At 67.6% G+C, this 56,223-nt stretch carries 50 protein-coding genes and 1 tRNA gene; 34 read left to right on the top strand and 17 right to left on the bottom strand.

Translation table 11 applies throughout. The features are described from left to right. Positions 1–12: 12 nt before the first annotated feature. Entirely contained in the window at positions 13–1,314 is a 1,302-nt protein-coding gene (hemL, locus tag HTA01S_RS03805; RefSeq protein ID WP_068167270.1) for a glutamate-1-semialdehyde 2,1-aminomutase, read from the bottom strand. Between the two features lie 14 nt (positions 1,315–1,328). Further along, positions 1,329–2,270 carry a bifunctional hydroxymethylpyrimidine kinase/phosphomethylpyrimidine kinase gene (gene thiD, locus HTA01S_RS03800; RefSeq protein WP_068167269.1) on the bottom strand — a complete coding sequence of 314 codons (942 nt, stop codon included), beginning with the start codon at positions 2,268–2,270 and terminating at the stop codon, positions 1,329–1,331. Between the two features lie 143 nt (positions 2,271–2,413). Here thiD and HTA01S_RS24545 point away from each other — a divergent pair, with 143 nt between their 5' ends. From HTA01S_RS24545 to HTA01S_RS03775, 6 genes are all read left to right on the top strand, one after another. Next, complete coding sequence (locus HTA01S_RS24545; RefSeq protein WP_084235834.1) at positions 2,414–2,587, top strand: rubredoxin; 174 nt, start codon at positions 2,414–2,416, stop codon at positions 2,585–2,587. Between the two features lie 72 nt (positions 2,588–2,659). Further along, entirely contained in the window at positions 2,660–3,055 is a 396-nt protein-coding gene (locus HTA01S_RS03795) for a response regulator (protein WP_068167268.1), read from the top strand. Continuing rightward, entirely contained in the window at positions 3,055–3,420 is a 366-nt protein-coding gene (locus HTA01S_RS03790; protein WP_068167267.1) for a response regulator, read from the top strand. Before HTA01S_RS03795 ends, HTA01S_RS03790 begins: the two co-directional genes overlap by 1 nt. Before the next feature lie 44 nt (positions 3,421–3,464). Then, entirely contained in the window at positions 3,465–4,001 is a 537-nt protein-coding gene (locus tag HTA01S_RS03785) for a chemotaxis protein CheW (protein WP_068167266.1), read from the top strand. 63 nt (positions 4,002–4,064) lie between these two features. After that, positions 4,065–6,350, top strand: coding sequence for a methyl-accepting chemotaxis protein (locus HTA01S_RS03780; protein WP_068167265.1), 2,286 nt, complete (start codon positions 4,065–4,067; stop codon positions 6,348–6,350). A gap of 31 nt (positions 6,351–6,381) precedes the next feature. Then, complete coding sequence (locus HTA01S_RS03775) at positions 6,382–12,660, top strand: Hpt domain-containing protein (protein WP_068167264.1); 6,279 nt, start codon at positions 6,382–6,384, stop codon at positions 12,658–12,660. 105 nt (positions 12,661–12,765) lie between these two features. On the opposite strand, the gene HTA01S_RS03770 is transcribed toward HTA01S_RS03775, so the two are convergent. After that, positions 12,766–14,283: a cryptochrome/photolyase family protein gene (locus HTA01S_RS03770; RefSeq protein WP_068167263.1), complete on the bottom strand. Its 1,518-nt coding sequence runs from the start codon at positions 14,281–14,283 to the stop codon at positions 12,766–12,768. A gap of 64 nt (positions 14,284–14,347) precedes the next feature. Here HTA01S_RS03770 and HTA01S_RS03765 point away from each other — a divergent pair, with 64 nt between their 5' ends. The 6 genes from HTA01S_RS03765 to HTA01S_RS03740 are packed head-to-tail and all read left to right on the top strand — an operon-like array spanning position 14,348 to position 18,904. Next, positions 14,348–14,938: a YqgE/AlgH family protein gene (locus HTA01S_RS03765; protein WP_068167262.1), complete on the top strand. Its 591-nt coding sequence runs from the start codon at positions 14,348–14,350 to the stop codon at positions 14,936–14,938. After that, a complete protein-coding gene (gene ruvX / locus HTA01S_RS03760; protein ID WP_068167261.1) occupies positions 14,935–15,336 on the top strand; it encodes a Holliday junction resolvase RuvX in 402 nt (133 codons plus the stop codon). Before HTA01S_RS03765 ends, ruvX begins: the two co-directional genes overlap by 4 nt. Further along, positions 15,333–15,848 (top strand): bifunctional pyr operon transcriptional regulator/uracil phosphoribosyltransferase PyrR, encoded by a 516-nt coding sequence (gene pyrR / locus HTA01S_RS03755; protein WP_084235833.1) that lies wholly within the window; start codon positions 15,333–15,335, stop codon positions 15,846–15,848. The genes ruvX and pyrR overlap by 4 nt, the downstream gene beginning before the upstream one ends. After that, entirely contained in the window at positions 15,845–16,807 is a 963-nt protein-coding gene (locus HTA01S_RS03750; protein WP_068167259.1) for an aspartate carbamoyltransferase catalytic subunit, read from the top strand. The genes pyrR and HTA01S_RS03750 overlap by 4 nt, the downstream gene beginning before the upstream one ends. A gap of 10 nt (positions 16,808–16,817) precedes the next feature. Continuing rightward, the gene (locus tag HTA01S_RS03745) at positions 16,818–18,155 is read left to right on the top strand and encodes a dihydroorotase (protein WP_068167258.1); all 1,338 of its coding nucleotides are present in this window, start codon (positions 16,818–16,820) and stop codon (positions 18,153–18,155) included. Next, positions 18,152–18,904 carry a lysophospholipid acyltransferase family protein gene (locus HTA01S_RS03740; RefSeq protein WP_245637996.1) on the top strand — a complete coding sequence of 251 codons (753 nt, stop codon included), beginning with the start codon at positions 18,152–18,154 and terminating at the stop codon, positions 18,902–18,904. Before HTA01S_RS03745 ends, HTA01S_RS03740 begins: the two co-directional genes overlap by 4 nt. Positions 18,905–18,928: 24 nt before the next feature. Here HTA01S_RS03740 and HTA01S_RS03735 read toward each other — a convergent pair whose 3' ends face one another. Next, a complete protein-coding gene (locus HTA01S_RS03735) occupies positions 18,929–19,582 on the bottom strand; it encodes a glutathione S-transferase family protein (protein WP_068167257.1) in 654 nt (217 codons plus the stop codon). Between the two features lie 133 nt (positions 19,583–19,715). On the opposite strand from HTA01S_RS03735, the gene HTA01S_RS03730 reads away from it, so the two are divergent. The 14 genes from HTA01S_RS03730 (at position 19,716) to HTA01S_RS03665 (ending at position 34,333) form a co-directional block, all read left to right on the top strand. After that, a complete protein-coding gene (locus HTA01S_RS03730) occupies positions 19,716–20,099 on the top strand; it encodes a DUF2946 domain-containing protein (protein WP_068167256.1) in 384 nt (127 codons plus the stop codon). Between the two features lie 65 nt (positions 20,100–20,164). Beyond that, a complete protein-coding gene (locus HTA01S_RS03725; protein WP_068167255.1) occupies positions 20,165–20,818 on the top strand; it encodes an SCO family protein in 654 nt (217 codons plus the stop codon). Positions 20,819–20,882: 64 nt separating this feature from the next. After that, entirely contained in the window at positions 20,883–21,371 is a 489-nt protein-coding gene (locus HTA01S_RS03720; protein ID WP_068167254.1) for a copper chaperone PCu(A)C, read from the top strand. 47 nt (positions 21,372–21,418) lie between these two features. Next, positions 21,419–21,808: a DUF2946 family protein gene (locus HTA01S_RS03715; RefSeq protein WP_068167253.1), complete on the top strand. Its 390-nt coding sequence runs from the start codon at positions 21,419–21,421 to the stop codon at positions 21,806–21,808. A gap of 86 nt (positions 21,809–21,894) precedes the next feature. Further along, complete coding sequence (locus tag HTA01S_RS03710) at positions 21,895–22,536, top strand: cyclic nucleotide-binding domain-containing protein (RefSeq protein ID WP_068167252.1); 642 nt, start codon at positions 21,895–21,897, stop codon at positions 22,534–22,536. After that, entirely contained in the window at positions 22,533–23,048 is a 516-nt protein-coding gene (locus tag HTA01S_RS03705) for a copper chaperone PCu(A)C (protein WP_068167251.1), read from the top strand. The genes HTA01S_RS03710 and HTA01S_RS03705 overlap by 4 nt, the downstream gene beginning before the upstream one ends. 57 nt (positions 23,049–23,105) lie before the next feature. After that, positions 23,106–25,400 carry a TonB-dependent receptor gene (locus HTA01S_RS03700; RefSeq protein WP_068167250.1) on the top strand — a complete coding sequence of 765 codons (2,295 nt, stop codon included), beginning with the start codon at positions 23,106–23,108 and terminating at the stop codon, positions 25,398–25,400. A 46-nt stretch (positions 25,401–25,446) separates the two neighbouring features. After that, positions 25,447–27,747, top strand: coding sequence for a TonB-dependent receptor (locus HTA01S_RS03695; RefSeq protein ID WP_068167249.1), 2,301 nt, complete (start codon positions 25,447–25,449; stop codon positions 27,745–27,747). 9 nt (positions 27,748–27,756) lie between these two features. Next, positions 27,757–28,182: a TonB-system energizer ExbB gene (gene exbB, locus HTA01S_RS03690; protein ID WP_068167248.1), complete on the top strand. Its 426-nt coding sequence runs from the start codon at positions 27,757–27,759 to the stop codon at positions 28,180–28,182. Between the two features lie 7 nt (positions 28,183–28,189). Further along, complete coding sequence (locus HTA01S_RS03685; protein WP_068167247.1) at positions 28,190–28,555, top strand: ExbD/TolR family protein; 366 nt, start codon at positions 28,190–28,192, stop codon at positions 28,553–28,555. Continuing rightward, positions 28,552–29,274, top strand: a complete 723-nt coding sequence (locus HTA01S_RS03680) for an energy transducer TonB (protein ID WP_068167246.1) — start codon at positions 28,552–28,554, stop codon at positions 29,272–29,274. The genes HTA01S_RS03685 and HTA01S_RS03680 overlap by 4 nt, the downstream gene beginning before the upstream one ends. A gap of 1 nt (position 29,275) precedes the next feature. Further along, a complete protein-coding gene (cobN, locus tag HTA01S_RS03675) occupies positions 29,276–33,457 on the top strand; it encodes a cobaltochelatase subunit CobN (protein WP_068167245.1) in 4,182 nt (1,393 codons plus the stop codon). Continuing rightward, complete coding sequence (locus HTA01S_RS03670; protein WP_068167244.1) at positions 33,454–33,969, top strand: MotA/TolQ/ExbB proton channel family protein; 516 nt, start codon at positions 33,454–33,456, stop codon at positions 33,967–33,969. The genes cobN and HTA01S_RS03670 overlap by 4 nt, the downstream gene beginning before the upstream one ends. Then, positions 33,962–34,333, top strand: a complete 372-nt coding sequence (locus HTA01S_RS03665; protein WP_245637995.1) for a DUF2149 domain-containing protein — start codon at positions 33,962–33,964, stop codon at positions 34,331–34,333. Before HTA01S_RS03670 ends, HTA01S_RS03665 begins: the two co-directional genes overlap by 8 nt. Positions 34,334–34,385: 52 nt before the next feature. Here the strand turns inward: HTA01S_RS03665 and HTA01S_RS03660 are convergent, their stop codons facing one another. Together HTA01S_RS03660 and HTA01S_RS25485 are read right to left on the bottom strand one after the other, a co-directional pair. Further along, complete coding sequence (locus HTA01S_RS03660; RefSeq protein ID WP_068167242.1) at positions 34,386–34,781, bottom strand: hypothetical protein; 396 nt, start codon at positions 34,779–34,781, stop codon at positions 34,386–34,388. Between the two features lie 22 nt (positions 34,782–34,803). Next, positions 34,804–35,199 (bottom strand): hypothetical protein, encoded by a 396-nt coding sequence (locus tag HTA01S_RS25485; RefSeq protein WP_068167241.1) that lies wholly within the window; start codon positions 35,197–35,199, stop codon positions 34,804–34,806. 243 nt (positions 35,200–35,442) lie between these two features. Here HTA01S_RS25485 and HTA01S_RS03650 point away from each other — a divergent pair, with 243 nt between their 5' ends. Together HTA01S_RS03650 and HTA01S_RS26140 are read left to right on the top strand one after the other, a co-directional pair. Further along, a complete protein-coding gene (locus HTA01S_RS03650) occupies positions 35,443–36,204 on the top strand; it encodes a response regulator (RefSeq protein WP_068167240.1) in 762 nt (253 codons plus the stop codon). After that, positions 36,201–37,499: an ATP-binding protein gene (locus HTA01S_RS26140; protein ID WP_068167239.1), complete on the top strand. Its 1,299-nt coding sequence runs from the start codon at positions 36,201–36,203 to the stop codon at positions 37,497–37,499. Before HTA01S_RS03650 ends, HTA01S_RS26140 begins: the two co-directional genes overlap by 4 nt. Positions 37,500–37,527: 28 nt before the next feature. Here HTA01S_RS26140 and HTA01S_RS03640 read toward each other — a convergent pair whose 3' ends face one another. Further along, complete coding sequence (locus HTA01S_RS03640; protein ID WP_068167238.1) at positions 37,528–38,652, bottom strand: ABC transporter ATP-binding protein; 1,125 nt, start codon at positions 38,650–38,652, stop codon at positions 37,528–37,530. A 151-nt stretch (positions 38,653–38,803) separates the two neighbouring features. On the opposite strand from HTA01S_RS03640, the gene HTA01S_RS03635 reads away from it, so the two are divergent. Together HTA01S_RS03635 and HTA01S_RS25100 are read left to right on the top strand one after the other, a co-directional pair. Then, entirely contained in the window at positions 38,804–40,411 is a 1,608-nt protein-coding gene (locus tag HTA01S_RS03635) for an ABC transporter permease (RefSeq protein ID WP_068167237.1), read from the top strand. A 202-nt stretch (positions 40,412–40,613) separates the two neighbouring features. After that, on the top strand, positions 40,614–41,915 hold the full coding sequence (locus HTA01S_RS25100) for a hypothetical protein (protein ID WP_157571965.1): 1,302 nt from the start codon (positions 40,614–40,616) through the stop codon (positions 41,913–41,915). 99 nt (positions 41,916–42,014) lie between these two features. On the opposite strand, the gene HTA01S_RS03625 is transcribed toward HTA01S_RS25100, so the two are convergent. After that, positions 42,015–42,443 carry a VOC family protein gene (locus tag HTA01S_RS03625; protein WP_068167235.1) on the bottom strand — a complete coding sequence of 143 codons (429 nt, stop codon included), beginning with the start codon at positions 42,441–42,443 and terminating at the stop codon, positions 42,015–42,017. 233 nt (positions 42,444–42,676) lie between these two features. On the opposite strand from HTA01S_RS03625, the gene HTA01S_RS03620 reads away from it, so the two are divergent. Next, positions 42,677–43,117 (top strand): nucleoside deaminase, encoded by a 441-nt coding sequence (locus tag HTA01S_RS03620; RefSeq protein WP_068167234.1) that lies wholly within the window; start codon positions 42,677–42,679, stop codon positions 43,115–43,117. 67 nt (positions 43,118–43,184) lie between these two features. Here HTA01S_RS03620 and HTA01S_RS03615 read toward each other — a convergent pair. Further along, positions 43,185–43,259, bottom strand: a tRNA-Arg gene (locus HTA01S_RS03615). Between the two features lie 43 nt (positions 43,260–43,302). Beyond that, positions 43,303–44,238: a LysR family transcriptional regulator gene (locus HTA01S_RS03610; protein WP_068167233.1), complete on the bottom strand. Its 936-nt coding sequence runs from the start codon at positions 44,236–44,238 to the stop codon at positions 43,303–43,305. A gap of 139 nt (positions 44,239–44,377) precedes the next feature. On the opposite strand from HTA01S_RS03610, the gene HTA01S_RS03605 reads away from it, so the two are divergent. Further along, entirely contained in the window at positions 44,378–45,022 is a 645-nt protein-coding gene (locus HTA01S_RS03605) for an FMN-dependent NADH-azoreductase (RefSeq protein WP_068167232.1), read from the top strand. Between the two features lie 5 nt (positions 45,023–45,027). Here the strand turns inward: HTA01S_RS03605 and HTA01S_RS03600 are convergent, their stop codons facing one another. Genes HTA01S_RS03600 through HTA01S_RS03585 form a run of 5 tightly spaced genes read right to left on the bottom strand, consistent with a single transcriptional unit; the run spans position 45,028 to position 53,613 of the window. After that, a complete protein-coding gene (locus HTA01S_RS03600; protein ID WP_068167231.1) occupies positions 45,028–49,275 on the bottom strand; it encodes a translocation/assembly module TamB domain-containing protein in 4,248 nt (1,415 codons plus the stop codon). Positions 49,276–49,291: 16 nt separating this feature from the next. Continuing rightward, positions 49,292–51,352 (bottom strand): autotransporter assembly complex protein TamA, encoded by a 2,061-nt coding sequence (locus tag HTA01S_RS03595; RefSeq protein WP_068167230.1) that lies wholly within the window; start codon positions 51,350–51,352, stop codon positions 49,292–49,294. A gap of 7 nt (positions 51,353–51,359) precedes the next feature. Further along, complete coding sequence (locus HTA01S_RS03590) at positions 51,360–52,547, bottom strand: vWA domain-containing protein (RefSeq protein WP_068167229.1); 1,188 nt, start codon at positions 52,545–52,547, stop codon at positions 51,360–51,362. A gap of 60 nt (positions 52,548–52,607) precedes the next feature. Next, a complete protein-coding gene (locus HTA01S_RS25095) occupies positions 52,608–52,769 on the bottom strand; it encodes a hypothetical protein (protein ID WP_157571964.1) in 162 nt (53 codons plus the stop codon). A gap of 1 nt (position 52,770) precedes the next feature. Further along, positions 52,771–53,613: an AAA family ATPase gene (locus tag HTA01S_RS03585; RefSeq protein WP_068167228.1), complete on the bottom strand. Its 843-nt coding sequence runs from the start codon at positions 53,611–53,613 to the stop codon at positions 52,771–52,773. Positions 53,614–53,794: 181 nt separating this feature from the next. Between HTA01S_RS03585 and HTA01S_RS03580 the strand changes: the two genes are divergently transcribed. Continuing rightward, entirely contained in the window at positions 53,795–54,463 is a 669-nt protein-coding gene (locus HTA01S_RS03580; RefSeq protein ID WP_068167227.1) for a c-type cytochrome, read from the top strand. 299 nt (positions 54,464–54,762) lie between these two features. On the opposite strand, the gene HTA01S_RS03575 is transcribed toward HTA01S_RS03580, so the two are convergent. Both HTA01S_RS03575 and HTA01S_RS03570 read right to left on the bottom strand, forming a co-directional pair. Next, complete coding sequence (locus HTA01S_RS03575) at positions 54,763–55,311, bottom strand: 2'-5' RNA ligase family protein (protein ID WP_068167226.1); 549 nt, start codon at positions 55,309–55,311, stop codon at positions 54,763–54,765. Between the two features lie 127 nt (positions 55,312–55,438). Then, positions 55,439–55,876, bottom strand: a complete 438-nt coding sequence (locus tag HTA01S_RS03570; protein WP_068167225.1) for a DUF1841 family protein — start codon at positions 55,874–55,876, stop codon at positions 55,439–55,441. Between the two features lie 77 nt (positions 55,877–55,953). Here HTA01S_RS03570 and HTA01S_RS03565 point away from each other — a divergent pair. Further along, the coding region (locus tag HTA01S_RS03565) for a thiolase family protein (protein WP_456318561.1) at positions 55,954–56,223 on the top strand (270 nt) is incomplete at its 3' end.

Below are 56,223 nucleotides of genomic sequence, written 5' to 3'. Positions count from 1 at the left end.
AGCAAAACCCGCTTACTTGCCCAGCAGCTTGAAAACGTCCTGCGCAGCCGAAACGGTATCGGCAATGTCCTGCGCCGTGTGCGCCGCGCTCACAAACCCGGCTTCGTAAAGGGCGGGGGCGATGTACACGCCGCGGTCCAGCAGACCGTGGAACAGGGTGTTGAAGGTGGGTCCGTCAGTCGTCATGACCTTGGCGTAGTTCTGTGGCAGTTCATCGAACAGGAAGAAGCCGAACATGCCGCCCTGGCTGTCGCCACACAGCGTCACGCCTTCGGCTGCGGCGGCGGAGGTCAGGCCGCTCACCAGCGACTGCGTGGTCGCCGACAGTGCTTCATAGAAGCCAGGCTTCTGAATTTCCTTCAGTGTCGCCAGGCCGCAGGCCGTGGCCACCGGGTTGCCGGAGAGCGTGCCGGCCTGGTAGACGCCGCCCAGCGGAGCGAGCTGCTCCATCACCGCGCGCTTGGCGCCAAAGGCCGCCAGCGGCATGCCACCACCGATCACCTTGCCCATCACCGTCATGTCCGGCTCGAAGCCGGGGATGAGCTGGGCGTACACGCTCTGCGCGCCACCGAGCGCGACGCGGAAACCCGTCATCACCTCGTCAAATGCCAGCAACGCGCCGTGTTGCGTGCACAGCTCGCGGCAACGCTTCATGAACGGCACGCTGGCGCGCACGAAATTCATGTTGCCCGCGATCGGCTCGATGATCAGGCAGGCCACATCAGGGCCGTGTTCGACGAAAGCAGCTTCGAGTTGTTCGATGTTGTTGTATTCGAGCACGATGGTGTGCTGCACCACCTCGGGCGGCACGCCCGCGCTGGTGGGGTTGCCGAAGGTGGCGAGACCCGAACCGGCTTTCACCAGCAGCGCGTCGGCATGGCCGTGGTAGCAGCCTTCGAACTTGATGATCTTCTTGCGTCCGGTCGCGCCGCGCGCCAGGCGGATCGTGCTCATGCCGGCTTCGGTACCCGAACTCACCAGGCGCACCATGTCGATGCTGGGCACCAGCTTGATGATCTCTTCGGCCAGCTCCACCTCACGCTCGGTCGGCGCGCCGTAGGAAAAGCCTTCCAGCACCGCTTTCTGCACCGCTTCCAGCACGGCCGGGTGGCCGTGGCCCAGGATCATCGGGCCCCAGGACCCGATGTAGTCGATGTACTTCTGGCCGTTGGCGTCCCAGAAATAGGCCCCTTGCGCGCGCTGGACGAAACGCGGTGTGCCGCCGACGGCGCGGAAGGCGCGCACGGGCGAGTTCACGCCACCAGGGATCAGGGCCTTGGCGCGGTCAAACAGTTCTTGGTTGCGGTCGGTCATGGTCGGGGGAAGGTTCAATGTCGGGTGGTGTCGAGCGGGAAATCGTCGGCGTCGAGCGTGCTGTCGGTCGGCGATTGCTCCGCCGGGCCTTCGCCCTCTTCACCGTCTTCGTGAGCCCAGAACAGGCGGTCGGGCACGGCGTGGCCCATGCCGGGCTGGAAGCCCGCGTCCAGGCATTGATCGAGGTAGGTCAGTGCCTCGGCACAGGCCGACTGCAGGTCGGCTCCCCCGGCGATCAGGGCGCACAGCGCTGCGGACAGGGTGTCGCCGGCACCGCTGAAGGTGGCTTCAAAGCGTTCGTAACGCGCCGAGGCCAGCACCGTTTCCGGCGACGCCAGGTGACTCTCCAGATACTGGTCGGCGGCGTTGAAGCCGGTCACCAGTGTGTAGGGCACGCCGTGCACGGCGGCCGCACGGGCGACTTCACGGGCGTTGGGCGGGCGGTCCCCTTCCCACTCGGGCAGCAGCCACCGGCACAGCGTGCTGTGGTTGCCGACCAACACTGTGGTCTGCGGCAGCAGCAGTTCGACGCAGGCGTCCAGGTAGGTTTCAATGGCCAGTTCGTCCCACCAGGACAGGTCGGGCATGTAGGCCACCACAGGCACCTCCGCATAGTCGGTGGTGATGCCGGCGATCGCGCTGAGGTTTTCCGGACTGCCCACGAAGCCGACCTTGAACGCCTGAATCGGCACATCTTCCAGCGAGCAACGCGCCTGGTCGGCGACGGCCTCTTCATCGAGGGCGATGTGATCGTGGATTTCGGTGGTGTCGCGCACGTACACGCCCGTCACCACGGGAAGCACGTGGGCCGATGCGCTGGACATGGCCGTGATGTCGGCGCTCAGTCCGCCAGCCCCGCTGGGATCGTTGGCGTTGAACACCATCACGCAAGGCAGGCTGGCTTCGCCCGGGGCCTCAAGCGAGGCGGGCGTGGGGGTGTCAGGGGTGTCGGGCATGAGGGTGGTGTGGGGTCAGGGCCGGGGTGCAGATGCAGAATCGGCGGTCCGCGCACATGGGGAAAACCAGCGGCATATGGCCTGAGGAGGCCTCATGGGGCTCGATACAATGATTGCATTCTATGACAATGCCCCCTATAACCATGAGCGAAACCAAGACTTGGATGTGCCTGATTTGCGGCTGGATCTACGACGAAGCTGCTGGCGCTCCCGAGCATGGTGTCGCACCGGGAACGCCCTGGTCACAGGTGCCGATGAATTGGACCTGTCCGGAGTGTGGCGCGCGCAAGGAAGATTTTGAAATGGTGCAGATCTGAGGTCGACCATGCCGTGGCACAGCAGTTGCATATGTGCCCAAGCCCTGACACCCTAACTGGAGCGACACAACCGTGAGCACGACACCCGCGCTGAAAGTCCTGGTGGTGGATGACAGCAATACCATTCGCCGCAGTGCGGAGATCTTCCTCAAGCAGGGCGGACATGAAGTCCTGCTGGCTGATGACGGCTTTGACGCACTGGCCAAAATCAACGATTACCAGCCCGATCTGGTGTTCTGCGACATCCTCATGCCGCGGCTGGACGGCTACCAGACCTGTGCCATCATCAAGCGCAACGCCCGCTTCGCAAGCATTCCTGTGGTGATGCTGTCTTCCAAGGATGGCGTGTTCGACAAGGCTCGCGGACGCATGGTCGGTTCCCAGGATTACCTCACCAAACCCTTTACCAAAGACCAGTTGCTGCACGCGGTGCAGCAGTTTGGCGCCCACCTCACCGGAGCTGCATGATGCCCATACAAAAAGTGCTTGTCGTTGACGATTCCAAGACCGAACTAATGGTTTTGTCGGATCTTTTGATCAAAAACGGCTACAGCGTGCGCACCGCCGAGAATGCCGAAGAGGCCTTTCGTCGGCTCAGCGAGGAAAAGCCGGAACTGATTCTGATGGACGTGGTGATGCCCGGTCAGAATGGTTTTCAGTTGACCCGCGCCATCGCGCGGGATCCGCAGTATTCCCACATTCCCATCATCATGTGCACCAGCAAGAATCAGGAGACCGATCGTGTCTGGGGCATGCGTCAGGGCGCCCGTGACTACGTCACCAAGCCGGTGAACACCGAAGAGCTGATTTCCAAGATTCGGGCGCTGGGTTAAGCGCCAGGCTCGACCCACCGCACGCGACCCGAACTTCATCCAGCATGGCCACCAACCGACAGTCACTCAAGGATCTGCAGGAACGACTGGCGCAACGTCTGACCGCCGCAAAAACCGAAGCCGCGACAGCCTCCTGGCTGGCGGTGGAGGCGGGTGGGCAGCGCTACCTGATGCCGCTGGTGCAAGCGGGCGAGATTTTCCCCTGGTCAGCCATTCAAACTGTGCCCTACACAAAGCCCTGGTACGCCGGCGTGGCCAGTCTGCGCGGTGGTTTGCATGGGGTGGTCGACTTGGCTCGTCTGCTGAACCGCTCGGTCGTGCCCGCCTCCAGCGGCGACCGTGTGTCCTCCGAATCGCGGCTGGTCAGTCTGCATTCCGCATTGGGTGTCAATGCCGTGCTCTGGATTGATCGCCTGCTGGGGCTGCGCAACCCGGCCATGTTCAGTGCGCTGGGACCCAATCCCGAGGGCGCTCCCGCTTATTTCACCCGTTGTCTGATCGATCACCAGGGCCAGCTGTGGCAGGAGCTTGATCTTCAGGCGTTGTCGGGTGAGCCCGAGTTTCTGGCCATCGCTGCCTGATGGTCGAACGCTGTCGGCCCATACCGGTTTTTCGTATGTTGTTTTCTGTTGGAAGGTTTTCTCATGGCCATGCTTGATCGATTCCAGGGGCTGTTCAAGAAAAAAGCTGGTGATGAACCCGAACCTGACCTGGGCGATTCCATCGACCAGGACATCGCCGATCTGGCCGCTGCACGGCTTGCGCCGGATTCGGCTGCCGGTGATCTTGCAGAAAGCCGGTTGCCGGACGACGACAGCCCTTCTGAAGCGGGCATGGTGTCCTTGCCTTTGCTGGGCCGTCGCCCGGCCGAACAGCACCAGAGGACCCTGGCCACCTTGCTGGCATTTGGTCTTGTGGTGCTGGGCGCGGTGACGTTCTTTGTCTTGAATCAGACCCAGAACCTGAGTGTGCAGGTGGCTGCGACCGGTGACGCGCTGATGCAGTCGCAGCGATTGGCCAAGAGTGCGTCCCAGGCTTTGATCGGTAGTGCTTCGGCTTTCCCGGAAGTGGATCAGAGTGCGGAAGTGCTGTTCGACAACATCGCTGCGCTCCGCGTGGGGGCCGGTGCAGAGCACGGTGCCGGTGAGGAACACGCTCACGGGGGGGATCTTGTCGCTCTGGCCGCCGAACTCCAGCCTCAGCTGACTGAAATCACGCCTGTGGTGCAGCGCGCACACGACAACGCGGCCGCCATTCTCGCGCAGCAGAAGATCCTGACCCAGGTGGGCGACGCCCTGCGAACGATCAACCGGCAGTCTTCCGATCTGTTGGAAATCGCCGAAACCATCTCGTCCCTCAAGCTGCAGCAAAACGCTCCGGCGGCCGAAATTTCGGCGTCCGGCCAGTTGGTGATGTTGACCCAGCGCATCGGCAAGTCGGCCAACGAATTCCTGACCATGGAGGGCGTGAGCCCCGAGGCGGTGTTCCTGTTGGGCAAGGACTTGAACACCTTCAAGGAAATCGCCGACGGCCTGCTCAAGGGCAGCGAAGAATTGCGCCTTGCCGCCGCCAAAGACGAACAGGTGCGTGAACGGCTGGAGGCCCTGCTGGCCATGTACGAACAGACCCGCACCGAAGCCGGCGCGATTCTGGGCAACCTGCAGGGCCTGGTGTCTGCCCGGGAGGCGCAGGCTGGCATCATTGCCGACAGCGAGCCTCTGCGCTTGGCGTTGGAGAAGCTCCAGGCGAGTCTGTCTTCCCGCTCTGGATTGGGCGGTGCAGAAATCGCCGTTTTGCTGCTGTCCGCGGTCTTCGCCCTGGGTTGCGCGGGCGGACTGGCCTATGTGCAGCTGCAGGACAGCCGGCAACGCCAACGGGTGGCGGAACGCCAGCGTCAGGCCGCCGAGTCGCTGGAGCAGGATGCCAAGCGCGTGAACGACGCCAACCAGGCGGCCATTCTGCGCTTGATGAACGAACTGCAGACGGTGGCCGAAGGCGATCTGACACAGGAAGCCACGGTGACCGAGGACATCACCGGTGCCATCGCCGACTCGGTGAACTACACGGTGGAAGAGCTGCGTTCGCTGGTGGGCAACGTGCAGGCCACGGCCACGCGGGTGGCGCAAACCACCTCCGCGGTGGAAAGCACCTCGACCGAGCTGCTGGCGGCGTCCACGGAACAGCTGCGCGAGATTCGCGAAACCGGCCAGTCCGTGCTGGACATGGCGCAGCGCATCAACCAGGTGTCCGGGCAGGCGCAGGAGTCGGCCTCGGTGGCGCGGACTTCTCTGCAAGCCGCCGAATCGGGTCTGCAAGCTGTGCAGGATGCCATCGGCGGTATGAACGCCATCCGCGACCAGATCCAGGAGACCTCCAAGCGCATCAAGCGGCTGGGTGAGTCTTCGCAGGAGATCGGTGAAATCACCGAGCTGATCTCGGACATTACCGAACAGACCAACGTGCTGGCCCTGAACGCCGCCATCCAGGCGGCCTCCGCCGGTGAAGCCGGTCGCGGCTTCTCGGTGGTTGCGGAAGAAGTGCAGCGACTGGCCGAACGGTCGGCCGACGCCACGCGCCAGATCGCGGCGCTGGTGAAGGCCATTCAGACCGACACCCAGGACGCGGTGGCCGCCATGGAGCGCTCCACCCAGGGTGTGGTCGAAGGGGCCAAGCTGTCCGACAACGCCGGTACCGCACTGTCCGAAATCGACCGCGTGTCGCGGCGACTGGCCGAACTGATTGAGCAGATCTCCAGCGCCACGTCGCGTGAAGCTGAATCGGCCAACGAGGTGGCCGGCAACATCCAGCACATTTTTGCGGTGACCGAACAGACCGGTGAAGGTACGCGTTCGACGGCCCAGCAGGTGCGCGAACTCTCCGCCATGGCCGAAGAACTGCGTCAGTCGGTGTCACGGTTCAAGATCGCCTGAGCCCGCCCGCGCCTGTGCACCAACCTGACTGATGATCATGCTCGACTCCAACGCCGACAGTTTGCAGACGGACGCTCCGCTCGCCGACCTCGGTCCGCTGGCCTGGGTGTTCGACGAGCTGCGCAAGTCGCTCGACGCGGCCAACAAGGCCATCAAGCGCTTCGTGCGCGAGACGGAACGATCCCGCAGTGACGACCTGGAGGCGGTGGACCCGAGTTCGCTGCGCATCGCTCGCCAGCAGCTGCATCAGGCGGTTGGCGCCCTGGAGATGGTGGGCCTGCTCGCGCCGGCCCAGGTGTTGCGTGGGATGGAAGCTGCGGTGCAGCGTTTCGTGCAGCGTCCCCAGGTGTGCAACGATGAGGCGGCAGGAAAGGTCGAGCGGGCCAGTTTTGCCCTGGTCGAGTACCTGGAGGCGGTGCTCAACAACAAGCCCATCCAGCCCGTGGCCTTGTTTGCGCAGTACCGGGAAGTGCAGGAGCTGGCCGCGGCCGAGCGTGTGCACCCTGCCGATCTGTGGCCTTTTGATCAGCGTGGCGTGGTGGTCGAGGCGCCGAAGGGCGCGTCGGCGTCGCTGTGCGATGCCCCCCAGCGTCTGCTGTTCGACCGACTGGTGCTGCTGGTGGTCAAGACACAGAGTCCCGCCGCTGCACAGCAGCTGGCACGGCTCAGCGGCGGACTGTCCGCCGGTGCCACCGATGCCCGGGTGCGAACCTTCTGGAGCGTGGCCTCGGCCTATTTTGAAGCCCTGGCCCAGCGCTTGTTGCCGGTGGACGTGTATGTCAAGCGGGCGGCTTCGCGTATCCTGCTGCAGTTCGCCACGCTCGCCCGGGGTCAGAACCAGGTGTCCGAGACTCTGTTGCACGACCTGCTGTTTTTCTGTGCCCAGGCCAACGGCGCCACGCCGGACAAGGCGCCCCACCTCGTGGCGGTGCGTGAAGCCTTTGATCTGGGGGCGACCAAGCCCGTGGACTACCACTTGGCGACGCTGGGGCGCTTTGACCCGGCACTGTTGGCCCAGGCGCGCAAACGCATCCACGCGGCGAAAGAAGCCTGGTCGCTCTTTTCGGGGGGGGATGCCAGCCGGGCCCGTCAGGTGGCCGACCAGTTTGGTCTGGTAGGCGATTCCCTGCTCAAGCTGCATCCGGCCAGCACCGTGCTGGCCCAGGCCTTGTTCAAGACAGCCGATCAGGCGGCGCGCGATGCCGGCGGCGTCAAACCCGAACTGGCCATGGAGGTGGCGACCACCACCCTATACCTGGAAGCCGCTTTTGAGGACTTTGATCCCAACGACAGCGAGATGACCGAGCGCACCCAGGCGCTGGCCGCGCGTCTGGAGAGTGTGTTGGCAGGTGCCCCCGCGCAGCCGCTGGACGCCTGGATGGAGCAGCTCTACCGCCGCGTGAGCGATCGCCAGACCATGGGCAGTGTGGTGGGCGAGCTCAAGGTTTCGCTGGGCGAGGCCGAAAAATCGCTGGACCAGTTCTTCCGCACCCCCAACGAAAAGGGCGGGTTGCATGTGGCGGTGTCACAGCTTGCGCAGATGCGCGGTGTACTTTCGGTGCTCGGTTTGGAGCAGGCGGTGCAGACCGTGGCGCGGATGCGGGCCACGGTGGACCAGATCCTGGACACCGAGGTGGACGAGGGCATGGCGCGCGAAGCTGGAACCTTCCAGCAGTTGGGCAACAACCTCAGCGCGTTGAGCTTCCTGGTGGACATGCTCAACTACCAGCCTGCGCTGGCCAAAAAGCTGTTTGTGTTTGATGAGGCCAAGGGCGAGCTGTTGCCGCTCATGGGACGCACGCTCAGTTCCGAGGCCGCCAAACCACCCGCCCATCAAGATGCCCAGGCCATCAATGCCGAGGTGCAGCGTGTGGTGGATGGTGTGCAGGACGGGGTGGCACTGGTCGATCTCAGCCAGCAACTCGACACGCTGGCCACGCAGGCCTCGTTGGCCGAGCAGCCCGGGGTGGCACGCGCCGCGCGCGATGCGGCCCAGGCGGTGGTCAGTGACAGTGCCAGTGCCGGTGCCCAGGCGCTGGTGGACCTGTCGCAGGCATCCGCCCCCGTGGCGACCCCGGCGCCCAACGCGCTGGTGGCCGAAGACAACGACGAAGACGATCTGCTCGACATCTTCCTGGAAGAAGCCCGCGAGGTCGTGTCCAACGGACTCGATGCGGTGGGCCATCTGCAGGTCGACCCCGCCGATCTCGAGCACCTCACCACGCTGCGGCGCGCGTTCCACACGCTCAAGGGCAGCTCGCGCATGGTGGGGTTGAACGAGTTCGGCGAGGCAGCATGGGCCATGGAGCAAATGCTCAACGCCGTGTTGGCCGAGCAGCGCGCAGCCCATGCCGACATGCTCAAGCTGTCGGGCGAGGCGATGGCTGCTTTCTCCCATTGGGTGCAGGACATCGCGGACCGGCGCGACGCGTCCTGGAGCGCAGCACCGTTCCGTGCCAGCGCCGAGGCCTGGCGCAACCAGGCGCAATACTTGGCACTGGCGTTGCCACAAGTGGCACCGGTGGAGAATGGAGCCGAACCCGCCGGGATGAGCAGCGCCGATGCGAACGCGGTCGAGACCCGGGAAGAGGGCCTTCCTTCCGCTGCCGGAGCCGAATGGCCCGAACCAGCTGAAGCGCAAGCCGAAATCCCACCCGAGGTTGTCACTTCGGACGAGGCGTCGCACCCAACTTCGGATGTGGGCGTGCTGGCGGGCGTTGAAGGTTTGGCGCCCGTCCCGACCGAGGACCGCCTTGCCGATCGACCGGGTACCGATGCACCGGGCGATCTGCCCGAACTGCCCATGTTCGAAGACATCGACTTCGACAGCCTGATGGCCGCATCCTCCCGTGCGCAGGCCGAAGCCGCACCTGCGGTGGCCGCGGACGAGGCACTTCTTGAGGCGCAGGAGGCGCCAACCCCAGCCGATCCCGAACCCAACCAGTCGCCCGCTCCCGACGACGTGTCGGCCTTGTTTGAAGGCCTATCGCTGGATCTGGACACCAGTCCCCCGCAGGAGGTCGAGTCCATCACGCTCGACGCCAACTTCGATCTGGACACCCGCGATGCACCGCTGGCACCGACCGAGCCGGTGGTGGATGAACTTGAGCCGGCGGTCGTTCAGGTGGAAACCACCCCGGTGCCCGACACGGAAGCCGACACGCAGGCCCAGCCCGAAGGCTTGCAGCCCTCGGTGGTGGGCGGTGACGAGGACGCGCCGGCCGCCGAGGCTGTCGAGGAACCTTTCCAGGGAACAGCAGACGATCAGACCCGGGTCATTGGGGATCTGCGCATCGGCATCAAGCTCTACAACGTCTACCTCAACGAGGCCGACGAGTGGTCGCGCCGTCTGTGCACCGAACTGGCCGAGTGGGCGCTCGAGCGCCACCAGCCGGTGCCAGCCCAGGCCGAGGCCCTGGCGCACTCGCTGGCCGGTAGCTCGGCCACCGTGGGCTTCCAGTCGCTGTCCGACATTGCCCGTGCGCTGGAGCATGCGATCGAGTCGATCGGTCTGCACCAGCAGGCGGGCTGGGCCGCCACTGCGGAACAGGCTCAGCTGTTTGTGGACGCCTCCGAAGACATTCGCAGGCTGTTGCACCAGTTCGCGGCCGGTTTCCTCAAGGAACCCACACCCGAATTGATGGCGGCGCTCTACCGCGTGGTGCACGAGCCCGTGCCCGAGGGATTGCCACCCGAAGTGCCGGAGGCGCAGATCGACCCCGACATGGTGCGCACCGCCGACGAGGAGCACGAATCGGCGCCTGACGCGCTGGCACGGCCCGAGGTGTCTTTTGAGGCCCCTGTGGTGGAAGCGCCCTCCCAGATGCTGGCGCCCGCAGGTGTCGAGGTGGCCGAGTTCAGCGAACCCAGCACCGGATTCGGTGGCCTGCATGAGTTGGCCGAGCCGGCGGCGGGTCCGGTGCAGGACATCGACGACGACATCGATGCCCTGGACACGATCGACGTCGATCTGTTCCCGATTTTTGCCGACGAGGCGCTCGAACTGCTGCCCCGCCTTGGCGGTGCCTTGCGCCAGTGGGTGGCCCGTCCCGACAACGGCAGCGCCCGCTCCGAAGTGCTGCGCAACCTGCACACGCTCAAGGGCAGTGCCCGTCTGGCCGGCGCGCTGCGTCTGGGCGAGATGGCGCACCGCATGGAGACGGCTGCAGAGCGATTGGGGTCCGACGTCGAGCGCAGTGCCGACCTCGAACCCTTGCAGACCGCGTTCGATGCGATCAGCGCGCGTTTCGACGTGTTGCGGCGCACCGATGCCGAACCGCAGGATGTGATCCAGCGGGCGCCCGAGCAGGCGCCGCCGGACGCGATGGACGAGGCGGCTCCTGAGGCCGTGGCCGCTCCTGTGCCGGTGCCCGCCGACGCTGCCGCCGTGAACGTTGGAGCGGGACTGGCTGGGATGACCCTGCCGCAGGTGCCTGTGCTGCCGCAGGCGCGTGCCGGGGCCGCCGTGCGTGTGCGGCCGGAGCTGCTCGACCGCTTGGTCAACCAGACCGGCGAGGTCATGATCACCCGCTCGCGTATGGAGTCCGAACTCGTCACGCTGCGCGGTTCGCTCAAGGACCTCACGGGCAACCTGGACCGTCTGCGGGGACAGCTGCGCGACATCGAACTGCAGGCCGAAACCCAGATGCAGTCGCGCCTGGCCCAGGCCCGTGACGCCGACCAGTCTTTCGACCCGCTCGAATTCGACCGATTCACCCGGGTCCAGGAACTCACGCGCATGATGGCCGAGTCGGTCAACGACGTGGCCACCGTGCAGCGCAACCTGCAACGCGCGGTGGAAGCCACCGAAGACAGCCTGGTGGCCCAGGCGCGCCAGACCCGCGAGTTGCAGCGCGACCTGCTGCGTACCCGCATGGTGGAATTCGAGGGCATTTCCGAGCGCCTGTACCGCGTGGTGCGTCAGGCGTCCAAGGAAACCGGCAAGCAGGTGCGGTTGGACATCGTTGGCGGCAACATCGAAATGGACCGCGGCGTGCTCGACCGGATGACCGCTGCGTTTGAGCATTTGCTGCGCAACAGCGTGGTGCACGGCATCGAACCGACCGAGGCCCGGTTGGCTTCGGGCAAGGCGGCCGAAGGCCACATCGAGATTCACTTGGCCCAGGAACTCAACGACGTGTCGGTGGTGTTCCGCGACGATGGCGCCGGGCTGGACCTCGCCCGCCTGCGCGAAAAGGCACTGACCCAGGGTTTGGTGCCGGCAGGCACGCAGCTCAACGACGACGAAGCCGCCCATCTGGTCTTCACGCCCGGTCTGAGCACGGCGAGCGAAGTCACGTCACTGGCGGGCCGGGGCGTCGGCATGGACGTGGTGCGCAACGACGTGGTGGCGCTCGGTGGCCGCATCGAGACCAGCACCCGCGCCGGCCAGGGCACCAGCTTCAAACTGGTGCTGCCGCTGACCACCGCGGTGACGCAGGTGGTGATGGTGCGTGCTGGCGCGCTCACGTTTGGCGTGCCCTCCAATCTGGTGCAGGTGGTGCGCCGTCTCTCCGGTGCCGAACTGGCCGAGGCCTATGCCAAAGGCAGCCTGACGGTGGCGGGCGAAGAGGTGCCGTTCTACTGGTCCGGGGCCCTGTTGCAGTCCTCCGCGCAGTCGCAGGAGGCCAAGGGCCGCACACTGCCGGTGGTGATCTTCCGAAGCGCGGCGCAGCGCGTGGCCATGCATGTGGACCAGGTGCTGGGCAACCAGGAAGTGGTGGTCAAGAACCTCGGGCCGCAGCTCTCGCGTCTGCCCGGTCTGGCCGGCATGTCGGTGCTGGCTTCGGGTGCGGTGGCACTGATCTACAACCCGGTGGCCTTGGCCACGGTGTACGGCACCCAGGTTCGTGAATGGATTGCCCAGCAGCAACGCCAGACCCCGCAGGTGGTGGGTGAAACCTCCACGCCGGTGGACACCGCGCTCAGCACCGTGCCGCTGGTGCTGGTGGTGGACGACTCGATCACCGTGCGCCGCGTCACCCAGCGCCTGCTGCAGCGCGAAGGCTACCGCGTCTCGATGGCCGCCGATGGTCTGCAGGCGCTGGAACGTCTGCAACAGGAGCGCCCGACGGTGGTGTTGTCCGACATCGAGATGCCGCGCATGGACGGTTTCGACCTCGTGCGCAACATCCGCAGCGATCCGCGTCTGTCCGATCTGCCGGTGATCATGATCACTTCGCGCATCGCGGAGAAACACCGCGAACACGCGCGCGAACTGGGTGTGGATCACTACCTGGGCAAGCCATACTCCGAAGACGAGTTGCTGGCGCTGATCGCGCACTACACGCAGATCGCCGCCGAAGCCTGATGGCCTGACCCCCAAGTTGGATCAGGCCCCTCGGGGGGCAGCGACCCGCGTAGCGGCGCAGCGTGGGGGGGCCGACGATCCACTGCCGGGCCGCCCCAAGGTGGATCAGCCCCCTCGGGGGGCCGCGACCTGCGCAACGGTGGAGCGTGGGGGCACTTTCTTCACCACCGCATAACGCAGCAGCGTGCGTTCGCGTGCCTCGGCGTGGTCGACCACCGGCCGTGGGTAGGTCTTGCCCAGTTCCAGGCCCGCCGCGGCCAACTCCAGTTCACGGGCCTGCCAGGGCGCGTGGATGCAGGCGTCGGGCAAATGGGTCAGCTGCGGCAGGTAGCGGCGGATGAACTTGCCCTGGGGATCAAAACGCTCGCTCTGCGTGACGGGGTTGAAGATGCGGAACCAGGGTTGTGCATCGCAACCGCTGGAACTGGCCCACTGCCAGCCACCGTTGTTGGCGGCCAGGTCGTAATCGATCAGGTGCTCGGCGAAATAGCGCTCGCCCCAGCGCCAGTCCAGCCCCAGGTCCTTCACCAGAAAACTGGCGACCACCATGCGCAGCCGGTTGTGCATGTAACCGGTCTGGTTGATCTGCGCCATGGCCGCATCCACCAGGGGATAGCCCGTGTGGCCCTCGCACCAGGCGGCAAAAAGTTCCTTTGCATGTTTGCCGTGTTCGAATTTGATGTGGTCGTATTCGGGCTTGAAGGCCTTGTCGACCACGTGCGGGAAGTTGGCGAGGATCTGGTGGTAGAAGTCGCGCCAGATCAGCTCGCTCAGCCAGGTGCTCGCCCCGGCGATCCCCTGCAGGTGCATCGCGTGCGCCACCGAAGCCGCCTGCCGCACGGAGAGGGTGCCAAAACGCAGATGCACGCTCAGGTAGCTGGGCCCTTTGACGGCGGGGAAGTCGCGCGCCTGGTCGTAGCGGTCGATGCGCTGCAGGAAATCGGTCAACAGCTGGCGCGCGCCGCTGGCCCCGGTGGGCACGGGTAGCTGCGCGAGGTTGGTGGTCTCGAAGTCCAGGTCCGACAGGCGCGGCACCGGCACCACCCACTCGGGTGGCACAGGCGCGAGCGCCCCGGCGTAGCGCGCCACCGGGTAGGCCTTGAGGTGAAACGGCTCGAGCTGCTTGAGCCAGGCGTTCTTGTAGGGTGTGAACACGCCAAACGGGTGACCCGCCTGCGTGAGCAGCTCGCGCCGCTCGAAGATCACGTGGTCCTTGTGGCTGTGCAACAGGATGCCGGCGTGGGCCAGATAGCCAAACACCTGGGCGTCGCGCGCCAGCGCCGCCGGATCGTCGTCGTGGTTGGTGAATACCGCCTGGACCTGCAGCCGCTGGGCCAGCGCGGGGATGGCCCGGCGGGCCTGGTCGTGCAGCACGATCAGGCCGACGTTCTCCACGCCGCTGGCATGCCCGAGGCTGCGCAGGTCCGCGTCGAGTTCGACCAGCGACTCACGGATGAACTCGACGCGCCGGTCCGCACGGGGCAGGGTGTCCAGGATGTCGGTGTCGAAGACGAAGACGCACCAGACCTGGCGGCAGACCTTGAGCGCGTGGTGCAACGCCGCGTTGTCCTCGCTGCGCAGGTCGCGACGGAACCACATCAGGCCTTTGTCGTAGGTGTTCATGGCGGTGGATGGGTGCAAGCCGGCACGACCGGGCGCCGCGGGGGCAGCGGCTTAAAATCAGCGCATGTCCGCTGATTTTGCCCCCATCAACCTGACCAATCACTTCCTGATTGCGATGCCCGGTCTCAGCGACGAGCTTTTTGCCCGCAGCGTGGTGTTCATGTGCGAGCACAGCGAACGCGGGGCCTTGGGTCTGGTGATCAACAAGCCCAGCGACATCCTGCTGCCCCGCCTGTTTGAAAAGGTCGACCTGCCCATGGGCCGCGACGATCTGGCCCTGCTGCCGGTGTTCCAGGGCGGTCCGGTGCAGACCGAGCGGGGCTTCGTGTTGCACGAGGCCGTGGAAGGCGGAGCCGGTGAGTCGGTCTACGCCTCCACGCTGTCCATTCCCGGCGGGCTGGAGATGACCACCTCCAAGGACGTGCTCGAAGCCATGTCTTCGGGCGCCGGTCCGCGCAAGGTGTTCGTCACGCTCGGTTATGCGTCCTGGGGGCAGGGTCAGCTCGAATCCGAGATCACCGAAAACAGCTGGCTCACGGTCGAGGCCGACCCGAGCCTGATTTTTGACGTGCCGGTGTCCGAGCGCTACGAGCGTGCCATGGCCCTGCTGGGCCTGCAGCCCTGGATGCTCTCGCCCGACGCGGGCCACGCATGACGGACGACGCCTCCGCCTGCCAGACGTTCATGGCGTTTGACTACGGGCTCAAACGCACGGGCGTGGCCAGCGGCAACCGCCTCACGCGCACCGCCACGCCGCAGACCACGATTGCGGCCGAAGGCGATGCCCGCTTCGCGCAGATCACCTTGCGGCTCAAGGAGTGGCAGCCCGACGCGCTGGTGGTGGGCGTGCCTTTTCATCCCGATGGTGCCGAACACGAGAACACCCTGCGGGCGCGGAAATTCGCACGCCAGCTGCGGGGTCGCTATGGCCTGCCGGTGTTCGAGGTTGACGAGCGCTACAGCACCACCGAAGCGCACGCGCTGGGTGCCAAAGACGCCGACGCCGCGTCGGCCTGCATCATCCTGGAACAGTTTTTGAGGAGCCTGCCTTGAGTGCATTGCAACTGGACGCCGAACAACTCTACAAAGCCCTGCTCCAGGGCGTCAAAGGCCTGATCGCGGCAACCCCTCAGCCGCTGTACCTTGCGGGCGTCACCTCCGGCGGCGCCTGGCTGGCCGAGCGTCTGCAGCGCGACCTGGGCCTGCCCGGGAGCGCTGGCGTGGTCTCGTCCAGCATGCACCGTGACGACTTCGCGCAGCGCGGCCTGGCCATCAGCGCCCAGACCGTGCTGCCGTTCGAGGTGGACGGCGCCCACGTGCTGCTGATCGACGACGTGCTCTACACCGGGCGCACGCTGCGCGCCGTGATCAACGAACTGTTCGACTACGGCCGCCCGGCCAGCGTGCAACTTGCGGTGCTGGTGGACCGGGGCGGGCGCGAACTGCCGATCGAAGCCAAGGTCTGTGCGGCCACCGTCGCATTGCCCGTGACGCAGACGCTCGAACTCGCGCGCAGCGACGACGGGCATCTGAGCTTCGTGGTGGAAAACAAGAAGGAAGCCTGAACGTGGCACGCAACCCCCAACTCAACAAAAACGGCGAACTCATCCATCTGCTCTCCACCGAGGGCCTCTCGCGCGACATCCTTACCCAGATCCTGGACACCGCGGCCAACTTCGTGAGCGTGAGCGACCGCGAGATCAAGAAGGTGCCGCTGCTGCGCGGAAAAAGCGTGTTCAACCTGTTCTTCGAGAACAGCACGCGCACCCGCACCACTTTCGACATCGCGGCTACCCGCCTCTCGGCCGACGTGTACACGCTGGACATCGCGCGCAGCTCCACCGCCAAGGGCGAGTCGCTGCTCGACACCATCGCCAACCTGTCGGCCATGGCGGCCGACATCTTTGTCGTGCGCCACAGCGAGTCGGGCGCGCCCTACCTGATTTCGCAGCACGTGGCGCCTCACGTGCACGTGGTCAACGCCGGCGACGGCCGCCACGCCCACCCCACCCAGGGTCTGCTGGACATGTACACCATCCGGCACTACAAGAAAGACTTCACCCAGCTCTCGGTGGCCATCGTGGGCGACGTGCTGCACTCGCGCGTGGCGCGCTCCGACATCCACGCCCTCACCACGCTGGGCTGCCCCGACGTGCGCGTGGTCGGCCCGCGCACCCTCGTGCCCGGCGACCTGTCGCACATGGGCGTGCGCGTGTGCCACACGCTGGAAGAGGGCATCAAGGACTGCGACGTGGTGATCACGCTGCGGCTGCAGAACGAGCGCATGAGCGGCGCGCTGCTGCCATCGAGCCAGGAGTATTTCAAGAGCTTCGGTCTGACCACCGAGCGCCTGCGCTGGGCCAAACCCGACGCCATCGTGATGCACCCGGGCCCGATCAACCGCGGGGTGGAAATCGACTCCGCCGTGGTGGACGGACCGCAGAGCGTGATCCTGTCGCAGGTCACTTTCGGTATCGCGGTGCGCATGGCGGTGATGGGCATCGTGGCCAGCCACGACGCATGAGGACACACACATGAAAATCCTGATCCAGAACGGCCGTGTCATGGACCCGGCCACCGGCCGCGACGAGATGGCCGACGTGGCGATCGCCGCTGGCCGCATCATCGCCATCGGCAACATGGCCGCCGACTTTCACCCCAACCGCACCATCGACGCCACGGGTTGCGTGGTCGCGCCCGGTCTGGTGGACCTGGCGGTGCGCCTGCGCGAACCCGGCCAGGAACACGCGGGCATGCTGGAAAGCGAAATGGCCGCGGCGGTGGCCGGGGGCGTGACCTCGTTGGTCTGCCCGCCCGACACTGAGCCCGTGCTGGACGAACCCGGCCTGGTGGACATGCTCAAGTTCCGCGCCGAGAAGCTGCACCAGTCGCGTGTGTTCCCGCTGGGGGCACTCACCCGTGGGCTGAAGGGCGAGGAGCTCACCGAAATGGCCGAACTCACCGAGTCGGGCTGTATCGGTTTCGGTCAGGCCGAGGTGCCCATCGTCAACGCACAGGTGTTGCAGCGCGCCCTGCAGTACGCCGCCACCTTTGGTTTCACCGTGTGGCTGCGCCCGCAGGACTTCTGGCTCGGCAAGGGCGTGGCCGCCAGCGGCCCGTTGGCCACGCGCATGGGCCTGGCCGGCGTGCCGGTGATGGCCGAGACCGTCGCGCTGCACACCGTGTTCGAGTTGCTGCGCGCGGTGCATGGCAAGGGCAGCGAGGCGCGCGTGCACCTCTGCCGCATCAGCAGCGCCGCCGGGCTGGCCCTGGTGCGCCAGGCCAAGGCCGAGGGGTTGCCGGTGAGTTGCGACGTGAGCGTGAACAACCTGCACCTGATCGACATGGACATCGGCTACTACGACAGCCGGTTGCGCCTGCAGCCACCGGTGCGCCAGCAGCGCGACCGCGATGCCCTGCGCGCCGGTCTGGCCGACGGCACCATCGACGCCCTGGTGTCCGACCACAACCCGGTCGACAGCGACGCCAAGACGCTGCCGTTCGCCGAGGCCGAACCCGGCGCCACCGCGGTGGAACTGCTGCTGGGGCTGGCCTGCAAGTGGGCGCAGCAGGACGGCCTGGGCCTGATGCAGGCGCTCACGGTGCTCACCACCGGCCCGCAGGCGGTGCTGGGCAGCAGCCTGGGCACGCTGGCGCACAGCGTGGGCCGCTTGGCGGTGGGTGGCCAGGCCGACCTCTGCGTCTTCGACCCCAACGCCAGCTGGCGCGTGGAACCCGCGGGCCTGCGTAGCCAGGGCAAGCACACGCCGTTCGAGGGCCATGAAATGCCGGTGCGCGTGCGCGCCACCCTGGTGGGTGGGCAGGTGGCTCACGAGGCCGCCCGCGCTGCCGCGGTCCACGCGCTGGCGTGAGCGCCGCACGCGCGTCTCCGCTGGTGGCCGCGTGGCGCGCGGTGCGGGCGCTGGCGCACGTGCTGGGCGGGTTGTGGACCATCCGCAGCGAGTTCGGGCGGCTCACGCCTGCGCAGTGTGAGTTGCTGGTGCGCGAATGGTCGCGCCAGATGCTGCGCATCATGGGCGTGGAGTTGGTGGTGCGCGGCACGCCACCCGAGCGCGGCCCGGTGCTGCTGGTGGCCAACCACATTTCCTGGCTCGACATCCTGGTCATGAATGCGGCCCAGCCCGCGCGCTTCGTCTCCAAGGCCGACGTGAAACACTGGCCGGTGCTGGGCGCGCTCATCACCGGCGCGGGCACGCTCTACATCGAGCGCGAGAGCCGGCGCGACGCCATGCGAGTGGTGCACCAGATGGCCGAACGCCTGCGTGCCCACGACACCATCGCCGTGTTTCCCGAAGGCACCACGGGCGACGGCCGCACGCTGCTGCCGTTCCACGCGAACCTGTTCCAGGCGGCCATCTCGGCCAATGCGCCGGTGCTGCCGGTGGCACTGGGTTTTGTTGACGGTGCCAGCGGCCAGCGCAGCGACGCCCCGCTGTTCATCGGCGACACCAGCTTGCTGGCCTCGCTCTGGAGCACCTTGCGCGCCCGTGGCCTGCAGGCGGTGGTGCACTACGGCGAACCCCAGCGCTTCCAGGGGCGCGACCGGCGCACCTGGGCACAGGACATGCGCGCCGAGGTGGCCCGCCTGCTCGGTCTCTGACCCGCCTCAGGGGCGCGAACCGGCTCAGGCTTTGGCGGCCCGGGCGCGCTGAAGCATCAGCTCGGTGTTGGTCTTGCGGTCGGCGTTCACCTGCTGCACCGTGGGCCGTTCGCCGAGGCGCTTGAGGTAGTCGCGCACCGGCAGCTCGGCCAGGTGGTCGCGGCCGTAGATGATCTTGGTGGCGCTGCTCACCAGCGGCAGGTGGACCGCGGCGGCGACGTCGGCCAGGGTGAACTGATCCCCGGCGATGAAGGGCGAAAACGCCGTCAGCTTCGCGAACGCCGCGATGTTCTTTTCCAGTTGCTGGCCCACCTTTTCCTTGGCCGCGTCGCTCACCTTGCCGCCAAAGAAGGCTTCCGGGTAGAGGTTGCGCGCCACCAGCTCCAGGTGCAGCTCGATGAAGCGCAGCAGCTCGCGCACCTTGGCCGCCGCGAAGGCGTCGCCGGGCAGGAGCGGGTGCTGGGGGTAGGCGTCTTCCAGGTACTCCAGGATCACCGTGGACTCGCACAGCGGCCCCTGCTCGGTGATCAGGTAGGGCACCTTGCCCAGCGGGCTGGCGGCCTTGTCGGTCTCGCCCAACCAGGCCAGCACCTCTTCGAACGGCACGCCCTTTTCGAGCAGGGCGAGTTTGACCTTGTTGTAGTAGTTGCTGGCGGCGAAGCCACAAAGCTTGAGCATGGGTTGTCTCCGGGTGAGAGGTCTGTCAGAAACAGGTTCCTGGGTCCCGCATCGTATCGGCCCGGGGTGGCCCGCGGGCGTCGCGCAGGCAACAGCGATGGTCCGGGCCCGGGCAGGCTGCTAAACTGCGCCGATGCCGTTCGCCCGCGCCCACCGCCGTTTCACCGCCTGGCTGGCCATGCTCGCCATGGTGCTGGGCGCGTTGGCGCCCACCGTGGCGCAGGCGGTCGTGGCCTCTTCGGACCACGACGGCTGGGTGCAGGTGTGCAGCGTCAGCGGCATGGTGTGGGTCCAGGCCGACGCCGACCCGGCCTCGGGCGACGCCCCCATGGCGTCCGGCGCCATGGACTGCCCGTGGTGCAGCCTGCACGGCGGTGTGCCCGGGCTGCCACCGGTGTCGGCAGGCGCCGAGCCGTTGGCGCCTCAGGCCGAACCGCTCCCCATCTATTTGCGCACCGCCGCGTTGCGCGGCACCTGGGCCTCGGGCCTGGCCCGCGCGCCCCCGCTCTCCGCCTGAACTCACCACGGTTGCACACCCCGGTCGTGGGTGCTGCGTGTGTTCCCTGATGTTCAGGAGGCCCCATGCCTCGTTTTCCTGTCTCTCGCGCGGGTGCGCCCGCCGATCCCCGCCGCCGTGCGGCCACCCTGTGGCTGGGCGGGCTGGCCCTGGGCGGCCTGCTGGCTGGCTGTGACCAGACACCCCTGGGCGCACCGACCCCGGTCTTCAAGGGCATCGACATCAGCGGCGCCGCCTACGGGCGCCAGTTCGCGCTGACCGATTTCAACGGCCAGTCGCGCACCCTGGCCGACTACCGTGGGCAGGTGGTGATGCTGTACTTCGGCTTCGTGCAGTGCCCCGATGTGTGCCCCACGGCGCTCACGCGGGCCGCTGCCGTGAAGCAGCAGCTCGGCGCCGACGCCGCGCAACTGCAGGTGATCTTCGTCACCGTGGACCCGGAGCGCGACACGCCCGAATTGCTGCGCGACTACATGGCCGCGTTCGACCCCTCGTTCATGGCACTCACCGGCAGCCCGGCGCAGATCAAGGCGGTGGCCGACGAATTCCGGGTCTATTACAAGAAAGTCCCGACCGGCAACACCTACACCATGGACCACACCGCGCTGAGCTACCTGTTCGACCGCGAAGGCCGCATCCGCGTGGTGCTGCGCCACGAACAGACGGCCGACGACTACACCGCCGACATCCGGCAATTGCTGGCCGAGAAGCCGGCCTGAAGCTTTCTCCTCTTTCCCTTTTCCCTTTTCCCTTTTCCCTCAACGTTTCTCAACAGGAGTTCCCATGAAAAAACTGCTCATCGCTACGCTGCTCGCCGTCACCGCCAGTGCCTGGGCGCAAACCGCGGTCAAGGTCGAAGACGCCTGGGTGCGCGGCACCGTGGCCACACAAAAGGCTTCGGGCGCCTTCATGCGCCTCACGCCCACGGCCAATGCCCGTCTGGTGGCGGTCGAGTCGCCCGTGGCCGGCGTGGTGGAAATCCACGAAATGGCGATGGAAAACGACGTCATGAAGATGCGCCAGGTGCCAGGGGTGGAGCTGGCCGCTGGCCGCACCACGGAGCTCAAGCCCGGCGGTCTTCATGTGATGCTGATGGACTTGAAACAGCAGCTCAAGGGCGGCGAGAGCGTGCCCCTCACCCTGGTGTTCGAAGACGAAGCCAAGAAGCGTTTCACGCAGGAAGTCAAGGCGCCGGTGACCGCGCTGGGCGGAGGCAACGCGGCCATGCCCATGCCCATGCCCATGAAGCCGGGCATGGAACACAAGCACTGAGCCTCGACGGTCTGCGCTGAAACGCCTTCGCTTGAGCTGAAGATTCCATGCCGGTCCGCCTGATGCGCCTGCTTGCGCGTGCCCTGCTGGGCGCGATGCTGCTGGCCGCGCTCGCGCCGGCCATCTCGCGCACGCTGGCCTCCACGCGTGTGGCGGGGGACTGGGTGGAAATCTGCACCACCAGCGGGATGCGCTGGGTGCAGCTGGAGGCACCCGGCGCACCAGGCGTGGTCGCCGATGCCGACGATCCGGCCCACGCGCTGGACTTCTGTGGCTATTGCAGCCTGGCGGCCGAACGGTTCGCGCCACTGATCCCGACCTTCCCGGCCGTGGCGGTCCTGCCCGGCCACCGATCCCCTCCCGGGTACATCGCCCGTGCCGCGCTGTCCTGCGCCGCGCCCCATGCCGCCGCGCGCGGCCCCCCGCTTCTGGTCTGACACCCGCCGGCCTCCCGCCGTGGAGGTCCCGTCTCGCTGCCGTTGCACGCCATCGGTGGCCGGTTCGTCAGTTTCAGGAGCTCCTCATGACCCCTTCCGTCCGTGTGGACGCGCGCGCCTTTGTGAAGGCCGAGTCCGTTTTTTTCGCCGGTGAAGCCGGCCCCGTGTGGCGCGTGCTGGAAGGCATCGTTCGCCTCGACCGCGACAGCGGTCCGACCCGCCAGCCGGTGCAGCTCGCCCTGCCGGGTGACCTGATCGGCGTCGAATCCCTGTGCGAGCGGCGCTACCAGTTCAGCGCCACCGCCTTCACCGCCTGCCGTCTGGAGCGTATGGCGCTGGACGCCGACAGTCTGCGCGTGCCGTTGCTGCAGCAGGCCCTGCTGCAGCACCAGGACCGCAGCGAAGACATGACCGCCCTGCGCACCGGCAGCGTGCCCCAGCGCATCACCCATCTGCTGTGCCTGATGGGCCTGGACTGGCGGCCCGACCGGCGGGCGCTGAACGGAGAGGCCGATGCCATTCGCGACGCCTTGCCCACCCTGCGCGAGGTGGCGCAGGTGGTCGACGCGAAGACCGAAACCGTGTGCCGCGCCCTGGCGCAACTGCTGCCCCCGCGCAGCCGCAAGCCCGGGCCGGTGCGCCCCGTGCGCGACTGGTCGGGCGTTGCCCCCGGGCGCCTGACCACGGCCTGGGCGGCCAACGCGACACCGCTGGGAGCGGCCGCATGAGCGCCACCCGGCCGCTCCGAAGGCGCTCGGAACGGGCGCGCAAGGCCCTGTGCGCGTGGGCCTTGTGCGCGGCGATGGGCGCAGCCCTGGCGCACGACTTCAAGGCCGGCGAATTGCGCATCGACCACCCCTATGCAACGCCCAGCGTGCCAGGGCTCAAGACCGGCGCGGTGTATTTCCGCACCCTCAGGAACCCCGGTGTGCAGGCCGACCGCCTGCTCTCGGCCACCACGCCCGTCGCGGCACGCGTGGAGATCCACCAGATGCGGATGGACGGCGACGTCATGCGCATGCGCGCCGTGCCCGCGCTGGCGCTGCCGGCCCGCAGCGAGCTGCAGCTGCGCCACGGCACGCCGAACGGCCACCACCTGATGCTGTTCGAGCTGAAGGCACCGCTCCAGGACGGCGAGCGCTTCCCCCTCACGCTGCGCTTCGAGCGTGCGGGGGAGCGCGAAGTGATGGTCTGGGTGCAGACCCCCCGCCGCCCCGCGCCCGGGCACGTGCACCACTGACCGCCATGGCCGCATCAACCCGATGGCTCTTTTTGGCTTCAACAACAAGGATTTCCCATGACCGAACTTCGCGCGTCCCATCTCCACCGCGCCATGGCGCTGGCCATGCCCGCGCTGAGCCTGCTGTGCAGCCAGGCGCTGGCGCAGGACGCCGCCGTCAGCACCTTGCCGACCGTGACCGTCCGTGCCGACCAGGACGCGCTGCCCGGCGCCACCCCCGTGGACCCGGCCAGCCTGCAGGCGCAGCGGGCGGCCACCAGCGACACCGCCCGCCTGCTGCAGGACATCCCCGGTGTGAGCCTCAATGGGGCGGGTGGCGTGTCCAGCCTGCCTTCGATGCACGGCCTGGCCGACGACCGGTTGCGCATCCAGGTCGATGGCATGGACCTGATCGCCTCCTGCCCGAACCACATGAATCCAGCGCTCTCCTACATCGATCCCACACAACTGGGTTCGCTCAAGGTGTACGCCGGCATCTCGCCGGTGAGCGCCGGCGGCGACAGCATCGGCGGCAGCATCCTGGCCGAGACGCGCGCGCCCGAATTTGCGCAACCGGGTGAAGCCACCATCCGCCGCGGCGAGGTGGGCGCCTTCTACCGCAGCAACAACAGCGCGCGTGGCCTGAACCTCTCGGCCACCCTGGCCACCGAGCAGCTCAACGTCAACTACAGCGGCGCCACCAGCCAGGCCGACAACACCTCGGCGGGCGGTGACTTCAAGACCTACGACTTCACCGGCCGGCCGGGCCACACGCTGGCGCGCGACGAAGTGGGCTCCACCGCCTACGAGACGCGCAACCACACCCTGGGGCTGGCCTTCAAGCAGGACAACCACCTCTTCGAGGCGAAGCTGGGGGTGCAGGACATGCCCTACCAGCTCTACCCGAATCAGCGCATGGACCTGCTCGACAACGACCAGAAGAGCATCAACCTGAGCTACACCGGCCAGCTCGACTGGGGCACGCTGGAAGCGCGCGTCTACCACGAGACCGTGGACCACTTCATGGACTTCGGCGCCGACAAGCGCTACTGGTACGGCCTTGGATCGGGCGGACCGATGGTGGTCAACGGCGCCCCCTGCAGCCCCATCAGCGCCAGCTGCGCCGCTGGCATGCCCATGTTCACCGAGGGCAAGACCACCGGCTTCAGCGTCAAGGGCGAGCTGCCGCTGAGCGAGCAGGACCGCTTGCGCGCGGGCATCGACCTGCAGCGCTACCGCATCAACGACTGGTGGACGCCCTCGGGCGGTGGCATGTACCCCGGCACCTTCTGGAACATCCGCGACGGCGAGCGCGACCGCACCGGGCTCTGGAGCGAATGGGAGTCGCGACCGAGCGCGCAGTGGATGACGCTGGTCGGTGCGCGTGTGGAGCGGGTGGCGATGAACGCTGGCAGCGCGGTCGGCTACAACCCGGCCGGCATGGGCTTCCAGGCCCGCGACGCCAACGCCTTCAACGCCCGCGACCACCGCTCGACCGACACCAACGTCGATGGCACGGCCCTGGCGCGCTACACCGCCAGCGAGCAGGTCGACATCGAGTTCGGCTTTGCCCACAAGGAGCGTTCGCCCAACGTCTACGAACGTTTCCCCTGGTCCACCTGGCAGATGGCTGCGCTGATGAACAACTTCGTGGGCGACGGCAACGGCTACGTCGGCAACCTCGACCTGAAGCCCGAGAAGGCCAACACGCTGTCCGCCACGTTCGACTGGCACGCCACCGACAAGACCTGGGGCTTCCAGGCCACGCCGTACTACACGCGCGTCAGCGACTACATCGACGCGGTCCAGTGGGACGCCACCACCAACCAGGCCGTCGCAACCCCGGTGAGGAACAAGTTCAGCGTGCTGCGCTACACCAACCAGACCGCGCGCCTGGTTGGCGTGGACCTGGCCGGGCACGCACCGCTGGCCACCAACACGCTGGGTGACTGGGGCCTCAAGGGCCTGCTGAACGTCACCCACGGGAAAAACCTCGACACCGGCGACGGGCTCTACAACGTGATGCCGCTCAACGGCAAGCTGGTGCTGACCCACAAGACCGGCGGCTGGGACAACAGCCTGGAACTGGTGGCGGTGAAGGCCAAGACCACCGTGTCATCGGTGCGCAACGAAATCCGGACACCGGGCTACGGGCTGGTCCACCTGCGCGGCAGCTACTCGTGGAAAACGGTGCGGCTGGACTTCGGCATCGAGAACCTGTTCGACCGGCTGTACTTCCTGCCCACGGGCGGCGCCTACGTCGGCCAGGGCACCACGATGAGCAACCCCATGCTGCCCAACTACCCGCAGTGGGGCACGGCGGTGCCGGGCATGGGCCGCACGCTGTACGCGGGCGTGAACCTGAAGTTCTGAGCCTCAAAACCCAAACCCTTCCCCCAAAAACCAGACAGGTTTCCAGATGAAGACCACCCAAAAAACCCTCCTGGCCGCCGCCGTCGCGGCCTTGGCCGCCCCGGGCACCTGGGCGCAGACCGGCCCGGCCCCGACGCAGACCCTGCGCCAGACCACCGTGACCGGCTCCACCATCGACGACCGCTTCGGCGACAGCACGCGCGAACCGACCAGCACGGTGAGCCTGTCCGGGCGCGAGATCGAGGCACAGCATGCCGATAACCTGGTGCAGGTGCTCAAGGCCATTCCGGGCGTGACCATCGACACGCAGGGTGGGGACGACCTGAAGATCAAGTTCCGCGGTGTGGAGAACCAGCGGTACATGGGCGAGAAGCCGGGCGTGGCCATCGTCATCGACGGCGTGCCGGTGTTCGAGCGCACCGGCAAGGTCAACATCAACCTGGACAACATCGAGAGCATCAAGGTCATCAAAGGCGGCGCGTCCTACCTGTTCGGCGAGGACGCGCTCGCTGGCGCGGTCATCATCACCACCAAGCGTGGCGCCACCCACAAAGGCGTGTCCGTCGAGACCGATGTGGGGGCCTATGGTTACCAGCGCGAGCTGGCGCGCATCGGCCGCGCGAGCGACAACTGGTCCGGCCACCTGCAGTTGTCCCAGCGCAAGGCCGATGACTACCACTTCCAGTCGAACTACAAGTCCCAGGCGCTCGCGGGCAACCTGCGCTGGCTGCTGAATGGCCACTCCGACCTGACCCTGGGCCTGGAAAAAGAGGACCGCTTTCGCGACAAGCACGGCACCGTGACCGGCGTGACGCAGGCCGCGCTCGACCCCAGGGGCACGCTGGGCCGCGACTACGCGCGCCACTTCGACGTGGACCTGGAGCGTGTGAACCTCACCTATTCCAACGACCTGTCCGACCACACCAACCTGCTGGCGCTGGCCTACCAGTACCGGGATCACACCCAGTTCTGGTCGGCACCGCAACGCTTCAGCTCCACCGGTGCCCCCGTCTCCAGCCCCGACGCCTACACCACGTTCAACGACTACCACCAGACCCAGCGCGGCGTGAAGAGCGAGTTGCGCACCACCACGGGTCCGATGGCCTGGATGGGCGGGGTGGAGATCAAGCGCAACGAGTACCTGAACCAGACCCATGCCATGGTCGGCTACAGGAACAGCCCGAGCCCCATGGAAAGGCCCACGGCGGCAGGCACCGTGTTCACCGACGACCGCACCGGCGAAAACGTGCAGGCGCTCTATGGCGAAGGCCAGTGGCGTCTGGCCACGGACTGGACGCTGACCGGCAACCTGCGCCACGACCGCATCGAGCTCGACTACGACGCCCAGCCGGTGTCCGGCAACGGCAATTCCGCCATCGCCGAACGCAAAAGCTTCGATGCCGACAGCGCGCGCCTGGGCCTGAGCTGGAGCGGCCTGGCCAACACCGTGCTGTTCGGCAACATCTCCACCGGCTTTCGCGCCCCCACGGTGGACCAGCTCTACCGCGGCAGCCAGAACCCCTCGGGCAGCGTGGCCAACAACCCCGACCTGAAGACGGAGCAGGCCATCAACTTCGAGGTCGGCATGCGCAAGAGCTTCACGCTGCTGGACCGTGAGGCCAGCCTGCAGACCGCGGTGTTCCAGATCGACCGCAAGGACTTCATCCTGGACACCAACGGCCAGTATTCAAACGGCAATGCGGCCAACATCGCACGGTACGAAAACATCGGCGGGGCGCGCTCGCGTGGCCTGGAGCTGGCGCTGCAGTCCTCGATCTCGCCGGCCTGGAGCTGGGACCTGGCCTACACCTACCTGGACTCGACCTTCACCCGGTACGACCAGTTCCTGCAGGCCCTGGGCAATCCGCGCGGCACGCTGGTCGGCACCGGCGCCTGCATGGGCCCCAACCCCAACTGGAACAACTGCTACCAGCTCGTGCCCTACAACAACACCGGCAACAAGGTGCCCCGCGTGCCGCCCCATGCCGTCAACCTGCGCACGTCGTGGAAGCCGGACCCGGCCTGGAAGCTGTCGGCCGAACTCGATTACCGCGCCACGGCCTGGGCCGACGAAATCAACCAGGAAAAGTGGCCGGGCCGCACGGTGTTCAACCTGATGGCCGACTACGGGCGCAAGACCACCTGGCTCAGCGGGGCCAGGCTGAGCGCCTTCGTGCGGGTGGACAACGTGTTCGACAAGCGCCACTACACCATCGCCCGCGGCACCAACGACTCGCAGAGCTATGCCACCAACTTCCGGTACGACGGCCGGTACAACGCCGAGGATATGTCCATCACCGTCGACCCGGGACGTGTCTGGCGCGTCGGGCTGGCCCTGCGGTTCTGAGGAGGCTCCATGCAAGGACTTCGCCCCCTCGTGGAATACGCCGTGTTCGGCATCCTGCTGCTGCTCAGCGTGGCGGTGGTGGCCATCGCACTGGAGCGGCAGCGCTTTTTCCGCCGGATCGATGCGCGTGGCTACACCAGCCGCGCCCGGCTGGAGAGCGACCTCACGCGGCGCCTGAACGTCATCGGGACCGTGGCCTCGAACGCGCCCTACCTCGGGCTGCTGGGCACGGTGCTGGGCATCATGCTCACCTTCCAGACCCTGGGCGCCACCGGCGAGATGGACGTGAAATCCATCATGACCGGGCTGGCCCTGGCGCTCAAGGCCACGGCCGCGGGCATCGTGGTCGCGATCCCCTGCGTGGCGCTGAACAACGCCTTGCGCCGCCGCGTGCGAGAGCGCCTGACGGACTTCGACGAGGCCCACGGGGGCTGACGGCGCCATGGACGACATCGACGACATCAACGTCGTGCCCCTCGTGGACGTGATGCTGGTGCTGCTCACCATCGTGCTCACCACGGCCACCTTCGTGGTGAACGGGCGCATACCCGTGGACCTGGCGGTCGCCAGGTCTGCGGTGGCTTCCCCCACCGCGCCACTGGTGCTGACGTTCACGCAACACCAGACCCTGTACCTGAACGACCAGCCGGTGAGCGACCTGGCGGCGGCACTCGACCCGCAGCCGCGCAGCACGCCGGTGGTGGTGCGCGCCGACGGGCGCCTGGCGCTGAGCAGCTTTGTGGAACTGGTGGACAGGGTCAAGTCGCTGGGCTTCCAGCAGGTCAGCCTGGAGGTCAAGCGCTCATGAACACCATGGCTTCACACCGCCTGCATTGGCACGACTGGGGCCGCTCGGTCGTGTTGCATGCCGCGCTGGTCGCGGCCCTCGCCTGGGGGGTGGCCCACAGCCCGGCGCCGATCCCGCCGTCCACGCGGCTGGACATGGCCATCCAGTGGGCGGCGGAGCAACCGCCCGAGCCGGCAGTCCAACCGCCATCGCCAGTCCCTGCGCCGCCAGAGGTCCAACCACAGCCCACCGCCCGTGCACAGCCGGCGCCCCAGCCGCCCGCGCCAACGGTCACGCCGAGCATCCAGCCCTACTCCGATGCCGTGGCAACGGCCGCCGACACGGTGATCCCGGCCGCGCCCGTGGCGACGGTGAACACCGAAGCCTCTCGCGCCGCCACACCGGCGGTGGTGGCGCCCGCACCGCCCAGCGCCAACCCGCCGGCGGCGCAGCAGGCGCGCTGGGAAGGTCTGCTGGAAGCCGCACTGCTCAAGCACAAGCAATACCCCATGGTGGCGCGGCGCATGGGCCAGGAGGGCCTGGTGACGGTGGAGGCGCATTTCTCCGCTCAGGGCGAGTTGCTGGATTGCTTCGTGGTCAGCGGCTCGGGCTTCAAGGCGTTGGACGAGGCTGCGCTGCAACTGGTGCGCCAGGCCGCGGATCTGGTCCGCGCCACGCACCAGCCCGGTCGCGTGGCGCAGTTGCGCATTCCCATTGCTTACGAATTCAAGGAATCCTGAGATGACACGTCTCTTCTTGTGCGCCCTGCTGGCGCTGGTGGGGTCCTGGGCGCAGGCCGCGGACAAGGTGGCCATCCTCTCCACAAAGTTCGTGCTGGAGCGCAAGTTCAAGCTCATGGAAGCGGTGGCCAGGGAACAGGGCGTCGAGCTCGCGTGGACGCAGGTGGATGTCGAGGGCGAGGCCGGCGCGCGGCGTGTGCTCGAAGGCGCGCGTTTCGTGCTGATCGACGCGCCGCGCAGCGACGATCAGGCGCAGATCGAGCGCGTGGCCGGCCAGCGGCTGCGCGAGCTGAGCCTGCCCACCGCCAGCATCAACGTCATGAGTCCGCCGGTGCGCCTGCGTGCCATCCACATGGACAAGGAACAGGCGCAGCGCGTGTTCGACTACTACGTGGGCGGCACGCGGATCAACCACCAGCGGCTGTTCCAGTGCCTGCAGGCCATCCTCCAGGGCGGCGACCTGGGCGCCATCGCGCCACCGCTGGCGCTGCCCAATGGCGGCATCTACCACCCCGGCCACGACGGGCTGGTGTTCGAGCAACTGCCGCAGTACCTGGCGTGGTGGGAGGCCAGGGCGGGTCGCCCCTGGCAGGGCCTGCCGGTGATCGGCATCGAGACGTCGTCCAGCTACATCTCGGACGGTCAGCAGCGCATGCTGGACGAGACCGTGCAGGCCATCGAGCAGGCCGGTGCCCTGCCATTGATGTTCTACCGCAGCTCGCGCGTGGCCCGCGCAGGGCGTGAGGCGGCGGCCACGGGCCAGCCCGAAGCCACCGACCGTCCGCCGCGCGGCGGTGGCGGCGGGCGCCCGGTGGCGGCTGGCGCCAGCGGGGCGCCCGCGGCGGCCGAGCAGGGCGCTGGCTTTCCCAATCCCAGGGAGATCGCGGCCGTGGCCGTGAACGAGCCACTCATCACCCACGAGGGCCGGGTCTTGCCGCAGGTGCTGCTGGTCAACACCTTCCTGGGTGTGGACCCCGAGGCGCGCAAGGCCTGGCACAAGGCCATGGGGGTGCCGGTCATCAACGTGCTCTCCTACCGCAGCGGCACGCGTGCCGAGTACCGCAAGGACACCGTGGGCGTGAACAGCTTCTACCTGCCGTTCACGCTGACGAACGCCGAGTACATCGGCCTGCAGGACCCGGTGGTGCTGACCGCCAACGAGGGCGGTGAACTGGTGCCCATGCCCGAGCAGATGCACATGCTGGTGGGCAAGGCCGTGAACCTGGCGCGCCTGCAGACCACGGCCAATGCCGACAAGCGGGTGGCGCTGTTTTTCTGGAACCACCCGCCGGGAGAAAAGAACCAGGGCGCCTCCAACCTGAACGTGCCGCGTTCCATCGAGCACCTGGTGGCGCAGCTCAAGGCCGAGGGCTATGCCTTTGACAGCACGAGCGAGAAGGACATCATTGCCTCCGTGGGCCAGATGCTGCGCCCGGGCTACCGCCCCGGCACCCTGCCGGAACTCATGAAGACGGCGCACTGGGACTTTTTGCCGCTGGCCGACTACCAGCGCTGGTTTGCCACGCTGCCGCCCGAGGTGCGCCAGACCGTGAACCAGTTCTGGGGCACGGCCGACCAGAGCGTCTGGATCGCCCAAAAGAATGGCGTGACCGGCTTCGTGATCCCGCGCATGAAGCTGGGCAAGCTCGTGGTGCTGCCGCAGCCCATGCGCAGCGAGAGCGCCGCCGGGCAGCACGACGAGAAGAAGCTGTTCCACGACACCAAGGTGCCGCTGAACCACTTCTACATGGCGACCTACCTGTGGGCACGCGAGCAGTTCAAGGCCAGCGCCATCGTGCACTTCGGCACGCACGGCACGCAGGAGTGGACGCCCGGCAAGGAGCGCGGCCTGTGGGCGTATGACGACCCGAACATCCTGGTGGGCAACACGCCCATCGTGTACCCGTACATCGTGGACAACATCGCCGAGGCCATCCACGTCAAGCGCCGCGGGCGCGGCGTGATCGTGAGCCACCAGACGCCCGCGTTCGCGCCGGCCGGTCTGTCCGACGACTTCGTGAAGATCAACGACCTGATCCGCGAGTACCAGTCGCTGGACAGCGGGCTGGTGAAGGACAACAACCGAAAGCTCATCATCGAGCAGGCGGTGAAGATGAACATGCACAAGGACATGGCCTGGCAGGTGGCCGACCTGGCGCGGAATTTCGACAAGTTCCTGCGCGACATCGAGGACTATCTGGAAGACCTGGGTTCGGCCATGCAGCCGCTGGGGCTGCACACCCTGGGCCAGGACGCCGAGCGTGCCCACCTCATCAGCAACGTGATGCAGATGCTGGGCCAGCCCTTGTACGAACAGACCGGCGTGAAGAACGCGAAGGCCGCGTTCAAGGGCGACTACCAGGCGCTGCAGCAGACCCGGCCTTATCGCTTCGTGGAGGACTACGTGTTCTCCGACCGGCCGGTGGACGAGCTCACCGACACACAGCTGCGCGCGCTGGCGCTGCGCGGGCGCAAGTTCCTGGTGGACTTGCGGGCGGCCTGGGAGATCGAGGGGGTGAGCCGGGGGTTGTCGGCACGCTGGATCGACCCGTCCTACGGGGGCGACCCGATCCGCAACCCGGACGCGCTGCACACCGGGCGCAACCTGTACGGCTTCGACCCCGGGCGTGTGCCCACGCGTGCCGCCTACGAGGCGGGGCGCCAGGCGGTGCAGCAGCTCATCACCAGCTACCAGGCCACCCACGGCAAGTTCCCCGAGAAGCTGGCCTTCTCCATGTGGAGCACCGAGACCATGCGCCATCTGGGCATGCTGGAAGCGCAGATTCTCTACGCCATGGGCGTCAAACCCCAGTGGGACGAAGGCGGGCGCGTGGTGGGCATGGAGGTGATTGCGCAGGCGGAACTTGGGCGCCCCCGCATCGACGCGGTGATCTCGCTCACTGGCCTGTACCGCGACCAGTTCCCGAATGTGATGGAGCGCTTCAACGAAGCCGTGGTCATGCTGGCGGCCTTGAAGGAAGACGGTCAGCAGAACTTCATCAAGGCCAACACCGAGCGCATCCAGGCCGCGCTGCTGTCCCAGGGGGTAAAGCCCGAGGACGCCCGCGAGTTCGCGCTGACGCGGGTCTTCGGCAACGAAAGCGGCGACTACAGCACCAAGCTCACTGACGCCTCGCTGGCGTCCGACACCTGGGACGATGGCGATGGCAAGCTGGAACGGCTCTACCTGTCGCGCATGTCCTGGGCCTACGGCCCCAACACCGCGAACTGGAGCCGCAAGCTCACCGACGGCAAGGGCCAGGAGATCAACGTCTACGCCGAACACCTGCGCGGCACCAACGCAGCCGTGTTCTCGCGCTCCAGCAACCTGCGCGGCCTGCTGGACACCGACCATCCGTTCGAGTACCTGGGCGGCATCTCCAAGGCGGTGAAGTTCCTGGACGGCCAGAACCCGCAGCTCTACATCTCCAACATGCGCGACCCGAACAAGGCCAGGCTGGAGACGGCGGAGCGGTTCATGGCCACCGAGCTGCGTTCGGTCTACCAGCATCCCAACTGGATGAAGGAGATGCAGAAAGAAGGCTACGCGGGCACGCTGCAGATGCTCAACACGGTGAACAACTTCTGGGGCTGGCAGGTGATGGACCGCAACGTGGTGCGCGACGACCAGTGGCAGGCATTTCACGAGACCTACGTCAAGGACCGCTACCAGCTGGGCATGCGCGAATGGTTCGAAAAATCCAACCCCACGGCGCTGGCCCAGGTGGCCGAGCGCATGCTGGAAGCCATCCGCAAGGACTACTGGAAGGCCGACGAACAGACCAAGCGCGAGCTGGTGCAGGTCTACCAGGAGGTGGCGGCCCGGCACGACGTGTTCACCGCCAACGACACGTTCAAGGCCTACGTGAACGAGCTGGCGCAGGGCTTTGGGCTGGCCAGCCAGGCGGCAGCATCGCGCGTATCGAGCCCACCCGCCGTGCCCAGGCCAGCTGCCGCCCGGCCACCCGATGTGCCCCAGAACCCTCCGTCGGCACCCGAGCCACCCACCGTGCGCGGGCAGGAGCTGCGCGAAATGCGGCACGACACCCCGGTCCAGCAGCTCATCTGGATCTACGGCTGGATGGCCGCGGCCATCGTGCTCGCCGGGATGCTGTTCCAGACCTGGCGCGCCCGCCGCACCGTCCGCTTCACGCCCCCTGTTTCACTGAAAGCCCAACCATGAATGCCATTGAGAGTTTCCTGTACGAGATTTCGAAGTTCTTCCTGACGCCCGTGCTGGTGCTGTTGTGTCTGATGTTCGTGTATGCGCTGTTCAGCCTGGGGCAGGTGAGCATCGACCTGCTGGCGCGCACGCGCCGGCCCCACGGGCTGCGGCCACTGCACCGCTACTGGCAGCGCCACGCCCACCTGGGTGAGGATGGGCTGGAGCTGCATGTGTTGAAACAGCTGGAGGTGCAGCGCATCGTCAGCCGCGTGGCCCCCATGCTGGGGTTGGTGGCCACCATGATTCCCATGGGGCCGGCGCTGGTGGCGGTGGCCGCGGGCAACACGAAGGGCATGGCCGAGAACCTGGTGGTGGCCTTTGCCGCGGTGATCGTGGCGCTGCTGGCTGCGGCCATCACCTTCGTGGTGCAAACCGTGCGCAGGCGCTGGCTGATGGAAGAGCTCAACGCTTTGTTGCGGGCCCTGCCCGCCTGCGGCGCCACCGTTGCGGGAGACGTGGCCCATGTCTGATGCCCGACGCATGAAGCTCGACATTCTGGGTGACTCGGACGAGGACGACCCGATCCTGTCGGTGGTCAACATCATCGACGTGTTTCTGGTGGTGATCGCCGTGCTGCTGATGGCCGTGGTGGAGAACCCGCTGAATCCGTTCGCTACCCAGGACGTGTTGGTCATCAAGAACGCCGGCAAGCCCAACATGGAAATGCTGGTCAAGCAGGGCAATGAGCTCAAGCAATACCAGTCGTCCGGACAGATCGGCGAAGGCCAGGGCATGAAGGCGGGGGTGGCGTACCGCATGAAGGACGGCAGCATGGTGTACGTGCCGGAAACCGCACCACCGGTTGACGTTGCCGGGCGGCCCGGTTCGCGTTGATGGGCTGGCCGCGCGTGCGGTAGGTCGGGACGCGACGGGGACCGGACGGTTCTCAGCGCCCCCGTCCGCCGCCGTTCCCGCCACTGCCACTGCCACTGCCACTGCCGTTGCCGTTGCCGTTGCCGTTGCCGTTGCCGTTGCCGTTGCGGCCGCTGGCACCCGCGCGCGACGCGGTGTTGCCCGTTTGACCGTCGCCGGTGGTGGTCGGGGTCTGCGATGCATCGGTGGTGGCAGTGGCGGTGATGATGCGCAGGCGCTGCTCGTAGCCCGCCCCGTAGGGCAGGTCCAGGCACCCGGGTGCCGGGTTGCCGCGACCCGCATCCGTGGCCTTCGAGCTTCGGGTGGGCTGGGGCGCGCCCGATGGCGAAGGCCCGGCGGCCATGGCGGACAGGGCCGACACACCCAGCAGCGCGCTGGTCAGGACAGCGAGGGACCGGTGAGCAGCCATGGCGTGCAGCCTGTGGGCTTGCTCAGCGGTTGTTCATGCGGCCTGGACCTTTGCCCATGCCACCGCCAGCACCGGGCCCGGTGCCAGCACCGGTACCTGCGCCTGCCCCAGTACCGGGGCCAGCACCAGGACCCTGACCTGCACCTTGACCCGCACCCTGACCCTGCGAGAGCGGGGTCTCGGGCAGGGTGATGCCCTGGGCCGCGGCGCGCTCGCGGATCAGCGCATGCTCTTCGGCCCGGATGCGGTCCCGTTCTTCCTCGGTGGTGGCGTTCTGCATGCGGATGCGCATTTCGGCCTGCTCCTGCTCGGTCATGAACTGGCGGCCGGGGGCCTCTGCCGGCCCGGCGGCCATGGCGGCGCCAGCGGTCAGGGCGAGGGCCGCGAGCAGGGCGGCGAGTGTTCGAGAGGGTGTCATGGTGGCTCCTTGTCAAACAGGTTGAACGGTGTGGGACCTGCTCGAAGCAACCTGGACGACGGGCCGGTCGGCGGTCGGCAGCGCTGTGCACTGGAACCGATGGGAGGATGCTCGGCCCGCCGTGTCTCGGGCCGATGGCGGCAGCGCCGTGCTGTGTGGCACTGTGTGCCGGTGTGTGTCAGCCGGTGTTGGCGGCCGGGCCGGCCGGCCCGTCTGCGGTGGCGGCGGCCTACACTTCCCCGCATGGGTACGCCTGCTCTTTCTCCGGCCGCGCTGCGTGTGCTCGTGGTCGACGACGATCCCGATCTGTGCAGCCTGCTGTCCGACTACCTCTCGGCCAACGGTTTCGGGGTGCGGACCGTTGGCGATGGCGCGGCGATGCGCGAAGCGCTGGCCAGGGAGTTGCCCGACGCCATCGTCATGGACCTGATGCTGCCGGGTGAAGACGGGCTGTCGCTCACGCGCAGCGTCAAGGCGCAGTGGGACATTCCGGTGCTCATGCTCTCGGCGCGCGGCGAAGAGATGGACCGCGTGATCGGCCTGGAAGTGGGCGCCGACGACTACCTGCCCAAACCCTTTGGCCCGCGCGAACTGCTGGCGCGATTGCGCGCCGTGCTGCGGCGCGGGCACCCGGCGCCCGCGCCAGCGGATCGCGTGTCCGCCGAACCTCCGGGACCTGCGGCCACCCGGGAGCGCAAGGCGTTTGGCCCCTACCAGCTCGACACCGCCGGCCACCGCCTGCTGCGCGAAGGGCGCGAAGTGCCCCTGACCAGCGCGGAATACGCGCTGCTTGCCGCCTTCGTCGGCCACCCCGGTCGGGTGCTCTCGCGCGATGCGCTGGTGGACATGCTCAAAGGCTACGACCGCGACCCGTTCGATCGCAGCGTGGACAGCCGCGTGACCCGCCTGCGCCGCAAGATCGAAGCCGACCCGGCGGCGCCGCAGTTCATCCGCACGGTGCGGGGCGAGGGCTATCTGTTCAACCCGCAGGGAGGCGGCGCGTGAAACCGGCCACCGGTCTGGTGCGGCAGCACACGGTGTTGCTGGCCTCGGCTTTTATCGCCATCGAGCTGCTGGTGGTGCTGGCTTTTGTCTGGCTGGTGATGCTGCCGCTGGCGCGCCGTTCGGCCGACGACCTGGCGGGCCTGATGGTGCTGTCGGCCCAGACCTGGGCCGAGCTGCCCCCGGCGACACGCCCGGCGTTTGAAACCGAACTGCGCTTGCGCCAGGCCCTGCGCATCCAGCCCGATGTGGCCGGGGTCAGCCAGGCCGAATGGCACCCCCCATTCTTCTACCTGCTGGAAGAGGCCCTGGTCCGACGCGTCAGCCCCGAGCGGCACCTGATCCGCACCACGGACGCCGCGGGCGACGACTGGTTCTGGGCCCGCCTGCCCGCTGGCGGCGGCACGCTGGCGGTGGGGCTGTCGAGCGAGCGCATCAACAGCCGGCCCCTGGCGGTGCTGCTCATCGGCCTGGCCGCGGGGCTGGCGGTGGCGGTGGGGCTGGCGCTGCTGCTGGCGCGACGCGTGGTCGCGCCGCTGGCGCGCCTGGAGCAGGCCAGCGCCCAGCTGGGGCAGGGCGAGGCGCCCGCGTTGCTGCCCGAGACCGGCCCGCGCGAGATCGTGGCGCTGAGCCGGCGCTTCAACACCATGGCGGTGCAGGTGCGCGAGCTGCTGTCGGCCCGCACCACGCTGCTGGCCGGTGTGTCGCACGATCTGCGCACACCACTGGCGCGCATGCGGCTGGCGCTGGAGATGCTGCGCACGCAGCCCAGCGCTTCGCTGTTGGACCGGCTGGAGCGCGACATGGAACTGATGGACCAGTTGATCGGCAATGTGCTGGACCTGGCGCGCGGGCTGGCGCACGAGCCGGCGACCCCCGTGGACCTCGCGGCGCTGCTGCAGGCGCTGGCGAGCGAGCATTCCACCGCGGCCTGCCTGGTGCAGGTGCGTTGCCCGCCTTGCGTGCGGGCGGTGCCCGCGCTGTCGCTGCGGCGCGCGCTGGGCAATCTGCTGCAGAACGCCTTGCGGTACGCGCCCTCGTGCCCGGTGGAGCTGGTGTGTGAACAGGACGGCGCCGAGTGCCGCCTGGGCGTGCTCGACCGTGGGCCGGGCATTCCGGCCGATCAGGTGGAGGCCATGTTTCACCCCTTCCAGCGCCTGGAGCCCTCGCGCAGCCCCAAGACCGGCGGCAGTGGGCTGGGCCTGGCCATCGTGCGTGAGCTGGCGCAGGCCAATGGCTGGCGCGTGTCGCTCAGCCCCCGGCCGGGTGGCGGCATGCAGGCCTGGGTGGTGCTTTGAGAACGCCCCGGCGGACCGCCGAGCCCGATCAGAGGCGGGTATCGGCGAGCGGCCTTTTGGCGCCCGGCGCGGGCGGCGAGGTGGCGCCCGCGCCACGCGCGAACGTGACCACGTGGTCCACCTCGGCGCGGATGCCGATCCACTCGCCCACGGCGTGGTTGTGGTGCGAGGGCACGTGGGTCATCAGCACCTCGCCACTGGCCAGGCGCAGGGTGTAGAGAAACTCGGAGCCGCGAAACGCCTTGCGGATGATCTGCGCCCTGGCCGGCGCGCCGTCGTCGTGCACGATGTCGTCGGCGCGCAGCAGCACGTCGCACAGCCCCGCCTCGTAGGCGCTGGGCAGCGGGCATTCGTCCACGTCGTGCAGCGCGCCCAGCGGCGTCTGCACCGACACCTCGGTGCCCACCAGCTGGATCTGCGCGGGGGCGAACACCCCGTGGCCGATGAATTCGGCCACGAAGCGCGTGGCCGGGCGGTGGTAGAGCGCGTAGGCATCGTCCCACTGGTGCAGATGGCCCTCGTGCATGACGCCGATCACGTCGCCGATGGCAAAGGCCTCCAGCTGGTCGTGCGTGACGAACAGGGCGGTGGCGCCAGCGGCCTTCAGGATGCCGCGCACCTCGTGCGCCAGGCGCTCGCGCAGGTCCACGTCGAGGTTGGAAAACGGTTCATCCAGCAGCAGCAGGCGCGGGCGCGGCGCCAGCGCGCGGGCCAGCGCCACACGCTGCTGCTGCCCGCCCGAGAGCTCGTGCGGAAAGCGGCGCTGCATGCCGTCCAGCCCCACCAGCTGAAGCACCTCGGCCACGCGGGCCTCGCGTTCGGCGCGCGGCAGGCGGTCGATGCCGAAGGCCACGTTGCGGCCCACGTCCAGGTGGGGAAACAGCGCGTAGTCCTGGAACACCATGCCAATGCGGCGCTGCTCGGCCGGCATGTGGCGCTGGCCGTCGCTCACGGTCTCACCTTCGAGCGTGATGCTGCCGCTGCTGACGCGCTCCAGCCCGGCCACGGCGCGCAGCAGCGTGGTCTTGCCGCAGCCCGAAGGGCCGATCAGCACGCCGATGTCGCCGGCGCGCAAGCCGAGCGACACGCCGTCCACCGCCGCTTGCGGCTGGTCGGCGTAGTGCACACGCAGTTGCGAGACGTTCAAGAACATGGTACTGATTGTAGATAACTACAATTCTCATTTGTGTTGATGCGGATCAATGTCCGACCCTGGCCCTGCGGCGTGTCGACCATGCCATCATCCAGGCGTTGTTTGCGCCCGTTACCCCCGTCCGTTTCCTCACCCACCCTCATTGCCCCTCATGCTGCGCTGGCTGGCCCCGACCCTGTTGCTCCTGCTGGCCCTGGCGCTGACGCTGCCCGTGCTCTCGCTCGGGGCGTCCTGGCTGCAGTTCGACGCCGTGGCGCGCGATGTGCTCAGCCAGATGGCGCAGACCGTGCTGCCCGAGTACGCGCTCACCACGCTGCTGCTGTGCGTGAGCGTGGCGGTGGGCGTGGCCGTGGTGGGCATGACCACCGCCAGCGCGGTCACCCTGTTCGACTTTCCTGGCCGGCGCCTCTTTGAATGGGCGCTGCTGCTGCCCCTGGCCATGCCGGCCTACGTGGTCGCCTACGCCTACACCGACTTTTTGCAGTTCAGCGGCCCGCTGCAGGTGGGCCTGCGCGAAGGCTTCGGCCTGAGCGGGCGGGTGTTCCCCGAAATCCGCAACACGCCCGGCGCGGTCTGGGTGTTCACCTTCTCGCTCTACCCGTATGTGTACCTGCTGGCGCGCACCGCGCTGGCCGAACGCGCCGCCCAGTTGATGGAAGCCGCGCGCCTGCTGGGCGCACCGCTGGCCCGGCGCATCCGCGAGGTGGCGCTGCCGCTGGCGCGCCCCGCCGTGGCCGCCGGCGTGGCGCTCGCGCTCATGGAAACCCTGGCCGACTTCGGTGTGGCCAGCTACTTCGGCATCCAGACCTTCACCGCCGGCATCTACAAAGCCTGGCTCTCCATGGACAACCGCCTGGCCGCGGCGCAGCTGGCCACCGTGCTGCTCGCCACCGTGGCCCTGCTGCTCTGGCTGGAGCGCCGCGCCCAGCACCGCATGCGCTTTGCCTCGCTGCGCGGCCAGCGCGCGGGCAGCGCCGAGGCGCAGCCGGTGCGCCTGCGCGGCGGCCGTGCGGTGCTGGCCGTGGTGGCCTGCGGCCTGCCCATCCTGTTCGGGTTCGTCCTGCCCGTGCTCTTCATGCTGCGCCCGCTCATCGGCGGCTGGGACGAACTGCCCTGGACCATGTTCGTGCAGTGGTCGCGCAACAGCGTCTGGCTCGCCGGCCTGAGCGCCGCGCTGGCCACCTTCATCGCGCTGGCGCTGGCGTTCGCGCTGCGCGCGCGGCCCGGCGTGGTCACGCGCGGCGTGGTGCAGCTCGCCAGCCTGGGCTACGCGGTGCCGGGCGCGGTGATCGTGGTCGGCATCCTGCTGCCGGTGGGCTGGGTGCAGATGGTCCGACCCGAGACCAGCGTGGGCTACTTCGTCACCGCCACCGCGCTGGGCATCGTCTGGGCCTACCTGGTGCGCTTCACCGCGGTGGCGCTGCAGTCCGTGCAAAGCGGCTACGCCCGCATTCCCGGCAGCCTGGACGACTCGGCCCGCATGCTCGGCACCACCGGCGCCGGCCTGGCCGCGCGCGTGCACTGGCCGCTGCTCAAGCGCTCCACCGCCGCGGCCCTGCTGCTGGTGTTCGTGGACGTCATGAAGGAACTGCCCGCCACCCTGGTGCTGCGCCCCTTCAACAGCGACACCCTGGCCGTGGTCACCTACCAGCTCGCACGCGACGAGCGCCTGGGCGAAGCCGCCTTGCCCGCGCTCACGCTGGTGCTGGTGGGGCTGGTGCCGGTGATTCTGCTGAGCCGGACGCTGCGGGCGCGGTGAGGGGCCTAGTGGAGAGCTGGCATTAACCTCCCTGGGCTTGGACATACTCCTGTCATCAAATTCGTTTGCTTGCTGTCGCTGGAGGAGCCAAAAAGGAGCGCATGGCATTGAGGTCCAAGTTTCAGAGGTTTTAGCCGAGGACTTATCTGTGAGATTTCACGAAACATCAGCCTCTGAACCAGATTTAGAGTTTGATGCCCGTATGACCACTGATGGCGGTGTAGCTGCCCCCTGCGAAGTATTGATATGGCTTCCTCGTCGGCCGGAGGACGATGCGAAGGTTGAAATCACGCTACGGCGGAATGCGCAATCGGTTGACCTTCGAGGGCTCGTGCGCCTTCGCTCGGCGGAACACGTAGAGAAGATGGGGTTGCGCTTTGAGGCGGACGACGTTTTTGTGCGAGTCGGAACCTCAAATTCTCTGCGTCCTGGCGCTGCCCGGTTAGCGCTGGCTCATATAGGCCGTTTTCGAATTACCCATACGCAATCGGCGGGAGAAGGCGCAAACCCCGATGCCCTCGAAGGCTTCCGGTTGGTCATCAGTTCGTTGAGTTATGGCGGCCAACGTGCGACCCCATCGTCTCACTACCTAGGTCACCGCAACCTGACGTTTCATGGTGAGCCCAAGTCGTTGCGCTTCTGTTTGCCCGAGGGAGTTCACGCGTTCGAGTTGCAACGCCACTGGACGTGGAGGTCATTGGACAACGGCAACAGCGTGCAGGCGACAAGCGTTCCAGTCTTGGTTCTTACGACATCACCAAGCGCACTCACCCTGACCCAGGTAGACAACCTCATGCAACTTGGGGAGGACGCATGTACGTTGCTTTCTCTCGCAGCCAGGCACCGAGTTGTTCCTCACATCATCCGGTACTCAGGTGCTGATTTTCGTTTCGAGGAATGGCGAAATCCGCTGTGTCGTCAGCGTGGCGTAACGGAAGAAGACGCGACAGGGCCACTCGTTGATCAAGCTGATTTGGAAGTCTATTTTGAGCGTTCTGCCAGTTGGTGGATTGGGCTGAACCCTGATCAAAAAGATGCTGTTCGATTGGCGATATTTGGCATAAATAGACTCACTGAATCGACCATGGAGTCGGACTTCATGGGGAAGTTTTCTGCACTTGAAGGGTTGGCGAAACGCTGGGGTACGGGCGGTACAGCACGGGAAAAGTTCGACTTTCTGCTTAAAAAGTACCCGTTGCATATTGGGGGGCTGTGGCCCTTGTTTGAGAGCGATGGAGGCGTATCGCTCTATTGGCTGCGTAACGAGATTGCGCACGGTCGCACGGTGACACGGCTCTCAGGAGCGCTGTCGATCGCAACCGACCATTTGCAGCTGTGGCTTGAGCACACCCTGCTTGCGCTGATCGGTTTTACGCGGGTGCATTCGAACCTAGATTGGCTCTCTGCTCAGGTGCCACTTCAAAATTCTGACGTTGCGACTCTCAGGCGTGAGTTGCATGTTCAGTCCAAAGGTGCAAAAAAAAGCAGCAACCAGGGGTCGTGAATTGTCGAGTACCAGGGTGGCAGCTTTGGCTCGTGAGTCGGGTGATCCAACGCAATAGGCACCACCCCCTGGGGCACGTTCTGCAGAATCCCATCACCGTCACTTCGGCCCCATCTCCTTCGGTCCCCCGTTCACCGCCCAGGCGGTGCCAAACCGGTCGGTCAGCATGCCGAAGGTGTCGGCCCAGAAGGTGGCGCCCAGCGGCATCTGCACCGTGCCGCCTTGGGCAAGGGCGTTGAACACGCGCTCGGCGTCGGCCACCTCGGGATAGGTCAGCGCCATCATCACGCCCTTCATGCCATCGAAGGGCACGCCGGGCGGCGTGTCGCCGGCCATCAGGGCAAAGTCGGGGTGCACCAGGTAGGCGTGCATGATCTTGTCGGCGTGTTCGGGCGGCACCGGTTCGCCGTCGGGCATCTGCCCGAACGTGATCAGGGCTTCGAGCTTGGCGTCGAGCACCTTGGCGTAGAACGCCATGGCCTCGGCGCAGTCGCCGTTGAAAGACAGGTAGGCACACAGTTGTGGCATGGGGTTTCCTTTCAGGGGATGGTTTCGGGGTCGAGCATGAGGACGACGGACCAGGCCCGCGGTTTTCGACACGAATCCGTCGCGCGCCGACGAGCGGTTGGCCGGGCTCGGCGCTGTGCCCGGGTGGTCGACCCGAGGCCATCGCCGAATTTCTGGCCGTGCACGGAGAGCACGGACACAATCCCCCGACAGGCATTTGTTTTCAACCCTTGACCCAGGAAGGACAGACAGACATGGACCCGTTTCTGCAAGCCGCGATCGACGAAGCCCAGGCCGGCCGGGATGAGGGCGGCATCCCCATCGGCTCGGTCATCGTGCACCAGGGCAAGATCATCGGACGCGGCCACAACCGGCGCGTGCAGCAGGGCAGCGCGATCCTGCACGGCGAGATGGACGCTTTTGAAAACGCGGGCCGCCAGAGCGCGCAGGTCTACCGCGAGTCGGTGCTCTACACCACGCTCTCACCGTGCCCCATGTGCAGCGGCGCCATCCTGCTCTACGGCATTCCCAAAGTGGTGATCGGCGAAAACCAGACCTTCATGGGCGACGAAGACCTGCTGCGCAGCCGGGGTGTGGCGGTGGAGGTCCGGCAGGACCCGACCTGCGTGGGCCTGATGCGCGATTTCATCGCCGCCCAGCCGCAGCTCTGGAACGAAGACATCGGCGAGCCCTGAGCGGGCGGTGGGCGCCCATCACAGCCGACCGGGCGCGGCTCCTGGCGAGGGTCGGTTTGGGGGGAGATGGTGCGGCCAGTAGGAATCGAACCTACATCTGGCCCTTAGGAGGGGCCCGTTCTATCCATTGAACTATGGCCGCGGGGAACGGCGCATTGTAAAGGTGGACCGCCCGGGCCTCTGGCTCACGGCGCGTCGGCGGGGGCTTCGCGGTCGCGCAGGCTGCTGTGGGTGGGCACGTGTTCGCCCAGGAAGTCGAGGAAACAGCGCACGGCGGGGGTGAGGCCACGGCGCGAGGGGAACACGGCGTGCACCACGCCACGCGGTGTTCGCCAGTCGGGCAGCAGCCGGACCAGCCGGCCCTGGCGCAGATCGTCTTCGCACATGTAGCTGGGCAGCCAGCACATGCCGGTGCCGGCGAGCGCGGCCACCTGCAGTGTGAGCAGATCGTCGACCACGTAGCGCGGGGTGTGCTGCAGGGTGGTCTGGCGTCCGTCCGGGTCGGTGAGCGGGATGCTGGCGCGGCCGTCGGTGGTGGACATGGCCATGCTGTCGAGCCGGCTCAGCTCGTCCACCGTGGTGGGCGTGCCCTGGCGGGCCAGCAGGGCGGGGCTGGCCACCAGCACGGGCACGTCGTCCCCCAGGCGCTTGACCACCAGGCTGCCGCTGTCGTCGAGCGTGGTGCGCACGCGCAGCGCCACGTCCACACCTTCTTCCACCAGATTCACCACGCGGTTGCTCACCAGCATTTCCACGCGCACCAGCGGGTGTAGCGCCAGGAAATCGGGCATCAGCTCGGCCAGCACGGTCTGCGCCAGCGTGACCGGGCAGGCCACGCGCAGGGTGCCGCGTGGTTCGGTCTGCACCTGGGCCACGGTATCGGCCGCGGCCTGGGCCGATTCGCGCAGCGCCTGGCAGTGGCGCAGATAGGCCTCGCCCACCTCGGTGAGCGAGAGCTTGCGCGTGGTGCGCTGCAGCAGGCGCACGCCCAGCTGCGCCTCCAGCGCGGCCACGCGGCGCGACAGCCGCGACTTGGGCAGGCCCAGCGCCCGCCCGGCCGCCGCGAAGCCCCCGCGCTCCACCACTTCGGCGAACAAGAGCATGTCGTTCAGGTCCTGCATGGCGTGTTCCTCGGTTGATTGTCCTGATTATGGAACGATGAATCTTGAAATGAGTGACTTATCAAGGAATCGGTACAAAAAGACAATCTATCTACCGCCACGCCACGTGGCTCCTCATTCCCCCCTTCAGGAGATCACCATGCAACTGCTGCACATCGATTCCGCCATCACCGGCGAACAGTCCGTCTCCCGTCAGCTCACCGCCCGCACCGTGGCCGCCTGGGTGGCCAGCCACCCCGGCACGCAGGTGCAGCACCTGGATCTGGCCGCCGACGTGGTGCCCCACCTGAGCGCCGACGCCCTGGGTTTCCGCACCGGCCAGGCCGCTGAAACCGCGATCCAGCGCGAAGAAAACGCGCTGTCCGAAGCGCTGGTGAGCCAGTTCCTGGCCGCCGACGTGGTCGTGATCGGCGCACCGCTCTACAACTTCTCGGTGCCCAGCCAGCTCAAGGCCTGGATCGACCGCGTGGCCCAGATTGGCCGCACCTTCAAATACACCGAAACCGGCCCGGTGGGCCTGGCCGGTGGCAAGACGGTGATCGTGGCGGTCACGCGCGGCGGCGTGTATTCGACCAGCGAAGCCGGCCGCGCCATGGAGCACCAGGAAAGCTACCTGCAGACCGTGTTTGGCTTCTTCGGCATCACCGACGTGCGCTTCGTGCGCGCCGAAGGCGTGGCCATGGGCCCCGACGCCAAGGCCCAGGCCCTGACCACGGCCGAAGGCGAGATCAAGACCCACACCGCAGTGGCTGCCAACCAGGCCGCCTTGGCCGAAGCGGCCTGATGGGGTCAATCGAATCTTTGGGTAAAGATCAGATCCAGAGCGTTTTCTTCGCCCGCGCGGGCGCGCAGCGTCAGGCGGCGTGACAGGTCGTAGAACATGGACACCGTGCCCATGGCGCCGGCCAGGCTGCGCTCGTAGGTCAGGTACAGCTGGCTCGACAGGCGCTTGCCCACGGTGACCGCGGACGCGGTGGTGGTGCCGTTGCTGGCGCTGCTTTCGCCCCGGTAGCTCAGTTCGTCCAGCCCGAGCGCGCTGGCCAGGCGGCTGTCGAGCCCGCCTTCGTTGCCCGCCAGCAGCGCCAGCGCGGCTTGCTGCAGCACGGCGGCTTCGGCGCCCGCCCCGCTGGCCGGGCGGCCCAGCACCAGCCAGGCGAGTTTTTCGCTGTCCGGCAGCTCCGGTGTGCTGATCAGGCGCACGCGCGGCGTCTGCGCGCTGCCGCTGATCTGCACGCCCACGCGCTGGCTGTCGTCGCGCGCCTGCGGGCGCACCGCGACGATGTCCAGCGTGGGGTTGTCGTAAGGCCCGGCGAATCGCAGCACGCCGGTTTCGATGGCGAGCCGCTGGCCGTAGGCGCGGTAGGTGCCGTTCACGGCGCGCACTTCACCCAGCACGCGCGGCTCGGGCTGCGCGGGCGTGGCGCGCACCTGGAGCTGGCCGCTCAGGCGGGCTTGCAAGCCGCGGCCGCGCACCTCGAACTGCTCGCCCAGATCCAGATCGACCAGCACGTCGGGTTGCACGCGCTGCCCGTCGTCGGCCGTGGGCGGGGGCAGGTTGCGCCCGCCGCGCACCACCACGTCGGCGCCCAGTGAGGGCGTGAGTTCGTCGGGCAGTATGAAGAGCGCCGAGTCGGCGGTGAGCCGGCCGCGGATGTTCAGCAGCGGGCCGGCGAGCTGGGCCGTGATCTGGCCCGAGAGGGTGAGCCGGCGGTCGGCCCGGGTGGACACGCGCAGCTTGCTGGCGGTGGCCTGCAGGTCGATGAAGGTCTGGCGGCGCCCGCCGGGCTCCACCGCGCGCCACTGGGCCACGCCGGTGGCGTCCAGCGTGCCACCGACCTCGGCGCCGCGCGGACCCTGCAGGTGGAAGCGCTCGATGGTGACGCGGTCGCCCGTGAGCGTGGCGCGCAGCTGGCCGTTGGAGAACGAGAACCCGTCCACCACCGAGCGTAGCGCCAGCTGGTCGGCCTGCAGCGTGCCGTTCCACTGCGGCGAAGCGCGCGTGCCGCCGATCGTGGCGCTGGCCTGCAGGGTGCCGCGCATGCGCCAGCCCGGTGGCGCCAGTGCCGACCACACGCCCACCTCGGGCAGTTGCGCGCTGAGCGTGCCGCGCAGGGGCGCGCTGGTGGGCCACCAGCGCTCGAGCGCGCTGGCGCCCGGGGTGGTGTCGGGGGTCGCGGCGAGTTCGGTGTCCAGGCTGGCGCTGGCCTGGCCCAGGCGCTCGCTGTCCCAGCGCAGGCGGGCCTGCACCGTGCGGCCCTGGGCGCTCAGGCTCAGGCTCGCCTCGCGCACGCCGGCCTGCACCCGCTGGGCGGCGCTCCGGCTGGTGCCCGTTGCGGCGTTGGCGTTGTTGTTGCCGCCGCTGCTGCTGGCCTGCACCGACAGGTCGCCACCGGTGCGCTGCAGCCGGGCCGACAGGCGCAGCGGCGTGCCGGCCTGGGCGGGCAGCAGCAGGTCCCAGTCGCCGTCGAACAGCAGGTCGCCCGCCACGCCGGCCTGGGTGATCGGGCCGCCGTTCTGGCCCTCGGCGGTGGCCAGCGCGTCCACCCAGGACAGCGGCAGACCGCGCAATTGCCCCTTGCTCTGGAACGCGCCGGCCTGCCAGCTCAGGCTGTCCCAGGCGAGTGTGAGCGGGCGGGTGGCGATGGGCGCGGCGTTGCGGGCGCTGGCCGTGGTGGAGCCACCCGCCACGGCGCGCACGCTGGGCAGGAGCTGCAACTGACCGGCAGCGGCCTGCAGGGCCAGGCCGGCGGCGCCGGTCTGCACGGATATCGACAGCGGGGCGCTGCTGTTGAGTGTCCAGTCCACCACGCGGTCGGGCCGCGAGGCGTCGCTGGCCTTCAGCCGCAGCGTGCCCAGGTCGAGCCGGGTGGACGCGGGGGCGCTGCCCGTGGCCCGGGTGTGGCGCAGGCGGCCGCGGGTGTCGAGCACCCCGCGCCACGGTACCTGCGCCGCTTCGCCCTGGAGCTGCAGCGCCAGATCGGTCAGGGGGCCGCTGGCCTGCAGGCGCAGCTGGCGCAACTGCCAGGGTGTGTCGCCCGCTACGTCGAGCTGGGGCAGCTCCAGCGAGGCCTCCAGCTTCAGCGGCACCGGGCGGCTGGCACCCGCGCCGCCCGTCTGGGCCGGGGGGGCCGGGTAGCCGAGCTCGGCCAGACCGCCTTGCCAGCGCGCGGCGAGCCGGGCCTGGCCGCTCAGCGCCAGTTCGCGCAGCGCGGGTTGTTGCGCCAGCCACTCGCCCACGCGCGGGCCGATCACCGGCAACTGGTCCAGCCCACGCAGCCAGGTCAGCAACTGGCGGGCTTCGTCGACCCGCAAGGCCAGGTCGCCCCGGCCATCGGCGTGCGCCAGGGCGCCGTCGAAACGGCCGCTGGCACCCGGCAGCCGCAGCGTGGCCTGGCCGGTGAACGCCGTGGCGGAGAGGTCCACCCGGCCCTGGGCGCTGGCCCGGGCCTGCGCGGCGTCGAGCAGGGCGTCGGCGATGTCGAGCACGCCGCCCGCGCCACCCGACGCGGCGGGGGTCCACCGGCCTTTCAGCTTCGCTTCGTTCAGGCGCAGGCCGGGGAGGGGGTTGGCCGGCCGGGCGGAGGAGGACAGCACACGCGCGTCCAGATCGATCGCCGCCGGGGCCGGCCCGCCTGCGCCGCCGGCTGCGGCGGGCGCCGCGGTGCGGGCGCTGAGGCTGGCGTCGAGCGCGGCCGGCGCCAGCGTGCTCCACAGCTGCGCCGGGTCCAGGTTGCGGGCCTGCAGCTCGCCTTGCCATTGCGCCGCCACGCCGGCGCCCGCGGGCTGGAAGGTGCCGCTGGCCTGCACCCGGGCGCGCCCGATCTGCGCCACCAGCTCGGGCAGCAGCCAGCGTTCGCCGCGCTGCTCCAGGCGGGCCTGCAGGCCCTGCAGAGGCAGGCGCTGCTGGTCCCAGGCGCCGCTGTTCGCGTTGCTCAGGTCCACCCGGGCGAGCCAGGCCTGGCCCTCGGGTTGCGCGTGCACCGTGCCGCTGAGCGCCGTGGCCGGGGCCTGCGGCCAGAGCGTGGCCAGGTCCAGCCGGTGGGCGGTGGCGTCCAGGGTCTGCAGCGGCTGCGGGGCCCAGGGCATCACGCGGGCGGTGGCGGCGAGGGTAGGGGTGTCGCTGGCGGCGGGGCTGGATGGCGTTGGCGCCGTGGCGCCTGGTGCAGGCGCTGGCCCGGGCCGCACGTCCGCCGTCACGTCCAGCGTGGCGTCGCGGCCGGCGAGTGTGCCTTGGGCGGCGGCCGTGGCCTGCAGCGCCAGGGGCGCCGAGCCGCCGGGCAGCTCGGTCAGCACCGTGCCCTGGGCGCTCAACACCAGCGGCATCGGGGCCTGCGCGCCGAGCAGGGCCTGCAGGCGGTAGTGGCCCTGCGCCAGTTGCAGCGAATCGATGTTGAGCTGGTGGGTCTGCTGCACACCGGGCCGGTGGCCCAGCGCGGTCTGGTCGCTGGCCTGGGCATCGCCGTAGCGGTAGCGGCCCTGGAGGGTGTCCAGCGTGAGCGGGGTTGCGCCTTCGTAGGTGAAGTGGCCGACCGACCAGGCCAGCGACACCGGCAAGGGCAGGGTGAGCGACTGCACGGGTTCGCCGGGCGGCGTGGGCGCGCGCTGGTCGCGCACCTCCAGCCGTTCGATGGCGAGTTCCTGCAGGTGCACGCCGCGCCCGAGCAGGGCGTCGGTCCACAGGCGCGGGTTCCAGTGCAGGCGCACGCCGTGGGCCTGCACCTCCAGGCCGTTGAAGGTCCAGCGCAGGCGACCGATGCCCCCGCCATGGCGCAGGCTGCCCACGGCGCCTTCGGTTTCGAGCCGCCCCAGGGTGTCGGCGCGGTCGGCCAGCCAGGCCTGCGCCCAGCCCAGGGTCTGGCCGAGCGAGCCGGGGCTGCCGGCCCACAGCCACAGCGCCAGCACGGCGGCCGCCAGCAGCGCGACCGGCGCGCCCAGCAACCACAGCAGCAGCCAGCGCAGGCCGGGCCAGCGCCCGGGCGCCGGCGTGCGCGGGGCTGCTTTGGGCGGAGTGGGGGGCGGGGTCTGGTCGCTGTCCATCGGTGGGTTCAGGCTCTCAGAACGTGAAGCCGACATTGAAGTGCAGGCGCAGGGCCTTGGGCTTCACGCCGTAGGCCAGGTCCAGCTGCAGCGGGCCGACCGGGCTGTTGTAGCGCACGCCGGCGCCCACGCCCCATTGCGGCGGGCGCAGGTCGCCCGGCCGGTCGGCCACGGCACCGGCGTCCACGAACACCACGCTTTCCCAGGGGGTGCGCACGCCGTCGCGCCAGATCGGGCGTTGCCACTCGACGCTGGCCACCGCCAGATAGCGCCCGGGCGAGACCCCGCCGTCGGCCTGGGGGATGCCGATGTCGCGCAGGCCGTAGCCGCGCACGCTGGTGTCGCCGCCGGTGAGGTAGAGCAGGGTTTCCGGTATGCCGGCGTCCTGGCGCGCCCACAGCGCGCCGCCTTCCAGGCGCAGCGCCAGCCGGCCGGCCTGGCCGGGCTCGTCTTCGGTGGGGCGGGCCACGCCCAGCGGCGGCGCGGTGCGGCGCACCAGGCCCTCCAGCGTATTGGCCAGGCCGGACACCCCGGCGTCGATGGGCCAGTAGCTCAGCCAGCGGGTGTGCAGCCGCACGAAGGGGCGGCGCGGGCTCTCCAGCGTGGTGCCCACGCCGACCTCCACGCCCAGGCCGTTGCCGGTCTTGGGCAGGGGCATGCTGTCGAAGCGGCGGCGCGTCCAGGCGTAGTTGATGCTGAGGGCCGATTCCGCGCGGGTGGTTTCCGGGCTGCCGAGCACGGCGTTTTCCGCACGCGCGCGCTCGAACTGCAGGAAGTAGCTGCGGTCCAGCAAGGTGCTGTCCTGCGAGCGGCCCGCGCGCAGGCGCTGGCTGGTGGTGGTGTCGAAGCCGTCGATCTGGCGCGCGGCCTGGGCGCTGGCGATCCAGCGCCAGCCTTCGTTGTCCACCGGCGCGCTCCACTGGCTGCTGAGCAACTGGTCTTCGCGCTCCAGCTGCAGCTTGTTCACCGACTGCCAGCCCAGGCCGGGCACGCGGTGGTGGGTGTATTCGGCCGAGAGGCGCGCGCCGTTGTCGGTGCTGCCGCCCACGCCCAGCACCAGCTTCTGCCGCGGGCTCTCGCGCAGTTGCACCACCACCGGCGCGGCGCCGTCCTGCGGGTGGTCGGTGTCGACGAATACGAACACCGAGTCGTAGTAGCCGGCCGCGGCGATGCGCTGCTGCGCGTCCTGCAACTGGTCCAGGTCGTAGTCGCTGCCGGGCGTGAGGCCGGAGAGGTGCACCAAGTGCTCCACGGCGGCGGCCTCGTAGCGGTCGGCGCCTTCCACGCGCACCTCGCCCACCCGCAGGGGCGCGCCCGAGTCCAGCTCCACGCTCAGGCGCGCGCTGTGGGTCTTGGGGTCGATGTCGGCCAGGCTGTTGGCCACGCGCCCCGTGGGGTAGCGCCGGGCGGTGAGCGTGCGCAGTACGTTCGTCTTGGCGCTGCCCCAGTCGGCCTGGGTGAAGCTCTGGCCGGGCTTGAGCGTCCAGGCGCGGGCGACGGCGTCGCGCTGCGCCGCAGCCTGCGGGTTGCTGGCGATGTCGCCCAGGAAATAGAGGTTGGCCGACTCGACCCGGGTGATCGGGCCGGGCTCGACCCGGATGCGCACCGTGCCCAGCGGGGTGGGGCCGGTGGCGGCGGGCTCGTCGATGTGAATCTGTGGCGCGAAATGGCCCAGCGTGCCCAGCAGGTTGCCCAGGTCGTCGGGTGTCTTGCCCAGCAGCCGGTCCAGCTCGTTGGCGTCCAGATCGCGCAGCGTGCGAAAGCGCATCAGCTCCATGTGGCGCAGCAGGAAGTCGCGCAGCTCGTCGTTGCCGGCCTGCAGATCGACGTCGAAGCGCGGCGGCGCGGGGGCGCGCGTGCGCGGGGTGCGGCGGGTCGCCGAGGGCGCGAGCGTCTCTGCGGCAGCGTCGTCGGTGGCCTCCTGGGCGGCCTCGGGGGTGGGGGTGCCGGTGGCGGGCGCGGGCTCCGGCGGGGGGGTGGTCTGGGCCAGCGCCCAGAGGGGAAGCAGGATCACCGTACCCACCAGCCACCGGGGCGGTCGCGCCCATCCTGCGCGGCGCAGGAATGGAGATTTCATGCGGTGCTTATTTCGACAAGAGTCTCATCGCATCTTCCAGGCCTTTCAGGGTCAGCGGGTACATACGCTGGCCCATCAGTTGCTGGATGACGCTGATGCTCTGTCGATACTGCCACACGCCCTGCGGTTCGGGATTGATCCAGGCAAATTTCGGGAAAGCATTTGTGAGCCGCTGCAACCATTCGGCGCCAGCCTCTTCGTTGTTGTATTCCACGCTGCCACCGGGCTGCAGGATCTCGTAGGGGCTCATGGTGGCGTCGCCCACGAAGATCAGTTTGTAGTCCTTGTTGTACTTGCGGATGATGTCCCAGGTCGGGAACTTCTCGGCGTAGCGGCGCCGGTTGTTCTTCCACATGAAGTCGTAGACGCAGTTGTGGAAGTAATAGAACTCCAGGTGCTTGAACTCGCTCTTGACCGCGCTGAACAGCTCTTCCACCCGCTGGATGTGCTCGTCCATCGTGCCGCCCACGTCCATCAACAGCAGCACCTTCACGTTGTTGTGCCGCTCCGGGATCATCTTGATGTCGAGCCAGCCGGCGTTGGCCGCGGTGGCGCGGATGGTGTCGGGCAGGTCCAGCTCGAAGTCGTTGCCCTCGCGCGCGAACTTGCGCAGGCGGCGCAGCGCGACCTTGATGTTGCGCGTGCCCAGTTCCTGCGTGTCGTCGTAGTCGCGGTAGGCGCGCTGGTCCCAGACCTTCACGGCCGTCTTGCTGCCGCCCTTGCCGCCGATGCGGATGCCCTGCGGGTTGGCGCCGCCGTGGCCAAACGGCGAGGTGCCGCCGGTACCGATCCACTTGCTGCCGCCCTCGTGGCGTTCCTTCTGTTCTTCGAGCCGCTTCTTGAGCGTCTCCATCAGCTCGTCCCAGTCCATCTTGGGCGCATTGGCCTTCTGCTCGTCGGACAGCAGCCGCTCGATCTCCTGGCGCAGCCAGTCGGCCGGGATGGGCTTGGTGAAGTCCGCGATCAGCTCCACGCCCTTGAAGTAGGCGGCAAAGGCGCGGTCGAACTTGTCGTAGTGCTTCTCGTCCTTCACCAGCGCGGTGCGCGCCAGGTAATAGAAGTCGTCCATGGAGCACGCATCCGGGTTGCGCGGCCCCACCACGTCGGCCTGCAGCGCTTCGAGCAGGGTCAGGTATTCCTTGACCGAGACCGGCAGCTTGGCCGAACGCAGGGTGTAGAAGAAGTCGATCAGCATGAAAACTCCCCCGGTGACAGCCGTGGCGTCGGGTGGCTCATGGGCCCAGCGTCAACAAGGTCACTTGTTGTACTCGCCACTGCAATAGGGGTCATAGGGCTGGGATCCATCGCTGCGCTTGGGTTTGTCGCACCGACCTCCAGTGGAGGCACACGCCGACAGCGCGAGCAGCAGCACGGCCAGCAAACCCCATTTTGTCGCCGTCATTGGTGTGGTCCTCATGTCAACGGTTCCTCTGGTTCATGAACACCAGCTTCTCGAACAGGGTCGTGTCCTGCTCGTTCTTGAGCAGCGCGCCCACCAGAGGCGGGATGCTGACCTTGTTGTCGGCGCTCTGCAGCGCTTCGAGCGGAATGTCTTCGGCCATCAGCAGCTTGAGCCAGTCCAGCAGTTCGCTGGTGCTGGGCTTCTTCTTCAGGCCGGGCAGGTTGCGCACGTCGAAGAAGGTCTTCATCGCGGCGGTGAGCAGTTCCTTTTTCAGCTCGGGGAAATGCACGTCCACGATTCTGTGCATGGTTTCGGCGTCGGGGAACTTGATGTAGTGGAAGAAGCAGCGGCGCAGGAAGGCGTCGGGCAGTTCCTTTTCGTTGTTGGAGGTGATGAACACCAGCGGGCGGTGCTTGGCGCGCACCAACTCGCGCGTCTCGTAGCAGTAGAACTCCATGCGGTCGAGTTCGCGCAGCAGGTCGTTGGGGAATTCGATGTCGGCCTTGTCGATCTCGTCGATCAGCAGCGCCACCGGCTGGTCGGCGGTGAAGGCCTGCCAGAGCACGCCCTTGACGATGTAGTTGTGGATGTCCTTGACCTTCTCGTCGCCCAGCTGCGAATCGCGCAGGCGGCTCACCGCGTCGTACTCGTACAGGCCCTGCTGCGCCTTGGTGGTGCTCTTGATGTGCCACTGCAGCAGCGGCAACTTCAGCGCCTGCGCCACTTCCTCGGCCAGCATGGTCTTGCCGGTGCCGGGCTCGCCCTTGACGAGCAGCGGTCGCTTGAGCGTGATGGCGGCGTTGACGGCCAGCATCAGGTCCTGCGTGGCGACGTAGTTTTGTGAGCCTTGGAATTTCATGGACGGGGTCGGATGAGGAGGTGGCGGGAGGGCCTGGGGCAGGCCGGTGCTGCATTCTGTGCGCGACTCGGGGAGGCGAAAGCCGGCGGCGTCAGGGTTATCAATAAGTCGGGGGTGATAGACCAGTCTATATAATCGAGTATTGATTTTTATCAATCATCCATCTCATTGTGCTTGCAAAATGAACCAACTGTTGCCCATGATCGTCCGTTCCGTTGTCGCCGCTGCGACGTTTTCCGCAGCAGCACTGAGCGCTCAGGCGCAGGGTGTCACCGGCAGCGCCGAGGCCGGTCAGAAGAAGGCTGAAATGTGCATCGGTTGCCACGGCATTCCGGGTTACCAGAACAGCTTTCCCGAGATCCACAAGGTTCCCAAGATCTCCGGGCAGTCGGACAAGTACATCGTTTCCGCACTGACCGCCTACAAGAAGGGCGACCGCAAGCACCCGTCCATGCGCGGCATTGCGGGTTCGCTCACCGAGCAGGACATGGCCGATCTGGCCGCGTTCTACACCGCGCAGGGCGACCAGCCCGCCGACGAAACCCCCAAGGCTGCCAACGTGGCCGCCGCGGCGCTGATCGAAAAAGGCGCCTGCGCGTCCTGCCACGGCGCCAACTTCAGCAAGCCGATCGACCCGAGCTACCCCAAGATCGGCGGTCAACATGCCGACTACCTGTTTGTCGCGCTCAAGGCCTACACGGTCGAAGGCAACAACGTGGTGGGTCGTGCCAATCCCATCATGGCCGGCGTTGCCAAGCAGTTCAAGCCCGCCGAAATGCGTGAGATCGCCAAGTACCTGGCCACGCTGGACGGTGAACTCAAGACCGTGCCGCAGTCGCGTTTCCGCTGATCGGTGTCCGCTCATGAAAAAGCCGCTCATCGAGCGGCTTTTTTGTTTCAGTCCGGGTGTTATACCTCTGATGGAAAAAACTCATAAAAATCAATGAGTTAACCAATTTTTGGCGAACGCTAAATGAAAATTAGAATGCCCCGGTGAACGCAAGCCCCTCGCTTAAAGTGTTGAAGCAAAGGGGGCCGGAGAAGGCGATTTCAAGGGTCCTATCCAGTCGCGTACTACGCTCCTGGCCGAAAAAGCGCGGGAAAGCTTGAGGTTGGCGTTGGGCTGCGGGCGAACGACGACAAATGACGCTATCCACCAAGCGCGAACGACTGGAGAAGGTGCGCCTCCCGTCCAGCCACTTGGTAGACGCGAAGCTCGTCCAAGAAGAACTCCATTTGTGGCACCGGGGACGTGAGCAACTCAGTTTCCTGATGCTTTGAAAGCTCGATTGTCGAGCTTATGGTGCAGTGTGGGTTGAACGGGAACGGGCTCCCGTCGAACTTGATGCCCGAATCCAAGAGTGCACGGTGAAGTGCGTCGAAGGGCGCTCGGTCTCGTGGGCAGAGCCAGAAGACAGGAACACCTGGAAATCGACGCATTGACTCGAAGCTGCAGGCGAAGGGCAAGTGGCGGCGCGCAACGGCCGCTACTGCCCTAAAAACGTGCAACGGGTCCTGCCCCTGAGCGATGGTTCCAACACCGGAAGAACCCGCAACGGTGATTTCTGGCGGTAGGCCCGCTTGGTATTGGTCAAAGCGCTGGCGCATCGCGAGGACCTCCGCGCAAGCCGGCTGCGGCAGGTCGAGAACGATGTAGGTGGGCGCCGAAAACGCGTCGGCGGGCATGAAGTAGGGCATATTGTGGCGTCCAAGCGCTGGCCAGCAGTGTAGGGAGTTTGGCCCCGTGCAGCCTCCTGACGACTCGCGACGCGGCCCCCGAGGGGCCGTTCAGGTCAAGGTTGGGCCATCAGAGGCATAACACCCTTCAATCCTGCGTCGCTCTGCGGCGCACCTGATCGATATAGGCCTGTCCGTCGGGCGGACGGCCGGCGCGCTGGCTTTCCCAGAGCATGGTGCCCAGGCACTCCATCACCTCGTGGTGGGCGGCGTGCAGGTCGCCGCGGCGCGCCGCTAGCAGCTCCACCGCCTGGCGGATGCCTGGCGGCTGGTCGATGCTGCACTGCTCGCTGATGGACAGGTGCATGGACAGGTGCAGGAACGGGTTTTCGCTGGTGCCGCTGCCCGGTTCGCCGAGGCGGGCGAGGGCGGCGTCCACGTCGGACAACTCGGCGTGGTACTCGGGGTGTTCGGCGATCCACTGGCCAGCGAGCATCTCGATGGCCTCCATGGGCTGCTGTTGCAGGCGCTTGGCATATACCGCGCAGAAGAAGCGGCGCACATCGGCTTGGGACGGACTGAACATGGGGGCATTGTCCCGCAAGCGGCCCGGCCCTCGGGCGGGCTTGGGTACAGTGGCGCGCTGCATTCAGGAGACACCCCATGACCCAGGCCTACATCTGCGACGCGATCCGCACCCCCTTCGGCCGCTACGGCGGCGCGCTCTCCAGCGTTCGCACCGACGACCTTGGCGCCATCCCCCTCAGAGCCCTGATGGCGCGCAACCCGAACGTGGACTGGGGCGCCATCACCGACGTGCTGTTCGGTTGCGCCAACCAGGCCGGCGAAGACAACCGCAACGTCGCCCACATGAGCAGCCTGCTCGCCGGCCTGCCTCTGGAAGTGCCCGGCGCCACCATCAACCGCCTGTGT

This window comes from Hydrogenophaga taeniospiralis CCUG 15921, assembly GCF_001592305.1.
Classification (GTDB): Bacteria; Pseudomonadota; Gammaproteobacteria; order Burkholderiales; family Burkholderiaceae_C; genus Hydrogenophaga; species Hydrogenophaga taeniospiralis.
Note: the sequence above shows the minus strand (reverse complement) of the source record. Positions and strands in the feature narration are given on the sequence as shown.

What these genes read in the sequence shown, in the direction of transcription:
- HTA01S_RS03685 (WP_068167247.1), top strand. Translation starts at nt 28,190, where the DNA reads ATGGACGACATCGACGACATCAACGTCGTGCCCCTCGTGGACGTGATG.
- HTA01S_RS03715 (WP_068167253.1), top strand. Translation starts at nt 21,419, where the DNA reads ATGCCGGTCCGCCTGATGCGCCTGCTTGCGCGTGCCCTGCTGGGCGCG.
- HTA01S_RS03765 (WP_068167262.1), top strand. Translation starts at nt 14,348, where the DNA reads ATGTCCGCTGATTTTGCCCCCATCAACCTGACCAATCACTTCCTGATT.
- HTA01S_RS03650 (WP_068167240.1), top strand. Translation starts at nt 35,443, where the DNA reads ATGGGTACGCCTGCTCTTTCTCCGGCCGCGCTGCGTGTGCTCGTGGTC.
- HTA01S_RS03730 (WP_068167256.1), top strand. Translation starts at nt 19,716, where the DNA reads ATGCCGTTCGCCCGCGCCCACCGCCGTTTCACCGCCTGGCTGGCCATG.
- HTA01S_RS25095 (WP_157571964.1), bottom strand. Translation starts at nt 52,769, where the DNA reads ATGAGGACCACACCAATGACGGCGACAAAATGGGGTTTGCTGGCCGTG.
- ruvX (WP_068167261.1), top strand. Translation starts at nt 14,935, where the DNA reads ATGACGGACGACGCCTCCGCCTGCCAGACGTTCATGGCGTTTGACTAC.
- HTA01S_RS03660 (WP_068167242.1), bottom strand. Translation starts at nt 34,781, where the DNA reads ATGGCTGCTCACCGGTCCCTCGCTGTCCTGACCAGCGCGCTGCTGGGT.
- HTA01S_RS03720 (WP_068167254.1), top strand. Translation starts at nt 20,883, where the DNA reads ATGAAAAAACTGCTCATCGCTACGCTGCTCGCCGTCACCGCCAGTGCC.
- HTA01S_RS03700 (WP_068167250.1), top strand. Translation starts at nt 23,106, where the DNA reads ATGACCGAACTTCGCGCGTCCCATCTCCACCGCGCCATGGCGCTGGCC.
- HTA01S_RS03790 (WP_068167267.1), top strand. Translation starts at nt 3,055, where the DNA reads ATGCCCATACAAAAAGTGCTTGTCGTTGACGATTCCAAGACCGAACTA.
- HTA01S_RS03745 (WP_068167258.1), top strand. Translation starts at nt 16,818, where the DNA reads ATGAAAATCCTGATCCAGAACGGCCGTGTCATGGACCCGGCCACCGGC.
- HTA01S_RS03670 (WP_068167244.1), top strand. Translation starts at nt 33,454, where the DNA reads ATGAATGCCATTGAGAGTTTCCTGTACGAGATTTCGAAGTTCTTCCTG.
- HTA01S_RS25485 (WP_068167241.1), bottom strand. Translation starts at nt 35,199, where the DNA reads ATGACACCCTCTCGAACACTCGCCGCCCTGCTCGCGGCCCTCGCCCTG.
- HTA01S_RS03600 (WP_068167231.1), bottom strand. Translation starts at nt 49,275, where the DNA reads ATGGACAGCGACCAGACCCCGCCCCCCACTCCGCCCAAAGCAGCCCCG.
- cobN (WP_068167245.1), top strand. Translation starts at nt 29,276, where the DNA reads ATGACACGTCTCTTCTTGTGCGCCCTGCTGGCGCTGGTGGGGTCCTGG.
- HTA01S_RS03735 (WP_068167257.1), bottom strand. Translation starts at nt 19,582, where the DNA reads ATGCTCAAGCTTTGTGGCTTCGCCGCCAGCAACTACTACAACAAGGTC.
- HTA01S_RS03570 (WP_068167225.1), bottom strand. Translation starts at nt 55,876, where the DNA reads ATGTTCAGTCCGTCCCAAGCCGATGTGCGCCGCTTCTTCTGCGCGGTA.
- exbB (WP_068167248.1), top strand. Translation starts at nt 27,757, where the DNA reads ATGCAAGGACTTCGCCCCCTCGTGGAATACGCCGTGTTCGGCATCCTG.
- HTA01S_RS03610 (WP_068167233.1), bottom strand. Translation starts at nt 44,238, where the DNA reads ATGCAGGACCTGAACGACATGCTCTTGTTCGCCGAAGTGGTGGAGCGC.
- HTA01S_RS03695 (WP_068167249.1), top strand. Translation starts at nt 25,447, where the DNA reads ATGAAGACCACCCAAAAAACCCTCCTGGCCGCCGCCGTCGCGGCCTTG.
- HTA01S_RS03590 (WP_068167229.1), bottom strand. Translation starts at nt 52,547, where the DNA reads ATGCTGATCGACTTCTTCTACACCCTGCGTTCGGCCAAGCTGCCGGTC.
- HTA01S_RS03785 (WP_068167266.1), top strand. Translation starts at nt 3,465, where the DNA reads ATGGCCACCAACCGACAGTCACTCAAGGATCTGCAGGAACGACTGGCG.
- thiD (WP_068167269.1), bottom strand. Translation starts at nt 2,270, where the DNA reads ATGCCCGACACCCCTGACACCCCCACGCCCGCCTCGCTTGAGGCCCCG.
- HTA01S_RS03580 (WP_068167227.1), top strand. Translation starts at nt 53,795, where the DNA reads ATGAACCAACTGTTGCCCATGATCGTCCGTTCCGTTGTCGCCGCTGCG.
- HTA01S_RS03725 (WP_068167255.1), top strand. Translation starts at nt 20,165, where the DNA reads ATGCCTCGTTTTCCTGTCTCTCGCGCGGGTGCGCCCGCCGATCCCCGC.
- HTA01S_RS03635 (WP_068167237.1), top strand. Translation starts at nt 38,804, where the DNA reads ATGCTGCGCTGGCTGGCCCCGACCCTGTTGCTCCTGCTGGCCCTGGCG.
- HTA01S_RS03575 (WP_068167226.1), bottom strand. Translation starts at nt 55,311, where the DNA reads ATGCCCTACTTCATGCCCGCCGACGCGTTTTCGGCGCCCACCTACATC.
- HTA01S_RS03775 (WP_068167264.1), top strand. Translation starts at nt 6,382, where the DNA reads ATGATCATGCTCGACTCCAACGCCGACAGTTTGCAGACGGACGCTCCG.
- HTA01S_RS03770 (WP_068167263.1), bottom strand. Translation starts at nt 14,283, where the DNA reads ATGAACACCTACGACAAAGGCCTGATGTGGTTCCGTCGCGACCTGCGC.
- HTA01S_RS25100 (WP_157571965.1), top strand. Translation starts at nt 40,614, where the DNA reads ATGACCACTGATGGCGGTGTAGCTGCCCCCTGCGAAGTATTGATATGG.
- HTA01S_RS03710 (WP_068167252.1), top strand. Translation starts at nt 21,895, where the DNA reads ATGACCCCTTCCGTCCGTGTGGACGCGCGCGCCTTTGTGAAGGCCGAG.
- HTA01S_RS03625 (WP_068167235.1), bottom strand. Translation starts at nt 42,443, where the DNA reads ATGCCACAACTGTGTGCCTACCTGTCTTTCAACGGCGACTGCGCCGAG.
- HTA01S_RS03665 (WP_245637995.1), top strand. Translation starts at nt 33,962, where the DNA reads ATGTCTGATGCCCGACGCATGAAGCTCGACATTCTGGGTGACTCGGAC.
- HTA01S_RS03585 (WP_068167228.1), bottom strand. Translation starts at nt 53,613, where the DNA reads ATGAAATTCCAAGGCTCACAAAACTACGTCGCCACGCAGGACCTGATG.
- HTA01S_RS03595 (WP_068167230.1), bottom strand. Translation starts at nt 51,352, where the DNA reads ATGAAATCTCCATTCCTGCGCCGCGCAGGATGGGCGCGACCGCCCCGG.
- HTA01S_RS03605 (WP_068167232.1), top strand. Translation starts at nt 44,378, where the DNA reads ATGCAACTGCTGCACATCGATTCCGCCATCACCGGCGAACAGTCCGTC.
- HTA01S_RS03680 (WP_068167246.1), top strand. Translation starts at nt 28,552, where the DNA reads ATGAACACCATGGCTTCACACCGCCTGCATTGGCACGACTGGGGCCGC.
- HTA01S_RS03780 (WP_068167265.1), top strand. Translation starts at nt 4,065, where the DNA reads ATGGCCATGCTTGATCGATTCCAGGGGCTGTTCAAGAAAAAAGCTGGT.
- HTA01S_RS24545 (WP_084235834.1), top strand. Translation starts at nt 2,414, where the DNA reads ATGAGCGAAACCAAGACTTGGATGTGCCTGATTTGCGGCTGGATCTAC.
- HTA01S_RS03705 (WP_068167251.1), top strand. Translation starts at nt 22,533, where the DNA reads ATGAGCGCCACCCGGCCGCTCCGAAGGCGCTCGGAACGGGCGCGCAAG.
- HTA01S_RS03640 (WP_068167238.1), bottom strand. Translation starts at nt 38,652, where the DNA reads ATGTTCTTGAACGTCTCGCAACTGCGTGTGCACTACGCCGACCAGCCG.
- HTA01S_RS03620 (WP_068167234.1), top strand. Translation starts at nt 42,677, where the DNA reads ATGGACCCGTTTCTGCAAGCCGCGATCGACGAAGCCCAGGCCGGCCGG.
- hemL (WP_068167270.1), bottom strand. Translation starts at nt 1,314, where the DNA reads ATGACCGACCGCAACCAAGAACTGTTTGACCGCGCCAAGGCCCTGATC.